General features: G+C 69.7%; 59 protein-coding genes (2 of these 59 running past the window's edge). 41 read left to right on the forward strand and 18 right to left on the reverse strand.

Going from position 1 to position 56,633, the window contains the following annotated elements:
* From AB0M80_RS08250 to AB0M80_RS08330, 17 genes are all read left to right on the forward strand, one after another.
* Window positions 1-225, forward strand: the 3' portion of a protein-coding gene (locus AB0M80_RS08250; RefSeq protein WP_364560680.1) for a hypothetical protein. It extends 120 nt beyond the left edge of the window; only the last 225 of its 345 coding nucleotides appear in the window; its start codon lies off the left edge, out of view; its stop codon occupies window positions 223-225.
* A complete protein-coding gene (locus AB0M80_RS08255; RefSeq protein WP_364560682.1) occupies window positions 222-647 on the forward strand; it encodes a minor capsid protein in 426 nt (141 codons plus the stop codon). Before AB0M80_RS08250 ends, AB0M80_RS08255 begins: the two co-directional genes overlap by 4 nt.
* Window positions 648-657: 10 nt before the next feature.
* A complete protein-coding gene (locus AB0M80_RS08260; RefSeq protein ID WP_364560684.1) occupies window positions 658-1,236 on the forward strand; it encodes a hypothetical protein in 579 nt (192 codons plus the stop codon).
* A gap of 30 nt (window positions 1,237-1,266) precedes the next feature.
* Entirely contained in the window at window positions 1,267-1,791 is a 525-nt protein-coding gene (locus AB0M80_RS08265; RefSeq protein WP_364560687.1) for a hypothetical protein, read from the forward strand.
* Window positions 1,791-2,336, forward strand: coding sequence for a hypothetical protein (locus AB0M80_RS08270; protein ID WP_364560688.1), 546 nt, complete (start codon window positions 1,791-1,793; stop codon window positions 2,334-2,336). Before AB0M80_RS08265 ends, AB0M80_RS08270 begins: the two co-directional genes overlap by 1 nt.
* Before the next feature lie 239 nt (window positions 2,337-2,575).
* Window positions 2,576-4,972, forward strand: a complete 2,397-nt coding sequence (locus tag AB0M80_RS08275) for a hypothetical protein (protein WP_364560690.1) — start codon at window positions 2,576-2,578, stop codon at window positions 4,970-4,972.
* The gene (locus AB0M80_RS08280; protein ID WP_364560693.1) at window positions 4,972-5,856 is read left to right on the forward strand and encodes a hypothetical protein; all 885 of its coding nucleotides are present in this window, start codon (window positions 4,972-4,974) and stop codon (window positions 5,854-5,856) included. Before AB0M80_RS08275 ends, AB0M80_RS08280 begins: the two co-directional genes overlap by 1 nt.
* 14 nt (window positions 5,857-5,870) lie before the next feature.
* Window positions 5,871-7,070, forward strand: coding sequence for a hypothetical protein (locus AB0M80_RS08285; RefSeq protein ID WP_364560696.1), 1,200 nt, complete (start codon window positions 5,871-5,873; stop codon window positions 7,068-7,070).
* Window positions 7,070-8,200 (forward strand): hypothetical protein, encoded by a 1,131-nt coding sequence (locus AB0M80_RS08290; protein WP_364560699.1) that lies wholly within the window; start codon window positions 7,070-7,072, stop codon window positions 8,198-8,200. The genes AB0M80_RS08285 and AB0M80_RS08290 overlap by 1 nt, the downstream gene beginning before the upstream one ends.
* Entirely contained in the window at window positions 8,200-8,946 is a 747-nt protein-coding gene (locus AB0M80_RS08295) for a hypothetical protein (RefSeq protein WP_364560702.1), read from the forward strand. The genes AB0M80_RS08290 and AB0M80_RS08295 overlap by 1 nt, the downstream gene beginning before the upstream one ends.
* Before the next feature lie 66 nt (window positions 8,947-9,012).
* Complete coding sequence (locus AB0M80_RS08300; RefSeq protein WP_364560705.1) at window positions 9,013-9,399, forward strand: hypothetical protein; 387 nt, start codon at window positions 9,013-9,015, stop codon at window positions 9,397-9,399.
* Between the two features lie 26 nt (window positions 9,400-9,425).
* A complete protein-coding gene (locus AB0M80_RS08305) occupies window positions 9,426-10,406 on the forward strand; it encodes a LysM peptidoglycan-binding domain-containing protein (protein WP_364560707.1) in 981 nt (326 codons plus the stop codon).
* A gap of 128 nt (window positions 10,407-10,534) precedes the next feature.
* Window positions 10,535-10,861: a hypothetical protein gene (locus AB0M80_RS08310; RefSeq protein ID WP_364560710.1), complete on the forward strand. Its 327-nt coding sequence runs from the start codon at window positions 10,535-10,537 to the stop codon at window positions 10,859-10,861.
* A 3-nt stretch (window positions 10,862-10,864) separates the two neighbouring features.
* Window positions 10,865-11,215 (forward strand): hypothetical protein, encoded by a 351-nt coding sequence (locus tag AB0M80_RS08315; RefSeq protein WP_364560712.1) that lies wholly within the window; start codon window positions 10,865-10,867, stop codon window positions 11,213-11,215.
* On the forward strand, window positions 11,202-11,504 hold the full coding sequence (locus AB0M80_RS08320) for a hypothetical protein (protein WP_364560715.1): 303 nt from the start codon (window positions 11,202-11,204) through the stop codon (window positions 11,502-11,504). Before AB0M80_RS08315 ends, AB0M80_RS08320 begins: the two co-directional genes overlap by 14 nt.
* 14 nt (window positions 11,505-11,518) lie before the next feature.
* Window positions 11,519-12,562 carry a hypothetical protein gene (locus tag AB0M80_RS08325; protein ID WP_364560718.1) on the forward strand — a complete coding sequence of 348 codons (1,044 nt, stop codon included), beginning with the start codon at window positions 11,519-11,521 and terminating at the stop codon, window positions 12,560-12,562.
* Window positions 12,562-13,179: a hypothetical protein gene (locus AB0M80_RS08330; RefSeq protein ID WP_364560721.1), complete on the forward strand. Its 618-nt coding sequence runs from the start codon at window positions 12,562-12,564 to the stop codon at window positions 13,177-13,179. The genes AB0M80_RS08325 and AB0M80_RS08330 overlap by 1 nt, the downstream gene beginning before the upstream one ends.
* A gap of 8 nt (window positions 13,180-13,187) precedes the next feature.
* Here the strand turns inward: AB0M80_RS08330 and AB0M80_RS08335 are convergent, their stop codons facing one another.
* From AB0M80_RS08335 to AB0M80_RS08360, 6 genes are all read right to left on the reverse strand, one after another.
* Entirely contained in the window at window positions 13,188-13,649 is a 462-nt protein-coding gene (locus AB0M80_RS08335; protein WP_364560724.1) for an NUDIX domain-containing protein, read from the reverse strand.
* Window positions 13,650-13,721: 72 nt separating this feature from the next.
* The gene (gene tmk, locus AB0M80_RS08340; protein ID WP_364560726.1) at window positions 13,722-14,363 is read right to left on the reverse strand and encodes a dTMP kinase; all 642 of its coding nucleotides are present in this window, start codon (window positions 14,361-14,363) and stop codon (window positions 13,722-13,724) included.
* Window positions 14,360-15,811, reverse strand: coding sequence for a radical SAM protein (locus AB0M80_RS08345; RefSeq protein ID WP_364560729.1), 1,452 nt, complete (start codon window positions 15,809-15,811; stop codon window positions 14,360-14,362). The genes tmk and AB0M80_RS08345 overlap by 4 nt, the downstream gene beginning before the upstream one ends.
* A complete protein-coding gene (locus tag AB0M80_RS08350) occupies window positions 15,801-16,604 on the reverse strand; it encodes a hypothetical protein (protein WP_364561996.1) in 804 nt (267 codons plus the stop codon). Before AB0M80_RS08350 ends, AB0M80_RS08345 begins: the two co-directional genes overlap by 11 nt.
* A gap of 516 nt (window positions 16,605-17,120) precedes the next feature.
* Entirely contained in the window at window positions 17,121-17,489 is a 369-nt protein-coding gene (locus AB0M80_RS08355) for a hypothetical protein (protein WP_364560732.1), read from the reverse strand.
* Window positions 17,476-18,069, reverse strand: a complete 594-nt coding sequence (locus AB0M80_RS08360) for a hypothetical protein (RefSeq protein ID WP_364560735.1) — start codon at window positions 18,067-18,069, stop codon at window positions 17,476-17,478. The genes AB0M80_RS08355 and AB0M80_RS08360 overlap by 14 nt, the downstream gene beginning before the upstream one ends.
* A gap of 341 nt (window positions 18,070-18,410) precedes the next feature.
* Between AB0M80_RS08360 and AB0M80_RS08365 the strand changes: the two genes are divergently transcribed.
* Window positions 18,411-19,751: an XRE family transcriptional regulator gene (locus tag AB0M80_RS08365; RefSeq protein ID WP_364560737.1), complete on the forward strand. Its 1,341-nt coding sequence runs from the start codon at window positions 18,411-18,413 to the stop codon at window positions 19,749-19,751.
* A gap of 3 nt (window positions 19,752-19,754) precedes the next feature.
* Here the strand turns inward: AB0M80_RS08365 and AB0M80_RS08370 are convergent, their stop codons facing one another.
* The 3 genes from AB0M80_RS08370 to AB0M80_RS08380 form a co-directional block, all read right to left on the reverse strand.
* Window positions 19,755-20,312 (reverse strand): NUDIX hydrolase, encoded by a 558-nt coding sequence (locus tag AB0M80_RS08370; RefSeq protein WP_364560740.1) that lies wholly within the window; start codon window positions 20,310-20,312, stop codon window positions 19,755-19,757.
* Window positions 20,313-20,521: 209 nt separating this feature from the next.
* Window positions 20,522-21,949, reverse strand: a complete 1,428-nt coding sequence (locus tag AB0M80_RS08375) for a recombinase family protein (protein WP_364560743.1) — start codon at window positions 21,947-21,949, stop codon at window positions 20,522-20,524.
* 184 nt (window positions 21,950-22,133) lie between these two features.
* Window positions 22,134-22,592, reverse strand: a complete 459-nt coding sequence (locus AB0M80_RS08380; protein WP_364560746.1) for a MarR family transcriptional regulator — start codon at window positions 22,590-22,592, stop codon at window positions 22,134-22,136.
* A gap of 66 nt (window positions 22,593-22,658) precedes the next feature.
* Here AB0M80_RS08380 and AB0M80_RS08385 point away from each other — a divergent pair, with 66 nt between their 5' ends.
* Window positions 22,659-23,297, forward strand: coding sequence for an HAD family phosphatase (locus AB0M80_RS08385; RefSeq protein ID WP_364560748.1), 639 nt, complete (start codon window positions 22,659-22,661; stop codon window positions 23,295-23,297).
* On the opposite strand, the gene AB0M80_RS08390 is transcribed toward AB0M80_RS08385, so the two are convergent.
* The 4 genes from AB0M80_RS08390 to AB0M80_RS08405 all read right to left on the reverse strand — a co-directional run bounded on the left by AB0M80_RS08390 (window position 23,290) and on the right by AB0M80_RS08405 (window position 26,327).
* Complete coding sequence (locus AB0M80_RS08390; RefSeq protein WP_364560751.1) at window positions 23,290-23,994, reverse strand: hypothetical protein; 705 nt, start codon at window positions 23,992-23,994, stop codon at window positions 23,290-23,292. The genes AB0M80_RS08385 and AB0M80_RS08390 overlap by 8 nt on opposite strands.
* Window positions 23,991-24,509 carry a SigE family RNA polymerase sigma factor gene (locus tag AB0M80_RS08395; protein ID WP_364560753.1) on the reverse strand — a complete coding sequence of 173 codons (519 nt, stop codon included), beginning with the start codon at window positions 24,507-24,509 and terminating at the stop codon, window positions 23,991-23,993. The genes AB0M80_RS08390 and AB0M80_RS08395 overlap by 4 nt, the downstream gene beginning before the upstream one ends.
* A gap of 111 nt (window positions 24,510-24,620) precedes the next feature.
* On the reverse strand, window positions 24,621-25,709 hold the full coding sequence (locus AB0M80_RS08400; protein ID WP_364560756.1) for an inositol-3-phosphate synthase: 1,089 nt from the start codon (window positions 25,707-25,709) through the stop codon (window positions 24,621-24,623).
* Window positions 25,710-25,781: 72 nt separating this feature from the next.
* On the reverse strand, window positions 25,782-26,327 hold the full coding sequence (locus tag AB0M80_RS08405) for a PadR family transcriptional regulator (protein ID WP_364560759.1): 546 nt from the start codon (window positions 26,325-26,327) through the stop codon (window positions 25,782-25,784).
* Between the two features lie 245 nt (window positions 26,328-26,572).
* Between AB0M80_RS08405 and AB0M80_RS08410 the strand changes: the two genes are divergently transcribed.
* The 3 genes from AB0M80_RS08410 to AB0M80_RS08420 all read left to right on the forward strand — a co-directional run bounded on the left by AB0M80_RS08410 (window position 26,573) and on the right by AB0M80_RS08420 (window position 32,163).
* Complete coding sequence (locus AB0M80_RS08410; protein WP_364560761.1) at window positions 26,573-26,968, forward strand: DUF5318 domain-containing protein; 396 nt, start codon at window positions 26,573-26,575, stop codon at window positions 26,966-26,968.
* A 67-nt stretch (window positions 26,969-27,035) separates the two neighbouring features.
* Window positions 27,036-29,738: a transglycosylase domain-containing protein gene (locus tag AB0M80_RS08415; RefSeq protein WP_364560763.1), complete on the forward strand. Its 2,703-nt coding sequence runs from the start codon at window positions 27,036-27,038 to the stop codon at window positions 29,736-29,738.
* 142 nt (window positions 29,739-29,880) lie between these two features.
* Complete coding sequence (locus AB0M80_RS08420; RefSeq protein WP_364560765.1) at window positions 29,881-32,163, forward strand: transglycosylase domain-containing protein; 2,283 nt, start codon at window positions 29,881-29,883, stop codon at window positions 32,161-32,163.
* A gap of 89 nt (window positions 32,164-32,252) precedes the next feature.
* Here the strand turns inward: AB0M80_RS08420 and AB0M80_RS08425 are convergent, their stop codons facing one another.
* Complete coding sequence (locus AB0M80_RS08425) at window positions 32,253-33,299, reverse strand: Gfo/Idh/MocA family oxidoreductase (RefSeq protein ID WP_364560768.1); 1,047 nt, start codon at window positions 33,297-33,299, stop codon at window positions 32,253-32,255.
* 55 nt (window positions 33,300-33,354) lie between these two features.
* Between AB0M80_RS08425 and AB0M80_RS08430 the strand changes: the two genes are divergently transcribed.
* Window positions 33,355-34,413 carry an ROK family transcriptional regulator gene (locus AB0M80_RS08430; protein WP_364561998.1) on the forward strand — a complete coding sequence of 353 codons (1,059 nt, stop codon included), beginning with the start codon at window positions 33,355-33,357 and terminating at the stop codon, window positions 34,411-34,413.
* A 48-nt stretch (window positions 34,414-34,461) separates the two neighbouring features.
* Complete coding sequence (locus AB0M80_RS08435) at window positions 34,462-36,012, forward strand: glycosyltransferase 87 family protein (protein WP_364560770.1); 1,551 nt, start codon at window positions 34,462-34,464, stop codon at window positions 36,010-36,012.
* On the opposite strand, the gene AB0M80_RS08440 is transcribed toward AB0M80_RS08435, so the two are convergent.
* Entirely contained in the window at window positions 36,009-36,782 is a 774-nt protein-coding gene (locus AB0M80_RS08440) for a deoxyribonuclease IV (RefSeq protein ID WP_364560773.1), read from the reverse strand. The two genes, AB0M80_RS08435 and AB0M80_RS08440, sit on opposite strands and share 4 nt — an antisense overlap.
* Before the next feature lie 114 nt (window positions 36,783-36,896).
* Between AB0M80_RS08440 and AB0M80_RS08445 the strand changes: the two genes are divergently transcribed.
* The 12 genes from AB0M80_RS08445 to dnaB all read left to right on the forward strand — a co-directional run bounded on the left by AB0M80_RS08445 (window position 36,897) and on the right by dnaB (window position 46,705).
* Window positions 36,897-37,712: a hypothetical protein gene (locus tag AB0M80_RS08445; protein WP_364560776.1), complete on the forward strand. Its 816-nt coding sequence runs from the start codon at window positions 36,897-36,899 to the stop codon at window positions 37,710-37,712.
* A 116-nt stretch (window positions 37,713-37,828) separates the two neighbouring features.
* Window positions 37,829-38,734 (forward strand): hypothetical protein, encoded by a 906-nt coding sequence (locus AB0M80_RS08450; protein ID WP_364560778.1) that lies wholly within the window; start codon window positions 37,829-37,831, stop codon window positions 38,732-38,734.
* A gap of 80 nt (window positions 38,735-38,814) precedes the next feature.
* Window positions 38,815-39,711 (forward strand): hypothetical protein, encoded by an 897-nt coding sequence (locus AB0M80_RS08455; RefSeq protein WP_364560781.1) that lies wholly within the window; start codon window positions 38,815-38,817, stop codon window positions 39,709-39,711.
* Window positions 39,712-39,815: 104 nt separating this feature from the next.
* A complete protein-coding gene (gene rpsF / locus AB0M80_RS08460) occupies window positions 39,816-40,142 on the forward strand; it encodes a 30S ribosomal protein S6 (protein ID WP_176742059.1) in 327 nt (108 codons plus the stop codon).
* 17 nt (window positions 40,143-40,159) lie between these two features.
* Window positions 40,160-40,681 carry a single-stranded DNA-binding protein gene (locus AB0M80_RS08465; RefSeq protein ID WP_364560784.1) on the forward strand — a complete coding sequence of 174 codons (522 nt, stop codon included), beginning with the start codon at window positions 40,160-40,162 and terminating at the stop codon, window positions 40,679-40,681.
* Window positions 40,682-40,722: 41 nt separating this feature from the next.
* Window positions 40,723-40,971: a 30S ribosomal protein S18 gene (gene rpsR, locus AB0M80_RS08470; RefSeq protein WP_003098744.1), complete on the forward strand. Its 249-nt coding sequence runs from the start codon at window positions 40,723-40,725 to the stop codon at window positions 40,969-40,971.
* A gap of 13 nt (window positions 40,972-40,984) precedes the next feature.
* The gene (gene rplI, locus AB0M80_RS08475; RefSeq protein WP_364560787.1) at window positions 40,985-41,446 is read left to right on the forward strand and encodes a 50S ribosomal protein L9; all 462 of its coding nucleotides are present in this window, start codon (window positions 40,985-40,987) and stop codon (window positions 41,444-41,446) included.
* Between the two features lie 131 nt (window positions 41,447-41,577).
* Complete coding sequence (locus tag AB0M80_RS08480) at window positions 41,578-41,934, forward strand: hypothetical protein (RefSeq protein ID WP_364560789.1); 357 nt, start codon at window positions 41,578-41,580, stop codon at window positions 41,932-41,934.
* Window positions 41,931-42,530 (forward strand): DUF3558 domain-containing protein, encoded by a 600-nt coding sequence (locus AB0M80_RS08485; protein ID WP_364560791.1) that lies wholly within the window; start codon window positions 41,931-41,933, stop codon window positions 42,528-42,530. The genes AB0M80_RS08480 and AB0M80_RS08485 overlap by 4 nt, the downstream gene beginning before the upstream one ends.
* 1 nt (window position 42,531) lies before the next feature.
* Window positions 42,532-43,905 (forward strand): hypothetical protein, encoded by a 1,374-nt coding sequence (locus AB0M80_RS08490; protein ID WP_364560794.1) that lies wholly within the window; start codon window positions 42,532-42,534, stop codon window positions 43,903-43,905.
* A 103-nt stretch (window positions 43,906-44,008) separates the two neighbouring features.
* On the forward strand, window positions 44,009-44,797 hold the full coding sequence (locus AB0M80_RS08495; protein WP_364560797.1) for an ESX secretion-associated protein EspG: 789 nt from the start codon (window positions 44,009-44,011) through the stop codon (window positions 44,795-44,797).
* Window positions 44,798-45,301: 504 nt separating this feature from the next.
* On the forward strand, window positions 45,302-46,705 hold the full coding sequence (gene dnaB, locus AB0M80_RS08500) for a replicative DNA helicase (protein ID WP_364562001.1): 1,404 nt from the start codon (window positions 45,302-45,304) through the stop codon (window positions 46,703-46,705).
* Here dnaB and AB0M80_RS08505 read toward each other — a convergent pair.
* Window positions 46,702-47,154, reverse strand: a complete 453-nt coding sequence (locus AB0M80_RS08505) for a MarR family winged helix-turn-helix transcriptional regulator (protein WP_364560800.1) — start codon at window positions 47,152-47,154, stop codon at window positions 46,702-46,704. The genes dnaB and AB0M80_RS08505 overlap by 4 nt on opposite strands.
* Before the next feature lie 66 nt (window positions 47,155-47,220).
* Between AB0M80_RS08505 and AB0M80_RS08510 the strand changes: the two genes are divergently transcribed.
* Together AB0M80_RS08510 and AB0M80_RS08515 are read left to right on the forward strand one after the other, a co-directional pair.
* Window positions 47,221-47,613: a MarR family winged helix-turn-helix transcriptional regulator gene (locus tag AB0M80_RS08510; protein ID WP_364560802.1), complete on the forward strand. Its 393-nt coding sequence runs from the start codon at window positions 47,221-47,223 to the stop codon at window positions 47,611-47,613.
* Window positions 47,614-47,680: 67 nt separating this feature from the next.
* Window positions 47,681-48,451: a class III extradiol ring-cleavage dioxygenase gene (locus AB0M80_RS08515; protein WP_364560805.1), complete on the forward strand. Its 771-nt coding sequence runs from the start codon at window positions 47,681-47,683 to the stop codon at window positions 48,449-48,451.
* 233 nt (window positions 48,452-48,684) lie between these two features.
* Here the strand turns inward: AB0M80_RS08515 and AB0M80_RS08520 are convergent, their stop codons facing one another.
* Together AB0M80_RS08520 and AB0M80_RS08525 are read right to left on the reverse strand one after the other, a co-directional pair.
* Window positions 48,685-52,233, reverse strand: a complete 3,549-nt coding sequence (locus tag AB0M80_RS08520) for a PE-PGRS family protein (protein WP_364560808.1) — start codon at window positions 52,231-52,233, stop codon at window positions 48,685-48,687.
* Between the two features lie 207 nt (window positions 52,234-52,440).
* On the reverse strand, window positions 52,441-53,421 hold the full coding sequence (locus AB0M80_RS08525) for a hypothetical protein (protein WP_364560811.1): 981 nt from the start codon (window positions 53,419-53,421) through the stop codon (window positions 52,441-52,443).
* Between the two features lie 255 nt (window positions 53,422-53,676).
* Here AB0M80_RS08525 and AB0M80_RS08530 point away from each other — a divergent pair, with 255 nt between their 5' ends.
* The 3 genes in view from AB0M80_RS08530 to AB0M80_RS08540 are tightly spaced (each overlapping or abutting the next) and all read left to right on the forward strand, a layout consistent with a single transcriptional unit that may run on beyond the window.
* Complete coding sequence (locus tag AB0M80_RS08530; protein ID WP_364560814.1) at window positions 53,677-54,876, forward strand: AI-2E family transporter; 1,200 nt, start codon at window positions 53,677-53,679, stop codon at window positions 54,874-54,876.
* The gene (locus tag AB0M80_RS08535) at window positions 54,873-56,009 is read left to right on the forward strand and encodes a DUF5931 domain-containing protein (RefSeq protein ID WP_364560816.1); all 1,137 of its coding nucleotides are present in this window, start codon (window positions 54,873-54,875) and stop codon (window positions 56,007-56,009) included. Before AB0M80_RS08530 ends, AB0M80_RS08535 begins: the two co-directional genes overlap by 4 nt.
* A protein-coding gene (locus tag AB0M80_RS08540) for a response regulator transcription factor (RefSeq protein ID WP_364560819.1) crosses the window boundary here: on the forward strand, window positions 56,006-56,633 show its 5' portion. 32 nt of this gene lie beyond the right edge of the window; the window shows 628 of its 660 coding nt (coding positions 1-628); the start codon lies at window positions 56,006-56,008; its stop codon lies off the right edge, out of view. Before AB0M80_RS08535 ends, AB0M80_RS08540 begins: the two co-directional genes overlap by 4 nt.

Below are 56,633 nucleotides of genomic sequence, written 5' to 3' on the forward strand. Positions count from 1 at the left end.
GCCCCGAAGGACACCGGCGCACTCCGGAACACTGGCACGGCGACCACCGACGGGCTCACCGGTGCCGTCTCGTTCGACACCGAGTACGCCGTGCCTCAGCACGAAGAGGAGACCTGGCACCACGAGGACGGCCAGGCGAAGTACCTCGAGTCCGCACTCGACGACGAGGTCGACGTCGCCCGGCAGATCATCGCCGCGCAGATCCGGAAGGCGACTCGCTCATGAGGTTCGTCGTCGAGCTGGGCGACCTCATTGCCCGCCACCTGGCCGGGGCCGGCGTCGGAACCTACCGACCCGACGCCGCCTACTCGGCCACCGAGACCGGCATCGTGTTCGGCGGCTTGCTGGCCGACCCGCCGCGGGTGGTCGCCTTGCTGCTCTACCCGCTCACACACGACACCGACGCCGACGCCGAGTACGGCCTGCGCATCCGATTCCGCACGGCCGGCCAGGACCCGCGCGACCTGTTCGACCTGGTCGACGCCGCGTTCGACGCGCTCGCCGGCGCCGGCGAGCAGCAGCTCGGGCTCGGCGTCCACCTGGTCACTCGCGAGACCTCAAACCCCAGCGGCACCGACCAGAACGGTCGCTACGTGCACACCGACACCTACCGAATCCAGGCACATCAACCAACTCGTTACCGCTAATCTGCGATTCATGCAGAGTAGCAGCAGCGTTCCAACCTGGGTTCCGATAGTTGTAGCAATCCTTGGCATTCTCGGAATAATTGCCGGACAAGTAGTAAATTCATGGAAAGAAGAGCGACGATGGAAGCGTGAGCTAGCACGCGAAGATGTTCGATGGCAAAGAGAGCAAGAGAGGCATTCAGAGCAACACCGCCACGACAAGCAGCAGAAAAACCGTGAGCTCCAGATGCAAATATACGCAGATCTCGTTGCCACGATGACGAAGATCGAAACCAACTTAGTGGCGAATATCTCTGTACCAGATGGACATCGTCATGAAGTCGAGCTACTGCACTCCGAAAATCAGCAACTGAACAACGAATCCGCTCAACTGTTAGCCAAGATTCAAATGATCAGCACAGAGGAGATTGCAGATGCCGCAACCTCCTTTCAGGAATCACTAATTGCACGAAGTCACCAAATCTTTCATAAATCACGTGACGAGTCCGGCCTTGAAGAGGCTGAGCGGCTAATCGATGAGATCTTTCGTCCCTATAATCATGCACAGAAACAGTTCTTCGATGCCGTAAAGGCCGAGTTCTTGGACTGACTACATTGCCCGTCCTATAGAAGGAGACATATGCCGCTACGTTCCATGCTCGCGAGTGACTGGGCGCTCGATGTCGACACCGCCGCGAGCGGCGCGACCGCGCCGCAGTGGACGCCCGTGCGCGGGCTGTCGAACTTCTCGGAGAGCACCGATGACAACACCGAGGATGACTCGACCAACGACGCGCCCGGGTGGGGCGCCGACGTCATTACGCAGCGGAAATGGAAGGTCGAGGCCGAGGGCAAGCGCAAGCGGGACACCAGCGCGAGCACCTATACCCCCGACCCCGGCCAAGAGTTCATCCGCAAGGCCGCGCGCAAGGTCGGGTTCTCGGCCGACGTGCATGTGCGGTGGTATCGCCGGGACGGCTCGCCGGACGCGTCCGAGGGTTACGCGCAGGTATCGGAGTTCACCAAGGGCGGCGAGACGACCGACCTCGAGCCGTTCAACTTCACGTTGCTGGGCCAGGGCGAGCCGCTCGAAATCGCCAACCCGGTGACCACGCCGCCGGCCGGCGGCACCGCGGCGGCTGCGACGACGAGCGGGGGCAAGTGATGGCGTATCGGGATCTCGACGAACTGCTCGACGGCGGGCTCGAGCTGCCCATCGGCGGCAAGGTCTACGCCGTCCCGCCGGTCGACGCCGAGACCGGTCTGCGGTTGCAGCGGCTTCACGACTGGATGTTCGGCGTAGCGGCCGCGGTCAAGGCGCACGAGGATAACCCCGACGCCGGCGAGCTGTCGGTGCCGGAACCGGGCGGCGAGCTGCTGTCGGACGCGCAGGAAATCGACATGTACCGCAAGTCGCTCGGCACGGCCTACGACGAGATGCTCGCCGACGGCGTCGCCTGGCCGCGGTTCAAGGTGGCCGGCATGACGGCGTTCCTGCACCACACGCAGAGTCCGGAGGCCGCCGAGGCGTACTGGAACGCCGGCGGCCGCCCGGAAGCCTCGGCGGGGAATCGGGCGAGCCGTCGCGCGGCGGCCCGATCGACCCCGCAACGGGCATCCGGGAGTGGTACGACCCCGACACGGAAGGCGGCGCCGGCGACGGCCCGCGCTGGTCGGACATCTTCACGCGCTGGTCGCTCGTCGAGCTAGACCTGCACGAGGTCTACGGGCTCGACCTCGAGGCGCCCGGCCTGCTGCGCGCCCGCTCGTGGCGCTGGCTGCGCATCCGTATCGCCGGCTTGTTCTTCACCGACGCCAGCCGACTACGCCGCGCGCTCTACCCCGAGCCCGGTTAACCCGTTAACAGCCGTGGCGCATTAACGCGTTAACGCCCCCTGGAGCACCAGAGCCGCCCCGCCCGTGAACGAGCAGCGGGCGGGGGTGGTCCCGTGGCGCTCACCATCGGCGAGCTTGTCGGTTACCTCCGCATCGACGACAAGGGCGTCGCCGGCAAGCTCGCGCAGGCCCGCGCCCGGTTCGCTGCTGCGGCCCGGGACACGGACGTCTACGACAACGCGCTCGTGCGCGCGGGCAAGTCCGCGCGCGACATGGCGCTCTCCGCCGGCGCGAGCGCGCTCAAAGTCGGTGCGCTCGCCGGCGCTGCCAACCTGGCCGGCGGTGCACTCGGCGCGCTCGGCGGCGGCATCGTCACAGCATCCGGCGCGCTGCTGATCCTGCCCGGTGCCGCGGTCGCCGGCGGCGCAGCACTGGCCTCCCTCAAGGTTGGGTTGTCTGGGTTCGGCGACGCCTTGAAGGCGATCGATGATCCGGCAAAGTTCGCCGAAGCCACCGCGAAACTCGCCCCCGCGGCACGCGACACGGCGAACGCCGTGCGCGCACTGGCGCCGGCGTGGGACGCGGTCAAGCGCTCGGTACAGCAAGAGCTGTTCTCCGAGATGGGCTCGGTGGTGCGCCAGCTCGGCGCGCAATACCTGCCGATTCTCAAGCGCGGCATGACCGACGTCGCCTCGAGCTTCGGCGTCGGCGCCGCCGGCCTGGCCGCGTTCCTGCGGGAAGCGCGGACCGGGCGCGACGTCGCGACGATCTTCGACAACTCCTCGACCGCCGTGTCGAACCTGGCCGAGGTCACGCAGCCACTCGCACAGGTGTTCCGCGACGTCGCGACGGTCGGATCGACGGTGCTCGCCGACTTGACCACGGGCGCGGGATCGGCAGCCGAGCGGTTCGCCGCGTTCATCTCCGCGGCGCGCGAGTCTGGGCAGCTCGAGGCGTGGATGCGCAACGGGCTGAACGCGCTTCAGCAGCTCGGCCAGCTCGCCGGCAACGTCGGCGGCATCATCTCGGCCGTCTTCTCGGCGATGTCGGCAAACGGCACGTCGACGCTCGACGTGTTGTTGCAGGCCACCGGCGCCGTGCGGGACTTCCTCAACTCCGCGCAAGGCGCCACGCTGCTACAGCAGATCTTCGGCGGCATCGCCGCAGCCGGCCGCGGCTTGGCCCCCGTGCTCGCCGAGATCGGTCGCGTTCTCGCGTCCGACGTCGGCCCGGCAATCGCACTTCTCGGCCCGCAGCTCGGCGACGCGCTCGCCTCGCTCGCCCCCGCCGTTGCGCCGCTGGGCAGCGTGCTCGCCGCGCTCGCGCCCGTGGTCGCCGCGGTCGCGCGGAGCTTGGCCGGCGGCCTGGCCTCTGCCGTTGAGTCCCTCGAGCCGACAGTCGTCGCGCTGGCCCCCGGGCTCGCCACATTGGCCGGGCAGATCGGCACCGTGCTCGCCGCGGCGCTCCAGGTCGCCGGCCCCCTGCTGGCGATGCTGGCCGGGTTCCTGTCCGACAACATGACGTGGCTCGGTCCACTGGCGATCGGGTTCGGCACCGTCGCCGCGGCCGCCGGACCGCTCACGACCCTGGTCGGCGGTCTCTCGACCGCCTTCCGCAGCGCGACGACGATTTTCAACGCCTTGCGCGTCGCGATGATGACCAACCCGTTTATTTTTATCGCAACGGCCGTCGCGCTTCTCGCCGTGCTGATCATTTCAAATTGGGACACGATCAAGAACACGATTGGCGCCGCGCTCGACTGGATCGGAAATTTCATTTCTGGCGCGGTCGACTTCATCGTCAATCTGTTCTTGAACTGGTCGCTACCCGGCCTGATCATCAAGCACTGGGACACCATCGTGGCCGGCGTCCGCACGGCGGTGAACTGGGTCCTTGACGCGGTCGCGTGGCTCGGCTCCCTGCCGGGCAAGGTGGCCGCCTGGTTTGGAGATCTGGCGAGGTCAGCGATAGGCAAGGCGGCCGAGCTGGTCGACTGGCTACGCGGCTTGCCGGGCCGCGTGCTCGACGGACTCGGCAATTTCGGATCGCTACTTCTGAACGCCGGGCGCGATTTGCTCACCGGTTTGTGGAACGGGATTCAGAATGCGGCGAGCTGGCTCAAAAGCAAGGTGCTCGGGTTCTTCGGCGGCCTGCTGCCCGGCTGGGCAAAGGACATTCTCGGGATTCACTCGCCATCGACCGTTTTCGCCGGTATTGGTCGGTGGATTCCGCCCGGCCTGGCCGGCGGCATCGACAAGGCGGCCGGCGTCGCGCTGCGCTCGGCGTCGGATCTCGCCACCCGCGTGTCCGACACGATGGCGGCCGGCTTGACCACGCCGCAACTCGCGTTCGCCGGCGCGCCCGGCCGCGGCGGCGGCCCGGCGACCGGCACCTACGCGGCAAGCGGAAACCGGGCGACCGTCCACATTGACCAGTTCCACGCGACGCCGGCGCAGTCGCCGGCCGACATCGCCGGCGAGCTGGACTGGTTGAGCCGCGGGGGTGGGTAGTGGCTGCTGGGGACCTGATCACCCGCGACGGACAACTCGAGTGGCGGGGCACCCTGCTCGGCGCCGGCACGGCGTACGGGTGGCGTGCCCTCGAGGGATGGCTCGACCTGCCGCAGATGCGCGGCGGCGACATCGACCGGCCCGGACAACACGGCGCATTCCCTGGGCAGTTGCTCGCCCAGTCGCGCACGATCACGTACTCGTACGTGATCTCGGCGCGGCGTGCCACGCGCGAGCAGTACGCGGCCGTCCTCGATCGGTTGCGCGCAGCCACCACGCCGACGGAGAACCCCGACGAGGAACCGCTCGTGATCCGGCTCGCCGGCCGGACCTGGCAGGCACTCGCCCGATGCACCCGCCGCCTGATTCCCACCGGACTCGCCTACGACACCGGCTACGTCGCGGGCGCTGTGCAGTGGGTGGCGACCGATCCGCGGTTGCTCGAGCTACCCGGCTACAGGGCCTCGACGATGCTCGGCGCGGTCGACGCCGGTGGGCTCGGCTTCCCACTGCGGTTTCCGATGCGGTTCGGTGCCTCGGCCCGCGGCGGAGCCATCACATGGGCGAACAACGGCACAGCCGAGGCGTGGCCGGTCTGGCGCATCGCCGGCCCGGTCCGCGGCCCCTCGATCACCCGCCGCGACACCGGACAGGCGCTCGAGTTCGATCCCGACTGGATCATCCCGGCCGGCCAAGTCGTCGAGGTCGACACGCTCGCCCGAACCGTGTTGTTCGTCGGCAGCAACGTCTCGGCGTCCGATCGCCTGTTCACCCGCGGGTGGTTCAGCTTCCCGCCCGGCCGAGAGATACAGGCCGTTTTCGATTCTGCTGCACCGAGTTCCGACTCGCGCCTGTCGGTGACCGTGCACAACACCGCCATGTGAGACGGAGGTTCCTCATGCCCGAGCGCAATTCGTGGGCCGTCGGCTCCGACGCTCACCCGCTCATCACCACCGAAGATGCCCGGGTCGCGGTGTCCGCGCTGCTCGTTCCTGGGCCGAGCGCGATCACCGCTCGCGACGGCATTCGACCCGGCCCGGCAACCCCGGGGCGCGTGCACGCGGCTGGCACGGCAAACGGCTCGATCGTGGTCGAGCCCTTCCAGGGCAGCATCCGCGCTTCCCGCGGCGTCGGCTCGTACCTGGTGTCGCTGGACAGCCCGAAGGCCCTCGACGTGCTCGCCGTCCCTGCCTCCCCGGCGAACGACCGTTACGACCTGGTGATCGCCCAGCAGTCCGACGAGTTCTACCTCGACACCGCGACGAAATTCGAGGTCCGACTCGTGCGAGGTACCGCGTCGGCGACGCCGAGCGACCCCGTCGTCGACGGCTCTCTCGACTGGTTCCCCCTCGGCCGCGTCCGGGTGACCGCCGGCGCGGACAAGATCACCGACGCCATGATCGACCAGCTAACGCCTGGGTGGACGGTCGCTCTCGGCGGGCTGCTGCCCGTCGGCAGCGACGCCGAACGCAACGCGCTCGCCGCCTACCCCGGGCAATCGGTCTACCGCATCGACAAGGGATGGACCGAGGTCTACGACGGCGCCGCATGGCGCGTGCGTGGACAGGTGACCGCGGTCGCCCTGTCCGACATCACCGATCCGTACCCCGGTCAGCTCGTCGTGCTCGCTGGTACCGGCGGGCTGTACCGCTGGAATGGCGAGAAGTGGCTGTACGCCGCCCTGCTCAGCGGGGCGACCCCGGGCGGCGACTGGACGATCACCACAAACCAGCCGACCTCGAACTCGCCGACCCTGCTCACGTTCCCGCAGGTCAACCGGCCTCCGGTCGGCATCAGCCTCGCCGGCGGGGTGTTCACCGTCGGCGAACCCGGCTGGTGGGAGCTGTCGCTGAACCTGCGCTACGGGCTCGGCAACATCGACAAGTACGCCATGATCGGCGGCTCGTCCGCGGGGAACCTGTGGGCGAAGGACAGCACGGGCGGCGGCGGCAACAACGTCTCGGCCTCTACCTCGAGGTGGCTCGGCAAAGGCGCCACCTTCCGGTGCTACGGCTACTCGGGCGCGGCGAACGCAGTCACCAAGGAATCGGCCGACGACCTGATCAGCGGATTCACCGCGGTGTGGCGGGGGCCGTGATGGCGCTTCCGACGTACACCTACCTTGTCGCCGACCTGCGCAGCGGCCGCGTGCTCGACGAACTGCCGCTGTCCGGGGTCAAGTACAACAAGCCGTTGAACGACGCCGGCAAGTTCTCCGGCACGTGGAACCTGTCCCGCCACCCAGCCACCCGCCGGCGTGATCCCTACGAGCTGACCATGCCGGCCCGACGCGCGCTGTACGTCCTACGGGACGACCGGCCGATGTGGGGCGGGCTCATCTGGACCCGCAAGTACGACAGCAGCACCGGCGCGGTCGACATCCAAGGCGCGGACTGGTGGAGCTACTTCGACCACCGCAAGGTGTTGCCGCTGCTGCCCGACACCGTCGCGGTCGACCGGGTCGCCACCCTCACCACCCGGTTCAACGACACGGAGCAGAACGACATCGCGCGGCGCCTGGTTCAGCTCGCGCAGTCACACGCCGGCGGCGACATCGGGGTCGAGGTCGAGGACTCGCAATCGTTCATCTACCGCGACCGCGAGTACCCCGGGCACGCGTTGGCCGACACCGGCGAAGCCCTGCGCCAGCTCTCGAGCGTCATCGACGGCCCCGACATCATGTTCGGGGTCGCCCCGGGAACCGGCGGCCGCGTCCGCCGGATCATGCGCGTGGGCACCCCACGGCTCGGCCAGGCCGGCACCGTCCACGTGTGGGAGACCGGCGGCAACATCCTCACCTACGTGTGGCCCTCCGACGCTACGCGGATGGCCACGCGCACCTTCGCCGCCGGCGACGGCGTGGCCGAGGGAACCCCGATCGCCGTCGCCGAGGACACCGCGAAGTACCCGGAGCGCTGGCCGTTGCTCGAGTCCGAACAGGGCTACTCGAGCGTGAGCGACGCCGACACCCTGCAAAGCCACGCAGACGCCGACCAACTCGTCGCCCGACTGCCCGTCGTGCTCCCCACGCTCACCGTCCGCGGCAACACCGCCCCCTACGTCGGGGAGTGGGACACCGGCGACGACGTCCGCGTCGTCATCCGAGACGAATTCATGCGCCGCGGGCTGGACACCGCCATGCGGATCGTCGACGCGCAGTACGCGCCGGGCGAGTCCGTCGAAACCGTCACCATCACCATGAGTCCCCTGATCGAGGATGCCGCGTAATGCAGGTCAACCAGCCCTCCAACATCATCGACCGCGTCATCGCCCTTGAGCGCGAACTCGCCGCCGTCCGCAAAAAGGTCGGCCTGTCCTCGGCCGTGATCGCGCGCGGCGGCTTGACCCTTGTCGACGACAGCTACATCAAGATGACCGACTCCGACGGCGTGGAAATCCTCTACATCGGCCCCGACGCCGAGGGGAAACAGCGGTTCGTGCTCCGCCGGGAAGGCGGCGCAACGCTCATGTACACCGCTGGATCGGCGCAGTTCGGCCGCGACTTCTGGGCGATGACTGATTCCACCGGCCGTGTCATCGTGTCCGACAGCGCCGAGGTAGGCGCCGGCCTCGCGCGTCCCTACCTTCCCGTCCCGCTCTATCCGCGGTTCCTCCCGCACACCTTCTCGCCCGACCCGGATCTCGGCGACGTCGGCTTTTGGAGCATCGACGCCGGGCTGCTCTCCGGCGAAACCAGGCTGTGGGAAGGCCGCGCCTCGATATCGCACCCGTGGATGAGCGTCGTTGGCGTCTGGGGCTGGGCGGTCGACCGGCCGAACCCGACGTACCGGCTCAGGCTCGACGGCACGGAAGTTGGCGCGTGGAACGTCAACGTCGGCGCCGTGGTATCTCGTCAAGGCCGATTCAGCGTCGCCGAATTTGTCGGGCGGGACTGGGTGAAAGTCGAGCTGACCGTGTCGGTATCCGGCTCGGGCACGGTCGCCTGTCAGCTGCTCGGCTGCTACTGCCACTAGCCCGCACCACCTCACCGGCCGCAACGCGCGGCCATTTCGTCATGCCCTGAAACAGCAAGGAACCCCGTGAATCTCGCCGCTCTCGGCGTGCTCGACATCGCCGGGATGGCGGGTGTCGCCGTCGCCGCATACCTCGTCATCCGTCGCGTGTGGACAGCAGTCCGCAGCGCCGCGCGCGGCCTACGTCGACTCGGCCACTTCGCCGACGACTGGTTCGGCGAGCCCGAACGCAACGGCGCACCGGCCCGACCCGGCGTGATCGAGCGCATTGCCGCCATCGAAACCGACGGCGCGGCCACCCGCGACGACGTGCGCAACCTGGTCGAGCGCGTCGAGCGGGTCGAGCACGAGCTGCGGCCCAACTCCGGCACGAGCCTGCGCGACGCAATCGACCGCGTCGAGAGTGCCGTCGCCGAGCCTGCCGAGCCACCCATCACCCGCAAGAACCGTTGACACACAACCATTTTCGGGAGGTACCCATGCTCTACGGAATTGACCTCAGCCACTACCAGGGCGGCGCGTTCGACCTGAGACGCACGCGCGCCGAGGGATTCGACTTCGCGTTTCTCAAGGCCACCGACGGCGCGGGATGGGTCGACCCGCAGTTCGGCCGCAACCTCGGCGAGGCCCGCGGCGCCGGCCTGCTCGTCGCCGCCTACCACTACCAGCGCGGCAACGCCTCGGCCGCGGCACAGGTCGACACCATCACCCGCACCGTTCCGCGCGACGTGCCCGTGATCCTGGACGTCGAGAAGGGCAGCGGAAACCTCACGCTCACGCGCGACATCGTCGGCCGCCTGCGCGGCGCCGGCTACGCCGTCCCGCTCACCTACATCCCGCGCTGGTACTGGCGAGACACCCTCGGCTCGCCGTCCCTCGACGGCCTGCCGCCGCTGTGGTCGAGCCGCTATCCGGACATGAACGGCGGGTACGCCTCCCAGATTTACGAGCACGTGCCCGCGAACTACTGGGATGGCTACGGCGGCGCCGGCGTCGAGGTCTTGCAGTTCACCAGCTCGGCCACCGTCGCCGGACACACCCCGGTCGACTCCGACGCCTACCGCGGCACCCGCGAGCAGCTCGCCGCGCTGCTGGGCACCAACCCCGCCGGCACCCCGACGCCCCCGGCCCCGCCCGCGCCCCCGGCGCCGCCGGCCGCCGGCACGTACACCGTGAAGTCGGGCGACACCCTCTCGGGCATCGCCGCCCGCCTCGGCACGACCGTTGCCGCGCTGGTCCAGGCGAACGGCATCGCCAACCCGGACCGCATCTACGCCGACCAGGTGCTCCAGCTCGCCGGCGGCGCCCCGTCCGGCGGCCGCCGCATCCAGATCCGGCCCGGCGACACCCTCTCGGGCATCGCCCAGCAGTACGGCACCACCGTCGCCGCCATTGCCGCACGCAACGGCATCGCCAACCCGAACAAGATCAACGCGGGCGCCTGGCTCACCCTGCCGTGACCTCGACACCGGCCGGTGCGTTCTACGCCGCTGTGCTGCTCGGCTGGTTCGCCGGCGTCGCCGCCCGCACCTTCGTCCGCCTCTATGAGCGGCTCGACTCCCTACCCCCGAGAAAGGAACGAACAACCATGCCCACTTCCGTCCCCGGCGAGCCGGACACCCCGCAGCGCCAGCTCGGCGAGCGGCTCGCCGCGTGGCTGCGCTCGGACCGCGTCACGTCGTGGGTGCGCACCGTCGTACCCGCACTGTGGTCCGCCGGCGTCGCCTACCTGGTCGCGCTCGGCCTACCCGGCTGGCTCACCGAGCCGGCGAACGGACTCGGCCAGACAGCCGCCGTGCCGATCGTGCTCGGCGCCGTCTACGCCGGGTTGCGCTGGCTCGAGCCGCGAGTGCCGAGCTGGCTCGCGCGGTTCCTGCTCGGCTCGAGCCGCCCGCCCACCTACGACCAGGAGTAACCCGTGCCCGCCCTGCACGACGACGTCGTGATCGAGAAGGGCGCCGAGTGGGGTCGAGCGTGGCCGGTCACCTCAGGTGGCCGGCCGCTCGACCTTTCCGGGTGGACCGTGCGCGCGCAGGTCCGCGAACGCATCGACGCCGGCGACGTGCTGCACGAGTGGTCGACCACGGCCGGCAACGCCAGCACCGCAGACTCGCGGGTCACGCTCACCGTGACCGCGGCGACCTCGCGCGCCTGGCCGTGGCTCGCCGGCGTCTTCGACGTGCTGCTCATCGACCCCATCGGCCGCGTCGCCCGGATCGTCGATGGCACCGTGCGCGTGTCTCGGGGGGTGACCCGTGACAGCCCTTGAGCCCGAAGCCGGCCCACCGGTCGCGCTCGACTGGCTCGCCGTCGGTACTCCCGTCGACACCGCGCCGCCAGGCGAGCCGGGCGACTTCCTCGAGTTCGGCCACCGCCACGAGCAGACCATCGCGGCCGCGGTCTGGAACATCTTCCATCCGCTCTCGTTCACCCCCGCCGGCGTGCACGTCATCGAGTCCACCGGCGAGCCGCTGCTCGGCGTGGTCACCTACCCGGCCGCCGGACACGTCCGCATCGAGTTTTCCGCGCCGTGCTCCGGCGTGGCCTACCTGAGCTAGGAGAGCCCCCGACCATGGCCGACTTGAAGTTCGGCACCCACACCGACCACGGGCTCAACGAAGCCCGCAACCTGGTCGCGCACAAGGTCGCCAGCCTCCCCGCCGGCGCCGAGGCGCAGGTCATCTACCACAACGGCCGGTTGAAGATCCGCGACGCCGCCGGCAACTGGATCGACCCGACCGCCCGCGCCAACCACACCGGCAACCAGCCGGCCTCGACCGTGTCCGACCTGCGCGCGACCGTCACCGGCTACCGCCTCGACGAGTTCACCGCACCCACCGCGCCCGTCAACGCCGGCGCCCAGCGCATCACCAACGCCGCCCCGGGCTCGGCCGCCGGAGACCTCGCCACGTACGGGCAGCTCCAAGACGCCATAGCCGCCGCGGCCGCCGGCGTCTCGTTCAAAGCCGCCGTCCGCCTGGCCACCACCGGACCCATCACCCGCACCGGGCTCGCCGCCGTCGACGGCGTCACCCCGAACCCCGATGACCGCGTGCTCGTCAAGGCACAGGCCGACCCGGTCGAGAACGGCATCTACCTCGCCAAGGCGGGCGCGTGGGCGCGCGCCGCGGACGCCGACAGCCCCGGGGACCTGCGCGGCGGCGCCGTCGTCGCCATCGATGAAGGCGCCACCAACGGCGACCGGCTCTACCTGCTCACCACCAACGGCAGCATCTCGCCCGGAGTGACCGGGCAGACATGGGCCGTCTACGGCACCGGCTCGGACGGCTTCACCCTCGCCGGCGCCGGCCTGCTCGCCGTCGGCGCCGACACCATCGCCGTCGGCGCCGGCCCCGGCATCGTCGTCACCGCGGACGCCGTCGCCGTCGACACAGCCGTCGTCGCCCGCAAGGTCATCGCCAACGTCACGCCCACCGCGGCCGGCCCGGTCACCATCCGGCACGGCCTCGGAAATCAGTTCGTCGACGTCTCGGTCTACGACATCAGCACCACCACGCCGGCGCTCGTGCTCACCGGCGTGGACCTCACCGACGCCGACAACGTCGCACTGTCCTTCGGCGGCGCCGGCACCTACCGCGTGGTGGTGGTCGGGTAGTGGCCGGCGCACTCGAGTACCGCGGACCGGCCCCGGTCGACGGGGTCGACGTCGCCACGATGGAGCAGCTACCCACCGCCGAAGCGCAAGCCACCGACACCACGCTCTACGGCGACCAAGTCTCGACGCTCCGGCGCGCCGATGCCATCTGGGGCGAGACCCTCTCACCCGGCTACCTCACCGTGTGGGCGACCATCGCGTCGCGCTCGCTCGCCTCGACGTTGGCGAAGTTCTGCGTTTACGCCGTGCACACCGGGCTCACCGGGTTTGACTTCGGCGTCTACGTCGGGCCGAACGTGTCCAGCCTCGACCGAAAGGTCACGGTGTCCGGGCTGACATGGATAGCTACCGCCGGCATGAAGTCGGTCAACCTCGGCACGGTCGCCGTCAACCGCGGCGACGCCGTCGCGTTCGCTGGCCTCACCACCGGCAGCGGGACCGCGCCGAGGCTCGCCTCGACCACGCCGGCCACCGGCGCAGGCGCGTCCGCGCTGCTCAACGAAACCCCGTATAGCGTGTACCGGTCCGGGCAGGTCGCCCCGTTGCCGTTGACGCTCAACCTGAACGATGCCGCGTGGACCAGAGCAAATCAGAAGTTCTGGGGCTCGCTGCGCTGAGCAGTCGGTCAGGCGAGAACAGGCCGCGGCTGATCGGCCCAGCCGAGCAGACCGAACGGGACACCGTCGAAGTAGGCGCGAATACCGGCGAGCGGATACGGGATCACGTCGTCGGGCAGGCGGTCGCGCCGAAACCACTCAACGGCTGAGCACTTGTCGGGCTCGCGGTTGTACGGCTCGCCGGACCAGCGGCGAGCCTCGAAGAACACGCCCAGCCGCGGCACGGGCCCAGACCCGGCGACGTGCAACGTGTGCACGTGCCGCAAGTCGGCCGGATCGATGAGCACCCCGACCTCCTCGCCGCCCTCGCGCGCCGCACCAGCGGGCAGAGACTCACCGGCGTCGAGCTTGCCGGATGGAAGATGCCACATGCCGCCGCCGTACGTTCCGCGGCGCTGGATGAGCAAAAGATCATCGCCGCGGACGAGCAGAACATGCACGTCAATGATGGTGTGTTGGCCGTTGGGCATCCGGCGAGATCCTCACGGGGTGACGGGTGCTGAACCTGCGAGCCCGCCCGCGCCGGCGGGCTCGCAGGCAGGCTACGCCGTTGCCACCTCGGCGCCGGGACCCTCCACCAACTCGGCGATTCGGTCCGTGAGATAGGTAGCGACCTTCGTCGGTGAGGCACCGGAGGTGTCGACGGCGAGCACGGGATACCGCCACCGCGCGAGCCGTTCCGCGGCCTTCTCGTACAACTCGCTTTCCCGGCGGCTGCTGTCCTCGCCGGTGTGGAACCGGTCGTGCGCGCCGCGGGCAGCGACCCGCGCCGCCGTCACGTCCGGCGGCGCCTGCAAGATGATCGCGAGGTCCGGCACGTCAGCCGCCGCGTTGATCGCCTCGACGAAAGGCAGCGGTACCCCGTCCATGCATTGCAGCACATAGGACGAGGCGACGTAGCGGTCACAGACGACGATCGACCCCGCGGCGAGGTGCGGCCGCACCTCCTGTTCGAGGTGGTGATACCGATCGGCGGCCACCAGACACGCGAGCGTGTGCCCGCGGTAGGTGTCGGTGTTGCGCCGAGCGGTTTCGCCGAGCACGCCGTGCGACGGCTGCGTCGTGGCGTGCACGGTGAACCCGCGCCTGCCGAGGTACTCGCGCAGAAGCCGGGTTGTCGTGGTTTTGCCGACGCCGGCCGGGCCGTCGAGGGTGACGAACGCCCCGCGGTTCCATCGCCTCACGCGGCTGCCTTCCGGTCGTACTGCGCGCGGGAGACCGTCACGAGGTTGCGCCGGATGTAGTCGATGGGCGCCTCGCTCAACTGGATGTTGATCGAGAAATTGAACTCGTCGCGCTCGCGCATCGACTCGTCGACGCCGTCCGCCGTGAGGTCAACAGCGCTGTAGTTGAGCAGCGCCTCGGCCGTGTACTCGCCGGACTTCATCAGCTCGGCCCAGTCGGGCGTACCCGGGTACGGGCGGTACTCGAACGCCGAGGCCCGGAACCGGCCCGGATGCTTGTCGGTGATGTCCCACAGGTCGTGGACGAGTCGCACGGTGTCGTCGATCTCGGCACAGGTCTCGGTCGGAAACCCCAGGATGAAATAGCCCTTGACGTTGATCCCCCGCTCGACGAGCCGCCGCACCACCGAGCGCGCCATGTCCGGGGTGATGCGCTTGTCGATCCGCTCGAGCATCCGCGCGTTGCCGGACTCGACGCCGAGAGCGACCTCGCGCAGGCCGTTTGCGGCGAGGGTGTCGAGCATGGCGTCGCTCGTGCGGTGCAGCACGTTGATTCGGCCGGTGGCGTCCCACTGCGCCCAGTCGCCGACGTGGTCGGCGGTGAACGCGGTCATCATCGTCTTGATGACGCGCGGGACGCCGAGGAACAGGTCGTCGACGAACCGGAAGGCGTTCACGCCGGTGCCCCGGAGCTGATCCATTTCGTTGAGGATGTTGTGCGGCTCGCGGGTCCGAATGGTGATGTCCGGATTCGCCGACACCGCCGCTCCGCAGAACGAGCAGTCGTAGGGGCACCCGCGAGCGCCAACCATGTTCGCCTCGAGCCGGCCGGCGTCGTAGTGCGGGTCCTGCGCGAGGTAGCCGCGGTCGACGAACGGCAACCCGTTGATGTCCGGCGCAAGGTGGTGCCCGTTCTTGAGCCCGATTCCGCCCGTGACCGGGGTGTGCATGATCGGGTCGAGCCACATCACCCCGGGCAGCTCGGTCCGTCGGCGGTGGTCGTCGAGCAGGACGGCAACCCGGGTCTCGCCCTCGCCGATCACCAGGGCTTCGCACTGGCTCATCCGCTGGTCGAGGAGGATCTCGGCCGGCATGGCTTTCGCCTGGTGGCCGCCGAGCATGAGCATGATGTCGCGGTCGAGGCGCTCGGCAATCCGTGCGCTGATCTCGTACGTCGGCGCCAGCAGGTTGAACCCGACCCACCGCGGCGCGGCCGCGTTCACCAGGCGGGCGGTCTGTTCGACGCCGAGCCCGTGCGCCTCGGCGTCGAGCACGCCGACGTTGAACCCTCGCGCGGCCGCGTAGGTGGCGATGTAGGCCATGCCGAGCACCGGCAACGTGAAGTCGTTCACCCGCGGGCGCTCGTCGTAGTCGCGCAACGGCGCGTTGACGAACAAGAGGTCGATCTCCCGGCGGAGGTCGGCGCCGGCGATCAGGTCAGAGGGCAACTCCGGTTGCATATCGAACTCCCCAAGCGAGGGTGAGCAGCGTCCACTCGGACAACTGCGCGCCGGCCATCGCTTGCCACAACCGCCCGAACTCAGGTTCGGGTTTCGGCCAGTCGACCGAAGGGGCGAGCTTGCCCGCCCAGGTGCGCACCGCGAGGTCGGCGAAGGGATAGAGGCTGTAGTCATTGGTGACGTCGGCGACCGTGACGCCGGCCGTCCACGGGCCGCTCCGGCGAATGCTTTGCACCGCGGCGACGAGCTGCTCGCCCGTCATGCCCGCCCAGTCGTCGGCCGCCTTGAGGCTCGCCTCGGCGGCTGAGCGCAGACCGTCGCGGAAGAACTTCATCCGCAGCACGTCGAACTCGTCGTCGGACAAGGCGAGCACGGTCTCAGGCGAGGGGAACAGCCACGCCGGACCAGCCGCAGTTTCGTACCGCTCGCCGTAGGCTTCGCAGAACGCGCGGTACTTCTGGCGCGCGGTCGCGGCCCTGACCACCTGGCGAGTAACCGCGGTACCGAGCGCTTCCCACACATCGGAGGTCCGTACGCGCGCGACCGGGCCGGCGGCCCGCAGCGGCTCGCACACCGCGACGTCGCCCACCAGCGTTAGCGGGTTGATCGTGTCGATGATCGGCGCGACGTCCGTGTCGCCGGCGAGCCGGACGAGGTCGACCAGGTACCCCCCGGCGGCCTCCGGCGTACAGATCACTGACCACACCGAACCGGACGACCGGAGCACGCGCCGGGCGCGCCCGTTGTCTTCACTGAGCCATCCCGGGTGATCAAGCATCATGTACGGCACGTTTGGCCCTTCTCACGTTGGTTCTCGGCATTCTCTCGCGGGCGGCGCCCGCCCGACTTGACGGCGTGTGCGTGTCATGCGACCAACTCGAGTTGCCCGCTAACACTTTCGTATTCATGGTCCTTCTCAGCACACCGAGATGCCGCAGTTTCGATGGCCTGGTCGACGAGATAACACCCCGAAGTTCGCCAGTACTCTTCCAAATACGGGCGAGCACCAATCGGGTCGGTAGGGAAATCATCGTCCACGCCTAGCCCGCTGCCGTATTGGTCGATAACTTCACCACCGACCAGCGCAGAGACGACTCCTCCAACGTCGCCACTCCCAACTTTCACATACCGGTCTCCACTGTCGACGTCGACACCGAGCGCGTGGCGTCCGGTACTTGATGAGAAAACGTAGCAACGCAGGAAAAAGGCGACAAGTAGCACGAGCGTAAGACTGATAACCCCACCGACAACACCTACGACAGACATAAGAACCCCGCAGTCTCGAATTTGACGAACGCTACGAACGAACTTTTATTCGCGCACTCGGTGGAATCCAAAGATCTCCAGGCGTCGGCATCACAATCCTTGGCGCATTGGGCATAGCTGGGTGCGGCAGGTGGTTTAGCACTTCATCGACTACCTCAAGGACAGATCCGTCTTTCCACCAGACAACATGCTTGCGGTCGGAAAGGTCGATTCCGTCTTCCAGGCGATGACGACACGCTGTAGCGTCCCCCTCATCTCGAACAATCACCTCGTCCATATACGGCTCATCCCATCCGAGCGTAAACAGCACACTCTCAGGCCGACTCGGCGATCCGGCAAGGCATATCGCCCTAAATCCACGCGCAGCCAATGCGTTGATCGCATCTTCACTCGTCTGCATTTTTTGCTCCCTTAAGCGCGACCGCATAAAATCCGGCCGCCACATTGAGGGCTTGCCACGTGACGCGATGCAGCCTGACCGCAGGAAGCCCGATAAGAGTCACACTGACCGACAGTGTTGTAATCAGAAAGATAGGCGGATACTCGCCGAGCATCACGAAGATCGACGCTACAAACAATATAACGCCCAACGTGAAGAGTTTCCCAAAGTTTGTCGCCCACCAGTACGCAACCCGAATCGGCCGACTTTCGAAAGTCAGGTGATACCAAACGTTCACGTGATCACGTTCGGGGATATCCGCTCCAGCACGAGCGAAAATCTCACCCGTTAGCGCGACTTTGTGAGCAGCAGCGCTGGAACGTGACGGATGCGGAGGGCCAGGGGGCACACTCCCCGCATCCGCCACGAATTCGTGGGGATCACCGAACACGCCTTCTGACTTCCGGCCATTGCTCGGTTCGTCCAGGAATTTTGCACGGGCTCCGCGGTCCCGCCGCAGGTACGGAACCACGGCTGCCACCACCGCGACGGCAGTTACACCACCGATCACCGCGCGCACGGCGACCTCACCGGCGCTCACGTGGCACCCCTCTCAACGGGGCTGCCACGTAGCGCGACATGGTGTTGTTACCGTGAGCTACCTCGTACATGCATTGAGCGTCCGTCGTGGACCTCCCGCGGAAAACGACATCCGCGCATGAGATCCGGGAGACACAGCGTCTTACTGCCGGATTCCATACATGCTCCGCATGAAATCTGTGACATAGCGTGGTAGGTCACATACACTGCGCTGTGAATGATGGACGAGGGGTGACCACGGTGCGGACAGCAGCGCGAACGTGTGAAGCGTGCGGCGCACGGCTGGCTCGCGATCGCGTAAGCGACTACTGCGGCTCGTGCACTCGTCGGCTGATCTCACACGTGGCGCAGCCTCAGCCTGAACCGTTCTGGGAAGCTGACAGCATCCGCACCGCGCTTAAGGCGCGTCACTTCGGCTGGTTCTTCGCGGCCTACCGCCAAGAACACAAGCCCCACGTCTCACAAGCCGCGCTCGGCCTGTGGCTCGGCCTCACGCAAGCGCAGGTGAGCCGCCTTGAGGCGCCCGACGCCCGACCGCCGAGCGATCTGCACAAGCTCGAGCGGTGGGCCAGGGCGCTACACGTCCCGCACTCACTGCTCTGGTTCAGCATTTCCTATACGCCCGGAGAATCGGCCGAGCCGACGGTCGCGGTTAGCCTCGATGACGTGCAACGGCGACAGTTCTTCAAGACCGCAAGCGTAGGCGTCACAGCGATTGGCGCGTCCCTGCTCGGCGCAACTCCGGCGGCCGCGTCCGGGCCGGCCAAGTCCAGAAGCACCGACGCCGAGATCGTCCGCCACATGACGGAGACGTTCCGCCAGCTCGACAACCGGTTCGGCGGCGGACACAGCCGCGGAACGACCACGATTACCAGCTACTTGACCTCGAGCGTGACGCCCATGCTGAAAGACACCAGCAGGACAGCAGCCGCTCGAAACGAACTGTTCGCCGCCGCCGCCGAGCTGCATCAGGTCGCGGGGTGGAGCGCGTACGACGTCGGCAACGCGGCAGACGGGCAACGGCACTTGCGCGACGCGTTGAAGCTCTCGCAAGACGCCGGCGACGATGCGCTCGAGGCCGAGATGCTGGCCGCCATGTCGCACCACGCGGCATTCAACCGGTCCCACGACGTCGCGGTCGACATGGCGCTCGCTTCCAGGCGAACAGCGAAGCGTTCCGGTCTGGTCGCGCTGCAAGCCGAGGCAGCCGTGTTGGAGGCGCACGGCCAAGCGCTCAAACGCAACACCGGGGCGTGCTTCGCGGCGCTCAGTGAGGCCGAACAGGCTTTCGAGCGGTTCGTGCCTGGCTCCGGGCCGGCTTGGCTGAGCTACTTCGACAACGCCTACTTGTCGGCCAAGTTCGCTCACACCTTCCGCGACCTCGGCCACCTCGCGGAAGCTGAGCAGTTCGCCCGTCGGTCGCTCAGCATGAGCGAGGGGTACGACCGCGGTCGGTTGTTCAACACCGCACTTCTCTCGTCGATCCTGGCCGACCAAGGCCGCGTTGACGAAGCTTGCGCCGAGGCAGCGAAGGCAGTGCGGATGAGCGAGAACGTTCGGTCGATCAGGGGTGGCGCCTATCTCGCCGACGTCGCTTTGCGCCTGGCTCCGTACCGGACCGACCACCGGGTCGGGGACGTCTATGCGCAGATGAAGGCCGTAGGTGTTCCTACGCCGGCGTAGGGGTCAGCGGTAGAAGGCGAGGATGTGTAGTAGCGCGACCTGCGATGCCGCGCCGACAATCTCACCCTTCAAGATCCGGTCTCGAACCGTGTCGAGAGGAATCCAAGCGACCCGCTCAGCCTCGTTGATATCTGCGGGCTCACCGATGTACTCGGACCGTCGAGCCACGTACAACAGGTTCTCGGCGTCCGCGCTGCCGATGATGGGTTGCAGGGCGCCGAGCGGCTCGACGTCCAGCGGGCGCCAGCCGGTCTCTTCCTCAACCTCGCGCGCGGCGGTCACCGCAGGATCTTCGTCCGGGTTGACATAGCCGCCGGGCAGTTCCCACACCCAGCGATCGATGATGAACCGGTGCCGCCACAACATGAGCACCCGGTCTTGATCATCAAGGACGGCCATCATCGCGGCTGGGCGGATGCGTAACACCCACTGCTCGAACTTCACGCCGTCGGGCAGCTCGACCGAGGCGATGCTCACGCGGTCGCGGCGCGTGTCGTCGACGAGTCGCTCGTCGTGGATCTTCCAACGCGTCAGCTCTTGCCCATTGGGTTCCGTGGCCACGTGGGTAGATGCTACGGCGAACGTTCGACGTCGCAGCGTGAGCTAGCCGACCGCGTCGGGTTCAGAAGGACAGCGAGCCGGTCGCGTTGCTCGGAGTTGAGCGGAGGCGCCGCCGCGACAAGCTGTTCGATGTGCTCGTCGAGGGCGGCGCCGTCCGCTGATGGTGCCTGCCGGCTGGTCTCCATAGACCAACCGTCACATGGTGAGTGTCACGCCGAGGCGCGGTCGCTCCAGTCGATCCGGACCGACTTCGGATCGAAGTACCCGCCGCCTGCCTTCCGGCCGCGCGTGGCCTTGAGAATGGTGACGGTGGCGAGCGTTTCGCACACCGCACGACGCCGGCCGAGGTCGAGGCCGTCGCTACGGTCGGGCCGCTCGCCGAACCAGATTCGCGCTGCATCGGGCGCGCCGGCCAGTCCTGCCAGCGGGTCAACCTGCACCGCCGAAATGATCTCGTTCTCGAGCACGGCGAGTCGCTCGCGCGCCTTCGCCGACCCCTTCCTCAACTGCGCCGCGGTGATCGCACCCTCGGCAAACATCTCGGAGAGTTCGTCGAGCCGCTGACGCTGCGCGGTGGCCTCCGTGTGGAGCTGGGCGGTGTCGGCCGCCTGGCCGCGAACCATGAGCAGGTCGGCGGCATCTGGTCGCGAAAGGCGGGCGACGATCAGGCGCTCGACGAAGTTGTCGAGGGTGGCAGCCCGGCGGACGACATGAGACTCGCCCTTGGCCTTGGGCACCGCGCACCGGTAGGAGGGGTGGCCAGCCTTGCCGATCGGGCATACGCGTAGCCGGGCCTGCCCGCAAGTCACGCAACGGAACAGACCGGACCCGAACCACTTGACGTGGTTGTTGCCGCCGTTGGTCCGGCGCTCCGGGTCGAGAAGCACGAACCGCAGGGCTCGCCAGTTCTCCTCGGGCACGATCTCCGGCCATACGGCCTTGCCCACGATTTCGCCCTTATACACGCTGAGACCGGCATTTCGGGGGCGCAAGAGGATGTTGCGAACCACGGTCGAGTCCCAATGAGTGTTGGCCGTTGCGGTGAGTACCCCGCGGGCCATCAGGTCCAGCGCCACGCCTCTCACACTGCCGCCGGCGAGCACAGAGTCGGTAGCCTTGATGATCTCGGCGGCTTCCTCGTAGCGCACGGATTCGCCGTCAGGCTCGAACCCGAACGGCCGGGTCCCGCCCTGCCACTGTCCCGCGTTCGCCTTCTCCAGCTTCTTCGCGGTGATGCGGTCCGACTTGTGCTCGGACTCGAACCGAGCCACGGCGCCGAGTTGACGCGCAACCATCCGGCCGGACGGTGTCGACAAGTCGAGGTGGCCAGCCTTCACAGTCAGGGTCGTGATGCCGTTGGGCTCGCACACCTCGATGTACTTCTCGAGCTCGAGCGGCTGTCGGTGAAGTCTGTCCGTGTGCCATGCCGTGACCGATCTCGAACGGCCGGCGCACACGTCGTCGAGCATCGCGAGATAGTCCGGCCGTGGCTTGCCGGAGTAAGCCGAAATGTCGTTGTCCGCGTACACGCCGGCGAGCGACATTCCGAGGCGCTCGTACATGTCGCACTGGTCTTCGAGCTGACGAACGACGCCGAGCCCCGCGCCTACGCGATCCATCGAGATGCGGGCGTACATGAACGAGGGGTCACCGTTCTTCGGCAAGCTCAGCAGGCGATCAATGAGGCTTGTGGGAAGCTGGAACTTCGGGGGGAGACGTAGGGCCATGCCCTAGGTATGTCAAAGAAGTGGCACCGTGAACGCGGTGATCCACACCTGCTTGGGCTGGCCCTTGACGGCGTCCAGCAGGCTCGAGTGGTGCTCAGCGCTCATCGCTGATCAGTTCCTCCTTCTTGGTGTCGACGAGCAATTTGGCGAGGGCGGGCAGGGCGGCTTCGATCGCGGCGCGGTCGGTTTCGTCCATGGCGATGAGCCGCTCGCGGAGGAACTCCTCGCGAGCCGTCACCAGTTCGGCGTAAAAACGCAGGCCCTCGTCGGTGACTTCGACCAGCACCGCGCGGCCGTCGGCCGGATCCGGACGGCGCGTCGCGAGCCCGAGCCGGTCGAGCCGGCCGACGACGTCGGTCATCGACGGCAGCTTGACCCGTTCGAACTCGGCCAGCGCGCTCATCCGCCGCGGACCGCCGTTGACCAGCTCGCTCAGCACCGAACCCTGCGTCAGGGTCAGCGTCAGCTGCGGGGTCTGGCGGCGCACCTGCTGGTACAGCCGGAAGACCAGCGGCCGCAACCGGTGGGCGAGATCGGTGATCGCGGAAGTCACTTAGCCAGGCTAACAAAAATTAGTAAGCGTGGCTAAGTAAGTCGGCTCACAGGCTAGGCTCGGGCTATGGAAGCGGTGATCTTCGACCTCGACGGCGTGCTGGTGGACTCCGAGCGGATCTGGGACGAAGTGCGGCGCGCGGTCGTCGCCGAGCACGGCGGCACCTGGCGCGAGGAGGCGACCCGGGCGCAGCAGGGGATGAGCACGCCGGAGTGGGCCCGCTACCTGGTCGAGGAGCTCGGGGCGCAGTTGTCACCGTCGGCGATCGCGACGCTCGTGGTCAAGCGCATGGCCGCCCGGTACGCCGCGGAACCGCCGCTGATCCCGGGCGCGGTGGACGTCGTGCGTCAGGTGTCGAAGCGGTGGCCGGTGGCGATCGCGAGCTCGTCGCCGGTGATCCTGATCAAGGGGTTCCTGGACGTGACGGGGTTGCCGGTGGGCGCGGCGGTGTCGTCTGAGCAGGTCGGGGCGGGCAAGCCGGCGCCGGATGTGTACTTGCGGGCCGCCGAGCTGCTGGGGGTGGCGCCGTCGGATTGTGCGGCCGTGGAGGACACGACGAACGGGTTGCGGTCCGCGCTGGCGGCCGGGATGGCGGTGTACGCGGTGCCGAACCCGCACTTCCCGCCGGACCCGGAGGTGCTGAACCAGGCCGCGGCGGTGGTGGAGAAGATCACCGATCTGCCGGGGGCACTGGGCCTCAGCTGACGCGGAACCGCACGGGCGACGCACCCGGCCGGACCTCGGCGAGAAGCACGCGATCGGCACCCGCCACGCCCACCTCGCGGGCTTCGCCGAGGTTGCCGTTCGCATCGAAGACCTGCATGGCGGGCACGGCCGGGTCCACCAGGTACACCGCCTTGCCCGGGGGCAGCGGGCCACCGGTCTCGCCGACGGCCCCGGCGCGGACAGTGCCGGACGAGATCGGGGCGCACGAGGGCGATTTGGTCCCGTACGGCGATGCCGATTCGTCGAACGGATCCCCGGCCGGCACCGCCGCAATGCAGAACAGCGCCTGGTCGGGCGCAGGAACGGTGGTCGCTGTGAACGCGTAGGCGGTCCACGCGTGGGTTTGCCCGGCGAACTCGGTCAACCGGACCGGTGTGCTCACCACCTTCAGCTCACCCAGCGCCTGGTACTCGGCCTGCACCAGGGTCAACGGCTCACCGGTGTTCGCGGGCGGAGCCGGGGCCTGGGCCGTGTTCAGCTGGGTGGCCAGCAGCACGCTGGTGAGTACCGCCAGCACCGCGGCCAGCGGGGCGCCCCACACCGCCGCCCGGCGGCGGCGTCGCACCGGCCGGTGCTGCCTGCGTTGCTGTTCCGCCCACGCCGCGTCGAGGTTGGGCGTGACCTCCCCGGCCTGCCCACGCAGTGCTTCGGCCAGTTTGCGTTCGAGGTCGGTCATCGCTCACCTCCAGGGTCGTCCCCCAGATGCTTGCGCAGGTTCTCCATCGCGTGGTGGGTGGTCGCCTTGACCGTGCCCGGGGAGATGCCCAGCGTCTCCGCGATGCCCGCCGTGCTCAAGTCCAGCCAGTAGCGAAGCACCAGCACCTCGCGCTGGCGCCTCGACAGCCTCGTGAGCACCGCGCGCAGGTGCTGGTGCTCCCAGTTGGCCACCGCCCTGACCTCGGCCGACAGCTCGTCCGACGGCCGCTCCTGCGGTGACCGCCGGACGACGCGCAGGTGCCGCGTCCGCGACCGCGACATGTTGACCACGGTCGTGCGGAGGTAGCCGGCCACCCGCGAGTGGTCGGTCAGGGTGTCCCAGCGCTGGTGGAGCTTGACGAAGGCCTCCTGTGCGATGTTCTCCGCGTCGTCCGCGCCGAGCAGGTGCGCCAGCCGGGTCATCTGGCCGAAGTACTCCCGGAACAGGTCGTGGAAGGTCGGCACGCCCAGGTCCCCCGGCGCGCTTTCACCCACGCTCGCACTCACACCCCGCCAACGCCCACCCCGCCCCACCGGTTTAGTCCAGCACGCGAAAAGGGCCACCACCAGGGTCTCCCCCGGGTGGTGGCCCTTTCACCAGCTGCTCTACCGCTCGAGTTCGCCGCGGATGAACTTGTCGACGGCGTCGCGCGCGGTCGAGTCGTCGTACTGCTCCGGCGGCGACTTCATGAAGTAGGAGGAGGCCGACAGGATCGGGCCGCCGATGCCGCGGTCGAGCGCGATCTTCGCCGCACGCACCGCGTCGATGATGATGCCCGCCGAGTTCGGGGAGTCCCACACCTCGAGCTTGTACTCCAGGTTCAGCGGCACGTCGCCGAACGCGCGGCCCTCGAGCCGGACGTAGGCCCACTTGCGGTCGTCGAGCCACTGCACGTAGTCCGACGGCCCGATGTGGACGTTGCCCTTGCCGAGGTCGCGGTCGACCTGCGAGGTGACGGACTGGGTCTTCGAGATCTTCTTCGACTCGAGCCGCTCCAGCTCCTTCATGTTCAGGAAGTCCATGTTCCCGCCCACGTTGAGCTGCATCGTCCGGTCGAGCTGGACGCCGCGGTCCTCGAACAGCTTCGCCAGCACGCGGTGCGTGATGGTGGCGCCGACCTGCGACTTGATGTCGTCGCCGACGATCGGGACGCCAGCGTCTTCGAACTTCTTCGCCCACTCCGGGTCGGAGGCGATGAACACCGGCAGCGCGTTGACGAACGCCACACCGGCGTCGATCGCGGCCTGGGCGTAGAACTTGTCGGCCACCTCGGAGCCCACCGGCAGGTACGACACGAGCACGTCGGCCTCGGCCTCGCGCAGCGCGGCGACGATGTCGACCGGGGTCTCGTCGGACTCCTCGATCGTCTCGCGGTAGAAGCGGCCGAGCCCGTCGTGGGTGGGGCCGCGCTGGACGGTGACGCCGAGCGGCGGCACGTCGGCGATCTTGATGGTGTTGTTCTCGGAGGCGAAGATCGCCTCGGACAGGTCGCGGCTGACCTTCTTGGCGTCCACGTCGAACGCGGCGACGAACTCGATGTCGCGGACGTGGTACCCGCCGAAGTCGACGTGCATCAGCCCCGGGACGCGGGTGGCCGGGTCCGCGTCGCGGTAGTACTGGACACCCTGGACCAGCGACGCCGCGCAGTTGCCGACGCCCACGATGGCCACCCGTACGCGGCGGTTGTCGCCCATGGGGGTTTCTCCTTCAATCCGTGTCTGTTCAGTAGGTCTGGTGCCGCGACGCTGCGGCCCGGGCCGGGCGGCTCAGGTCTCCGGACCCTGCCGTTCGGCTTGTTCGTGCGCGATCAGCTCGTTGAGCCAGCGCACCTCCCGCTCGCTGGTCTCCAGCCCCAGCCGGTGCAGCTCGCGGGTGTAGCGATCGATCTTCTCCTCGGCCCTGGCCAGCGCCGCCCGCATGCCCTCACGGCGTTCCTCGACGCGGCGGCGGCGGCCCTCGAGGATCCGCATCCGCACGTCGGCCGGGGTGCGCGAGAAGAAGGCCAGGTGGACGCCGAATCCCTCGTCGTCCCAGGTCTGCGGCCCGGCGTCGCCGAGCAGCTCACCGAAGCGCTCCTTGCCCTCCGCGGTGAGCTTGTAGACCCGCCGCCCGCGCCGCGACCACGCCCGGTCGTCGGCCTCGTCCAGCTCCTCGACCAGGTACCCGGCCCGCAGCAGCTTCCGCAGGCTCGGGTACAGCGAGCCGTACGAGAACGTCCGGAACGTGCCGAGCGTCTCGTGCAGCCGCTTGCGCAGCACGTACCCGTGCATGGGTGCTTCGTGCAGAAGACCGAGGATCGCGAACTCCAGCACACCGCACCCCCTTCCGGGAACAAACCGAGACGACCCGCGTTGCTCCGAACGAGCGCCTCGGTCCAACCTACTCAGCCACTATATCGCGCCGATACATCGAAGTGGCGAAGCTAACCCTGTCGAAGTACCCATCGTGGGCGAAATTCACCGGAGAGTTATCGAACGTCCGGCGTGTCCGCCCCGGTCCCCGCCCTGGCCGCGCTAGGGGGCGTGAACGCCACAGGAAGAGCCCGTACTCTGTCCTCGTGAATAACCAGCGGCAGGTCGTGGACTACGCGCTGCAGCGCCGTGCGCTGCTGGCCGAAGTCCGCTCCGGGCGCGTCGGCAGCCACGAAGCCTGCGACGCGAGCCCGTACCTGCTGCGGGCGGCGAAGTTCCACGGCCGGGCGGGTGAGCTGCCCTGCCCGATCTGCCGCCAGGAACCACTGACCCTGGTGTCCTGGGTCTACGGTGACGAACTCAAGCACGTCGCGGGCTCGGCGCGGACCCCCGAGGAGCTGGCCAGGATGGCGGGCTCGTTCGCCGAGTTCACCGTGTACGACGTCGAAGTGTGCCGGGCGTGCCACTGGAACCACCTGGTCCGGTCATACGTCCTCGGTACGGGGGAACCGGCCGATCCACGAAGGACCGCACGCCGGTGAGCCACTGCACGACCATCGCAACGCGCAGGTCAGTACCCCTGCGGGTACTGATCCGGGAGGCCCATCCGTGACCGACGACCACAACCGCTCCTGGCCGAACCAGGAGCCAGACGCACCCCGCCGCGCCCAGTGGCCGGGTGAAGAGGCGGGACCCGCGTGGCCCGGTGAGTCCCCTCGGCGCGCCACCCCGGCTCGTGGTAACGCGCGGCCGGCCGGTCCGGCCTGGCCGGCCGGTGACGAAGGCGGCCAGCCGGGGCCCGGTGAGCAACCGCGGCGACCGCAGGCTCCCCGCGCCCAGAACGGCGCGGCCGGCCGGCGGCAGCCGCCACCACCCGGCCGCCGCCCCGGCACACCGCCCGGCTCGCCGCCGCAGGGTTTCCGGCAGCCGCCGCCGGCCGGGCGCCGTCCCGAACCGCAGGTCGAGCCGGACCTCATCACCCACCACGCCCACAACGGGACCGAAGACGGCTTCGACTCGTACGACGACGGTCAGTACGACGACTTCACCGACGACGTCGAGCCCCAGCAGGAGCTCGACGAGAAGGGCCGGAAGGTCCTCACGCCGGCGCAGCGGAAGAAGCACCGCTGGAAGATCATCCGGCGGGTCGCCTACGCCTTCGTCGGCCTCTTCTTCGTCGTTCCGGCGATCGCGTTCGTGATCACCTACTTCATGGTCGAGGTGCCGACGCCGGAGAGCGTCGCGGCGCTGCAGAGCCAGCCGATCACGTACTACTACGCCGACGGCAAGACGATGATGGGCCGCGAGCTGCCCAAGGGCGGCGACCGGCAGCTGCTCAAGGTCGGCGAGATGCCGGAGGTGCTGAAGCACGCCGCCTACGCCGCCGAAGACGCGACGTTCGAGACCAACTCCGGCTTCGACGTCACCGGCATCCTCCGCGCGGTGTACAACCAGGCCACCGGCGGTCAGGGCGGTGGCTCGACCATCTCCCAGCAGTACATCAAGAAAGCGACCGAGAACGACGCCCCGACGCTGACCCGCAAGTGGACCGAGCTGGCCAAGTCGTTCAAGATGAACAACCAGCAGTCCAAAGAAGAGATCATCACCGGGTACCTGAACATCGTCTACTTCGGACGCGGGGCGAGCGGTGCCCAGGCGGCCGCGAAGGCCTACTTCAACAAGGACGCCAAGGACCTCAGCGCGTCCGAAGCCTCGCTGCTGGCCGGCTTGATCCAGGGGCCGAGCCGCTCGGAGCAGCAGGACTACGCCCAGCGGCGCTGGGCGTACGTGATGGACCAGATGGTGGCCAACAAGTGGCTGCGGGCCGATGAGCGCGCGACCGCGCAGTTCCCGACGCCGATCCCGAAGAACGCCAACAAGGAGCAGAACTCCGGCAAGCTGACCTACCAGCTCCAGCAGCGGATCAAGGACGAGCTCGCGGCGAAGGGCTACGACGAGAACAAGCTGTTCTCCACCGGCGCCAAGATCTACACCACGATCGATCCGGCGGCGCAGGACGCGGCGGACCAGGCCGTCCAGCAAGGCTTGAAGGGCCAGACGGACGAAAACCTGCTCACCGCGCTCGTCGCCGTGGATCCGAAGACCGGCGGTGTGCTGGCCTACAACTACGGCCCGGAGATCGTGAAGGACAAGGACGGGAAGGAGCAGATCGGCCAGGACCGGGCGAATCAGGCCCGCAACCCCGGTTCGTCGATGAAGCCGTTCGACCTGACCGGGTTCCTCAAGATGGGCGGGGGCCTCGGCGACACGTTCGACGGCTCGAACAACCGCAAGTTCCCCGGCGTCGCCAAGCCGATCCGCAACGCGGGCGAGAACGAAAGCTGCGGCAAGGACTGCACGGTCGCGCGGGCGATGGAGATTTCGGCGAACACCGTGTTCTACGACATGGTGTTCAACAAGGTGAAACCGATAGGGGTCGTGAAGGCGGCGAAGCAGGCCGGTGTCCGGACGACCGAAGAGGGTGGCACCGCCACGCTCTTCGACGGTGACAACAACATTTCGCTCGGCGGCGGTCAGACCGCCGTGGCACCGAGGGACATGGCGGCGGCGTACGCGACGTTCGCGAACGGCGGCGTCTACCGCGAGCAGCACTTCGTCGCGAAGCTGACGAACGCCCAGGACGAGGTGGAGTTCGACGAGAACAACATCAAGTCCAAGCCGGCGTTCGACGACGACGCGGCGAAGAGCCAGCAGATCGCCGGCAACGTCACCGAGGCGCTGAAGCCGGTCATCCCGCACTCGAGCCTGAAGTGCCCGACCGGCCACGAGTGCGCCGGCAAGACCGGTACCCAGCAGTACGCCCCCCAGGAAGGCGACCCCGCGTCGTACGGCAACCTCAACGCCCAGACCTGGATGGTGGGCTACACCCCGTCGGTGTCCGCGGCGGTGTGGGTCGGCGGCGACGGCAACCAGCCGCTGCACGACTCGAAGAACAAGCCGATCTTCGGTTCCACGATCGCCGGCCCGACGTGGCAGAACTTCCTGAACCTCTACCTCAAGGGCAAGCCGGCGGAGAAGTTCGACAAGGTGCGGCCGATCGGCAAGGACGTCAACGACGTGTCCGTGACCCCGACGAAGCCGTCGGACACGCCGACGCCCTCGTCGCCGCCGCCGAGCACCTCGGCAACCCCGCCGAGCACCGAATCGTCGGAGACGTCGTCGGAGACCTCGACCCGGCCCCGGACGAGCCGCCCCAACCCGGGTGGGCCGACGCCGCCCGACCCCGCGATAGGGAACACCTTCGGTGGTGGTGGCGGACTTCCTGCGCTGCGGGGTGCCGGCCCCGGATAGCCGTCTCTCCGAACCGAGTCGCCGGGCCCGGCAGGCACTTCGCCTGCCGGGCCCGTTTTTCGTGAACCACCGCCGTCCGTGGTCCGTGTGGAGTGTCGAGGGGTCTGCGCCCGCAGCCCACTTGCGTACCCGAGGACGGCCCGTGTACACCGACCGAAATCGCTCGAGGTCCGGCCGAAGGCCGGTTCCGCGTGGTCGCTACCAGCCACGCCGGCCTCTTCCGCGGCCGGACGCACCGGACGAGCCCGCTGCCGAAGTCCCCGCACCCGACCTGCGCAAACGCCGCTGGAAAACGGTCCGCCGGGTGCTGTACGTGCTGTCCGGCCTGTTCTTCCTGGTGCCCGCGATCGCGTTCGTGGTCACGTACCTCGCCGTCGACGTGCCTTCGCCCGGCACGGTCGCGCAGTCGCAGGGCCAGGCGGTCACCTACCTCTACGCCGACGGCACCGAGATGGGCAAGGACGTGCCCACCGGCGGGAACCGGCAGCTCCTCGACCCCAGCCAGATCCCCGACGTCGTCAAGAAGGCCGTGATCGCCACCGAGGACGCGTCCTTCGAGACCAACTCCGGCTTCGACGTCTCCGGCATCCTGCGGGCCGGCTACAACCAGGTCACCGGCGGGTCCGGCGGCGGGTCGACGATCTCGCAGCAGTACATCAAGGTCTCCTCCGGCGACGACGCGCCGACGTTGACGCGCAAGTGGGTCGAGCTCGCGAAGTCCTTCAAGATGAACCAGACCTACGAGAAGGCGGACATCATCACCGCCTACCTCAACATCATCTACTTCGGCCGCGGCGCGTACGGCCTCCAGGCGGCGGCGCAGGCGTACTTCGGCAAGGACGCCGCCCAGCTGACCTACTCCGAGGCCGCGTTGCTCGCCGGGCTGGTCCAGCAGCCGGGCCGTTCGGAGAACGCGACGGTGGCGCGCGACCGGTGGAACACCGCCCTGGACCGCATGCAGCGCAACGGTTACCTCACTGCCGCCGACCGGAAGGCGGCGAAGTTCCCGACGCCGATCCCGCTCGTCGATTCGCGGCAGGGCACCACGATCAACCCGTTCGTCAAGAAGCAGGTGAAGGCCGAGCTGGCCGCGGCGGGCATTCCCGAGGAGAAGTACTACTCGGGCGGGTTCCAGGTGTTCACGACGATCGACTCGAAGGCCCAGGACGCCGCCGAGAAGGCCGTGGCCCAGGGCATGGCCGGGCAGACCGACGACCGCATCCTCGACGCGCTGGTCGCCGTCGACCCGAAGTCCGGCGGCGTGCTCGCCTACTACGGCGGCGACCCGATCGTGAAGGGCCCGAACGGCGAGGACCAGGCCGGGCGCGACTGGGCGGACGAGCCGCACAACCCCGGGTCGTCGATGAAGCCGTTCGACCTCACCGCGTTCCTCAAGGGCGGCCGCGGCCTGAACGCGGTCTTCGACGGCCGCTCGCCGCGGACGTTCCCGGACGTCCCGCTGCCGGTGCGCAACGCCGGGACCAGCAGCAGCTGCTCCGAGCAGTGCACGGTCGCCGAGGCGATGCAGCGGTCCACGAACACCGTCTTCTACGACATGGTGCTCAACGTGACCAAGCCGTCCGGGGTCGCCGAGGCCGCACAGGAAGCGGGCATCCGCACGAAGGACAACGGCGGTCGCAGCGTGCTGTTCACCGGGGACAACAACATCTCCATCGGCGGCGGCCAGACCGCGGTCACCCCCGCGGACATGGCCGCGGCGTACGCGACGTTCGCCTCCGGCGGTGTCCAGCGTGGCCGCCACTTCGTGCAGAAGGTGACGAACTCGCAGGGCGAGACCGCCTACGAGGCCGATGTGCGCGAGACGGACGCGTTCGCGGACAACGACCGCCGCAAGAGCCAGCAGATCGCCGGGAACGTGACCGCCGCGCTGGCGCCGGTGATCCCGTTCTCGCGGCTGTCCTGCCCGGCCGGTCACGAGTGCGCGGGCAAGACCGGCACCCAGCAGCACACGCCCGGCGACGACGAACCCGCGTCCGCGGCGAACACGAACTCCCAGACGTGGATGGTCGGCTACACGCCGTCGGTCTCCGCCGCGGTGTGGGTGGGCAGCGACGGCGACAAGGCGCTGCGCGGCCCGACCGGCGCGCCGCTGACCCCGTCCGTCGTGGCCGGCCCGGTGTGGCAGCGGTTCATGCAGCTCTACCTCGGCGGGAAACCGGCCGAGCGCTTCGACCGGGTCCAGGCGATCACGTCCCCGCAGGACGACCAGCTGCAGCTCCAGTTGCAGCAGCAACAACAGCAGCAGCAGGACGAGCGCTTCACCATCGGCCGCGGCGGCAACAACCAAGACCAGCAGCAGCAACAGCAACAACAGAACCGCGACCGCGGCGACAACCGGCGCGACGGTCGCGGTCTCGGACGCGGCAACGGGAACGACACCGGCCAGGCCGATTTCGGCCCGTGACCACGCTCGCCGTCGCCTTCCTGGTCATCCGGAGAAGGAGGCCGTGACCTCGGAGCTGGGGGTCACCGAGGTCACGGCCGGTCAGGGGGTCAGAGCTCGACCACGGTGCCTTCGACGCCGGAGCGGTGGGCGGCCTCGATGACGCGCAGGGCCTCGACCGACGACGCCGGGTCGACCGGGAACTCGCCTTCGCCACGCAGCGCGTCGCGCACCTGGGCGTAGAACTGCTCGTAACGGCCGGTCTCGGTGGGCACGGTCTCGACGTCCGGGCCGACGCCCAGCTTCCCGGCGTCCCCCGCGGGTTCCGCACCCCAGCCGGCGTCACCGGGCCGCAGCCCCGCCTTGATCTGCGGTTCCTGCACGTCGAGGCCGTACTTGGTGAACGTCGCCCGGTCGCCGAGCACCCGGAAGCGCGGGTTCTGCGTGCCCGCGAGCGCGGACGCCCACAGGTGCGACCGGACGCCGTTGGCGTGGTGCAGCGCGACGAAGACGTCGTCGTCGACCTGGACGCCGGCGCGGCGGCGGTCGGTCTCCGCGTAGACCCGGGTGACCGGGCCGAACAGCTGCAGCGCCTGGTCGACGATGTGCGCGCCGAGGTCGTAGAGCAGGCCACCGGCCTCGGCCGGGTCGCCGAACTCGCGCCAGTTGTCCTTGGGCTTCGGCACCCAGCGGTCGTAGCGGGATTCGAAGCGGAACACCTCGCCGAGCCGTCCGGAACGGAGGACCTTCCGCACGGTGAGGAAGTCGGAGTCGAGCCGCCGGTTCTGGAAGACCGTCAGGCCGACGCCCGCCGCCTTCGCCGCGGCGACGACCCGCTCGGCTTCGGCCGCGGTCGGCGCGAACGGCTTGTCCACGACCACCGGCAGGCCGGCTTCGATCGCCCGCAGCGCGAGCGGCACGTGCGTGCGGTTGGGGGTGCTGACCACGACGAGGTCGAGGCCGGCCGCCCGCTCGAACAACGCGTCGGCGTCGGGCACGATCTCCGCGCCCGGGTGGTCGGTGCGCGCCTGGCCGGCATTGCTCGACGTCGTGATCACCGCCGGGGTGAGCCCGGGCGTCGCCGCCACCAGCGGCGCGTGGAACACGCGTCCGCCGATGCCGTACCCGAGGATGCCCACGCGCAAGTCGTCCGCCATGCCGTCATTAAACAACAGCGTTGCCTAATTGGCCAGACGTGCGAAGATCTCGCTCATGGCGGCCACCGGGGTGAACCTGCGCGACGTGCGCGAGCACAACCGTGCCCTGCTGCTCACGCACATCCTGCGCGCCGGCGGCCTCAGCCGGGTGGAGCTCGCCGAACGCACCGGGCTCACCCAGCAGGCCGTCTCCAAGATCGTCCCCGAACTCCTCGACACCGGCTTGCTGGACGAGCAACGGCAACCGTCCGCCGGGGTCGGCAAGCCCCGCACGCGGCTGCGCATCCGGGCCGGCGCCAAGCACGCGCTCGGCGCGCGCCTCGACCGCGACGAGTTCCGCGTGTTGCGCACCAACCTCGTCGGCGAGGTCGAGGAGACGGCCGGTGGCCCGCTCCCGCCCGGCTTCACGCCCGCGCAGGCCGTCGACGCCATCGGTGCCACCGCACTCGAACTCGCCGACGGCTTCGACGTGCTCGGTCTCGGCCTCGGCGCGGTCGGCCCGCTGGACCACCACGCCGGCCTGGTCCGCGCCGCGACGAACATGCCCGGCTGGCAGGACGTCCCCTTGCGCGAGCTGCTGGAGAAGCGCACCGGACTGCCGGTGACGCTCGACAAGAACACGAACGCCGCCGCGTTCGCCCAGCTCTGGCCGCACGGCGAGCCGACAGCGACCGCGGTGGTGCTCGTCGGCACCGGCATCGGCGTCGGCCTGCTGATCGACGGGCGGCTCTACCGCGGCCCGCGGACCAACGCCGGTGAGTTCGGGCACACCACGATCGCCTACGACGGGCCACGCTGCGCGTGCGGGCGGCGCGGCTGCGTCGAGATCATGGCCAAGCGGGCGCCCGACACCCGGACCGCCGCCGGCTTCCTCGGCATCGGACTGGCCGACCTGGTGCAGGTGCTCGACCTCGAGCGGATCGTGCTGGCCGGGCGGGCGGTCCGCGACGAGCCGGGCGTCCACCGCGAAGCCGTCTCGGCCCGGCTCGAGGAGCTCCTGCCGCTGCCGCACTGGCAGCGCATCGAAGTCGTCGAGGACGCCTTCGGTGAGGAGATCGTCACCCGCGGCGCCGCGGCCGAGGTCCTGGCCTCGTACTACGCGAATCCGGCATGATCACCGGCTTCACCACCGCGCACGCCGATCACCGATACCATCCGCCTCGTGCCAGAGGAGATCACGCGGGAGCCGGAACCCGGCCCCGTGACCCTGACCCGGGCGGACCGAATCGTCCCGAGCTGGAACGAGCCGCTCGCGGCGGCGGTCACCAGACCCCTCGGCGGCCCGCTCGGTGAGCACGCAGCGGTCGGCAGGCACTGGTTCTGGTCGCCCCAGCGCGTCGGGCTGCTGCTGGCCACCCTGGCGCTGATGCTCTGCTGGTTCGGCAAGGGCTCCTGCATCCAGCAGTACCAGGACTCCAGCGGCGCCACCCAGCTCGACTGGCGCGCGGGCCGCCCGTTCGTCGCCATGTGCTACTCCGACATCGTGCCGCTCTACGGCTCCGAGCGGCTCGACCGGCCGGGCACCTTCCCGTACTACACGTCGTGGAAGGAGAACTCGCAGACCGCCGAGGACAACACCCGGTACATGGAGTACCCGGTGCTCACCGGCCTCTTCCAGTGGGCGAACGCGAAGCTCGCGGCGGGCTGGCTGAACGTCGCCGAGTCCGGCTGGCTCCCCGGCGCGCTGCCGGTGGCGGTCTACTTCGACATCACGGCGTTCTTACTGGCGGTCGCGTGGCTGGTCACCGTGTGGGCGACCGGCCGGACGGTGAGACGCCGTCCGTGGGACATGGTCCTGGTGGCGATCTCGCCGCTGGTCTTGGTGCACGCCTTCACCAACTTCGACGCGTTGGCGACCGCGTTCACCGCGACCGGCCTGCTCGCCTGGGCGCGCAAACGTCTCCTGCTCGCCGGGCTCCTGCTCGGCCTCGGCGCGACGGCGAAGCTCTACCCGCTCTTCCTGCTCGGTGTGCTGTTCGCGCTGTGCCTGCGCGCGGGGAAGCTCACCCCGTTCTGGAAGACCGCGGGCGCCGCCGTCGTGACGTGGCTGGCGGTGAACGCGCCGTTCATCCTCACCGCGACCCGCGGCTGGTGGGAGTTCTTCCGGATGAGCACCCTGCGGCCGATGGACCCGGACTCGCTGTACAACGTCTTCTCGTACACGACCGGGTGGGCCGGGTTCGACGGCGTGCTGCAGAAGAACCAGACGCCGACGTACCTGAACATCACGGTGGCCGTGCTGTTCCTCGCCTGCTGCGCCGGGATCGCCTACCTCGCGCTCGCGGCGCCGCGCCGGCCACGTGTCGGCCAGCTCGCGTTCCTCGTCGTGGCCGCGTTCCTGCTGACGAACAAGGTGTGGAGCCCGCAGTACTCGCTCTGGCTCGTCCCGCTGGCCGTGCTGGCCATCCCGCGCTGGCGGCTGCTGCTCGGCTGGATGCTGATCGACGCCGTGGTCTGGGTGCCGCGGATGTTCTACTACCTCGGCATCGACCACAAGGGCCTGCCCGAAGGCTGGTTCCTCGGCACGGTGTTCCTGCGTGATCTGGCCGTCGTCGCGCTGTGCGTGCTGGTGGTCCGGGAGATCTACCGCCCGGCCACCGACCTCGTCCGGATCGACGGCGACGACGACCCGGCCGGCGGCTTCCTCGACGGCGCCCGCGACGTGATCATCCCGAACGCCACCCGGCGCCGCCGGAAGGCCGTGGCCGCCTAACCCAGCTGTTCGCGCAGGTAGGCGATGTCGGCGGCCTGACCGTCCGCGGGCGTCTCGACGACGACGGGGGCGCCCGCCTCGCGGGCGACGGCGACCAGCACCTCGGGGTCGATCGTCCCTTCGCCCTGTACGACGTTGGCGTGCCGGTCGCGGGTCGAGCCGAACTCGTCGCGGGAGTTGTTGAGGTGCACCAGGTCGATCCGGCCGGTGATGGCCTTGACCCGCTCGACGGCGGTCGCCAGGTCCCAGCCCGCGGCGAACGCGTGGCAGGTGTCCAGGCAGAACCCGGCGCCGAACTCGCCGACCTTGTCCCACAGCCGGGCGATGACCTCGAGGTCGCGGGTCATCGCGTTCTCGCCGCCGGCGGTGTTCTCGATCAGGATCGGGACCTTGAAGCCGCCCTTCTCCTGCTCGCGCTCGAACAGCTTGCGCCAGTTGTCCAGGCCGGCCTCGACGTCGTCGGTCGCGCCGACGTGCCCGCCGTGCACGATCAGGCCCTTCGCGCCGATCGCGGCGGCGCCGTCCGCGTGCTGGGTGACGTTCTTCCGGGACGGGATCCGGATCCGGTTGTTCAGCGAAGCCACGTTGATGAGGTACGGCGAGTGGATGAACACCTCGACCGGGTCGGCCTGGATGGCCTCGCCGCGGGGGTGCGGCTTCGGGGCCTTCCAGCCCTGCGGGTCGGAGAGGAAGAACTGGACGACGTCGGCTTTGCGCTCGGCGACCGCGGTCAACGGGTCGTCGTCACGGACATGGGCGCCAATCAGCATGCCGAGCACGCTACTCCGGGGGATTTTCCCGCCGGTGGGACCGGTTGGTGACGCTCGTGGAGTACCGTGAGCGCGTTCAGTGATCCAGATTGGTCCGACTGCCGGAGGGCACCGATGGGGAAGCACGTCGCCCGGATCACCGCTTTGGGGTTCACCATCGCCGCTTCGGCCGCGCTCGCGGCGCCGGGCCTGGCGAGCGCGGAAACCAGCCCCACCCTCGGCGGGAGCTGCCAGGCCACGCTGCAGAACGGCGACTCGACCGGCCTGGTGCTGGACGCCGGTGCCCCGCTGAACGCCCCGAACCAGCTCACCGTCGGCCTCGACTCGAGCTCGCGGAACACGAACGGCTCGGCCCCCTTGCTCACGCTGCCGCTGGGCGACACCGTGAAGGCGCTCGGCCTCGGCCGGGTGCCCCTGGTCGGCGACGTGGCGGCGAAGGGCGTCTGCCCGGCCGCGCAGGACACCGTCAACACCGTCGGCGCACTGACACAAGGAGTGGCCGCCGAACTGCCGCCGCTGCCCCTGCCGCCGGACCCGGGGCCGGGCCCGAACCCGCCGGCCCCGCCTGCGCCGCCCGAGCCGACCCCGCCGAGCCCGGGACCGGGACCGGGTCCGAACCCGCCCGGCACCAGCACCGGCCCGGTGATCACGAACCCGGGGAACGCGAGCCTGCCGGGTGACGCGATCTCGGGCATCTTCACCAACGCCGCACTGCTGCCGGGCAGCCTGGTGCAGGCGCCGGTGATCGCGCAGATCATCCCCGGCCAGCAGATCCCGCCGCCGACCGTCGACGCCCAGAAGTCCGGTACCGCCGAGGCCCTGCCGGGGGTCACCCCGCCGGCGAAGCTGCCGATGCTGCTGGCGGTCCTGGCACTGGCGATCGTCGCGGCGGCGCTCGTCCGGGCCTGGATCCGGCGCAGCCCCGCCTGACGCACGGTGACGCCCGCTTCCACTCGAATGCCGGACATTTCTGAACGAGCGGGCGTTACCCGGCTGTCTTAACGTCGTTGTCCTGGGCAGAGGCGACGACACCAGGGGCGGTGAGCATGCAGGATCGGACACGGAGGGCCACAGCGGTCGGTGCGACGGCGTTCGTTCTCGCCGGTTCGGCCGTGCTCGGTCTGCCCGGCACCGCCTCGGCCGAGACGAAGACCGTGCCCTGCGGCAGCACCGTGACGGCCGAGCCGGGCGACCACGTCCAAGGCTCGCTGCTCGGCCTGCCGCTCATCGACCTGGGCATCGTCACCCAGGCGACCACCGTGCTGACCACCACCGTGAGCGGGCTGCTCAACACCGTCTGCAGGGTCACCGTGAACGTGGTGAACACCGTCGTCTCACCGGTACCGGTGGTCGGCGGGCCGGCGGCGAGCGCGATCAACCAGGGCGTCCAAGGCGTGACCAGCGGCGCTCAGCAGGGGCTGAGCGCGGTGAGCGGTGGCGGCAGGCAGTCGTCGCCGCAGCCCGGTACCGGGACGGGCGGCAGCCCGCAGCAACCGCCGTCCTCGGGCGGGACCGGGGGCGCGCCGCAGGGCGGCACCCCGGCGGGCACCACGCCGATCCCCGAGGCGAACAGCCCGCTCCTGCCCGGCTTCTCGAGCACCCCGGTGTTCGGCGGTTTCCCCTTCACCCTCGGCACGGGCTACGCGCCGATGCGCGACTACAGCGGCATCCCGTTCGCGACGGCCGGGTTGTTCACGCCGTCGCCGGCGATCCGGTACGGCAGCCAGATCCCGGGTTACGCCCCGCAGTACGGTCTCACCAGCCCGGAAGGTTCCTCGGACGGCAACGCCGGCGTCCAGACCGCGGGCCAGGCCGAAGCGCTACCCTCGGCAACGGACGGCTTCACGAACGGGTCGAATCTGCCGATGTTGATTGCGGTTCTGGCGCTGTCCGGAGTCAGTGCGGGGCTCGTCCGCACCTGGGTGCTCCGCCGAATGGCCGCTGCGAATTGATCCAACTGCCGAGTATCTTTCACGTATCTCCCTCGTTCATCCTGTTGTTCAGGACGACGTCCCCATAGCCCACGGAGGAAGTGCTCGTGCGGAACATCCCCACCTGGCAGACGACCCGCCGAGCACTGACCGTCACCGCAGTTGCCGCTTTCGTGACCGGCGGCGCGTTCCTTTCCGCGGGCACGGCCTCCGCGGCCCAGCAAATCGTCAGCAACAGCTGCACGGGCACGGTCACCGGCCAGATGGGCGACCAGGTCGCGATCGACGGCGCCTCGGTGAAGACCCTCGTCACGAACGGCGCGAACAACGCCGGGACCCTCGCGATCGGCAGCTGGGCGGGCGACTCCATCGCCAAGAACCACGCGATCCCGGTGGGCCAGGTGCCGAACTCCGCGGGCGGCGAGGCGAGCGGTGCCGCGATCGGCAAGGCGGTCCGCACCGCGCTGGCCGCCTCGGGCACCTGGGGACTCGGGCTCGACTGGAACAAGACCTTGAACAGCGTGGAGAGCACGGTCGCGAAGGGCTGCAACCTCACGCTGCTGGCCAGCAACTACGCGGCTCCCAGCACGCCCGCGCAGCAGAACGCGGGTGCCCCGCAGGGCGGCACCGGGACCACGCCCGGCGGCGCCTCCGGCAACCTGTCCAACCTGAACCCGGGCACCGCCGGCGGTACGGGCGGCAGCGCGCCGATGCGGGACTACAGCGGCATCCCGACGGCCACCGCCGGCACGGCCGTCGCCCCGGGCGTGCGCTACCCGGCGAACGGCACCCTCCCCGGCGACGCGTCGGCCCCGCAGGCGGGCGCGGGCGACCAGAGCGGCCAGGGCGTGGACATCCGCGACGCCGGCAACGCGCAGTCGCTGGCCTCGAACAGCGCGTCGAACGACGTGCAGCTGCCGATGCTGCTCGCGGTGATCGTGCTCGCCGGGGTGACCGCCGGGCTGGTCCGCACCTGGGTCCTGCGCCGGGCCGCCTGACCCCCCGCCGTCCGGTCCCGCCGGTACCCCCAGGTAGCCTTACCTGGACAAACCCTCCTGTCACGGACAGTCCGTGACCGCGAGCCCATAGGAGGTGAGTGGTTGTGTCACGCCATTACGAGGTAATGGTCATCCTGGACCCCACGCTCGACGAGCGCACTGTCGCTCCGACGCTGGACACCTTCCTCAACGTGATCCGCACTTCGGGCGGAAGCGTCGAGAAGGTCGACGTCTGGGGCCGTCGTCGCCTCTCGTACGAGATCAAGAAGCACGCCGAGGGCATCTACGCCCTGCTCGACCTGAACTCGTCCTCGGACGCGGTGAAGGAGCTGGACCGCCAGCTGTCGCTGCAGGAAACCGTGCTCCGCACCAAGGTCATGCGTCGCGAGGTCAAGCGCGCCGCGGCCAAGCCCGCCGCCGCCAAGGCCTGAGCCGAAGGGGAATCCCGATGGCTGGAGACACCGTCATCACGGTGATCGGCAACCTCACGTCCGACCCGGAACTGCGCTTCACCCCCTCCGGTGCGGCGGTCGCGAACTTCACCGTCGCGTCCACCCCGCGCACGCTCGACAAGCAGTCGGGCGAGTGGAAGGACGGCGAGGCGCTGTTCCTGCGCTGCAACATCTGGCGGCAGGCGGCGGAGAACGTCGCCGAGTCCCTGACCCGCGGCGCCCGCGTCGTCGTGCAGGGCCGCCTCAAGCAGCGGTCGTTCGAGACGAAGGAAGGCGAGAAGCGGACCGTCGTCGAGCTCGAGGTCGACGAGATCGGCCCCTCGCTGCGCTACGCCACGGCCAAGGTCAACAAGGTCAGCCGCGGTGGCGGCGGCGGTGGTGACTTCGGCGGCGGCGGTGGCGGTGGGAACCGCGGCGGCGGCGGTGGCGGAATGCCGGCCGACGACCCGTGGGGTTCCGCCCCGGCCGCGAGCAGCGGTGGCGGTGGCGGCGGCTTCTCCGACGAGCCCCCCTTCTGATCTCGTACACATCCACAAGATTTGAATTCCAGGAGTAACCAGTGGCCAAGCCACCCATTCGCAAGCCCAAGAAGAAGGTCTGCGTGTTCTGCAAGGCCGAGAAAAAGGGCCGCCCGGAACTGATCGACTACAAGGACACCAACCTGCTGCGGAAGTACATCTCCGACCGCGGCAAGATCCGTGCCCGTCGCGTCACCGGCAACTGCAGCCAGCACCAGCGTGACATCGCCATCGCGGTCAAGAACTCCCGCGAGATGGCGCTGCTGCCCTACACCTCGACCGCGCGCTAAGGGGGGCACTGAAATGGCGAAGATCATCCTCACCACGGACGTGGCCAACCTGGGCGGCCCCGGCGACATCGTCGAGGTCAAGGACGGTTACGCGCGCAACTACCTGCTCCCGCGGGGCTACGCGATCGCGGCCTCCAAGGGCGCGGAGAAGAACGTGCGCACCATCCAGCGCGCGCAGGAGAGCCGTCGCATCCGCGACCTCGACCACGCCAAGGAAATCAAGGCGGCGCTGGAAGGCCTCGGTGCCATCCAGCTGACCGGCAAGGCGGCCGAGGGCTCGAAGAAGCTCTTCGGTTCGATCACCTCGGCCGAGATCGTGGCCGCGATCAAGGCGGCCGGTGGCCCGCTGCTCGACAAGCGCGTCATCGAGCTGCGCGACCACATCAAGACCGTGGGCAAGCACTCGGTCGGCGCCCGGCTGCACCCGGACGTCAAGGTCGACGTGCGGCTCGAGGTCAAGGCCGTCGCGCAGTAGTAAGGCAGCAAGTCGTGAGAAGGCGGGTCGCCCCTTGGTGGGCGGCCCGCCTTCACGCTTTTCGGGGAACCTCGGACGCCGCGGCGGCGTCGGAGGAGAATGGGCGCCGGACGCGAAGGGGATGGATCGGGATGGGTAACGAGGTCAACATGTCCGCGCCGGCCGGTGGCGGCGGCGGCTTCACGTTCGACGCCGACAAGATCGACGGCGTCATCAAGAAGTGGCAGGACCTGAAGGCCGACCTGAAACGCGACTACGCCGACGCCAACCTGATGGCGAACGTGAAGGCGCCCGGCAAGGAATTCGCGAGCGGCGACTGGGAGAAGCTCGCGAACCCGTCCGGCAAGGCGTTCCTCGAGCAGAACCGGAAGATGCAGGACTACGTCCAGAACTACATCGACGCGCTCACCGCGGCCAAGCAGAAGATCACCACCAAGGAGTCGGACACCCACGCCGACCTTTCGAAGACGGGGAACCAGGCCACGTGAACCGACGACTCACCGCCGTCCCGGCGCTGGCCTTCGCCGTGCTCGCCGTCGCCGGCTGCGACGGCAAGACCCGCGGCACCGCCAACCCGGCGCCGTCCACGGCCGAATCGAGCAGCGAGACCACCCGGTCCACCGCCGACACCGCACCGAGGGTCCCCAGCCCGCTGGCGACCGGGTCGATCACCTCGGACGCCTGCGCGACGCTGTCGGCGTCGGCGCGCTCCGGCCTGGGGCTCGGCGAAGGCGAGCCGCGCTCCACGGGCAACGGCCCGAGCTGCACGTTCCAGGAAGCGGCCGACCCCGGCAACCAGATCGACGTGACCACGGTGACGGCGAACAAGAACGGCCTCCAGGACGTCTACGACACCAAGGCGAACGACGCCTACTGGGGCGAGACCCAGGCCGCCGGGTACCCGGGCGTCTACGCCGCCGCGGTGGACGACCGCAAGAACGGCAAGTGCGGACTGTTCGTCGCGGTGACCGACCAGCTGACGGTGAACATCCTGGTGCAGTACGACAACGGCGCCGGGGCGTCCGACCCGTGCTCGGTGGCGATGAAGTTCGGCGAGGCCATGATCCACACCTTGGGAGGCTGACATGCTGGAACTGGTGCTTCTCGGTGGCTTCGCCGCGTACAACATGGCCACCACGCATTCGGACGACCACACGTCGGTGCAGGGCGAACGGAAGATCGACTGCTACGACATCTGGGAGAAGATCACCACCGGTCCCGGTCCGGGCTCGATCGAGAGCGGGCAGTCGGCGGCGAGCCGGCTGAAGGGCGCCTACTCCGAACGGCTCGGCACCATCGACACGCTGGCCAAGGAGATGGACGCGGCCTGGACGGGCAGCGGCGCCGAGGCGGCGCAGAACGCCGGTGCCCACCCGCTGCGGGTGTGGATGGAGGACTCCGGCACCAAGCTCACCGACTCCGACAAGTACCTCGGCGAACAGCACAGCGCCTTCACCACGGTGCACGCCCAGGTGCAGCCGGTGCCGAAGGACCCGCCGAAGAACAACCTGCTCAACGCGGTGACGCCGTGGACGACCGACACCGACCGGGCGATCCGCGACTACAACGCCAAGGGCCAGGCCAACGTCGACGCCTTCAACACCTACTACAAGGCGAGCAACGACAACGGCCAGAAGATGCCGACGTACTCCGCGCTCCAGGGCCAGCAGAAGAACGTCAACGTCGACGGCGGCAAGGACGGCAAGGACGGCAAGAAGAAGCCGGATGACAAGAACGGCACCGGGACCGGCACCGGGGACGGCACGGGAACCGGGACCGGCACGGGACCCGGCGGCGTGAACATGCCCGGCCCGGGCGGTGTCCCGTCGTTCCCCGGCCAGCCGAACACCCCCGGCGGCAGCTTCGACCCGTCGAAGGTGCCGGGCTTCAACGACCGCTCCAACGTTCCGAACTTCGACCCCTCGAAGGTCCCCGGCGGGAACTACGACCCGTCCCAGCTCCCCGGGGGCAGCAACTACACGCCGCCGAACTTCGGCGACGGCACCCACTCCTCAGGGTTCACCCCGCCGAAGATCCCCGGTGCCGGCGGCTTCGGCCCGGGTGGCTCGGGGAGCGCGGGCGGCGCGGGGGACTTCTCCATCCCCGGCGGCGGCTTCGGGCCGGGCGGCTCGGGCGGGATCGGCGACCCGGCGGCGGGCTTCGGGCCGGGCGGCGTGGGCTTCGGGCCCGGCGGCTCGACCGGTGCGGCCATGCCCGGCGGTGCGGACGCGGCCGGCAGCGGCCGGGGCGGCGCGGGCGCCGGCGGGGCGATGGGCGGCGCGGCGGCGGGCCGCGGCGGCGGCGCCACCGGAATGGGTGGCATGGGCGGCATGGGTCACGGCGCCAAGGGCCAAGGCGGCGGCGACGAAGAACGCACGTCGAAGTACCTGCTCGGCGACGACCCGAACGACATCTTCGGGACCGACGAGCTGACCGCGCCGCCGGTCATCGGCGAGTAGCGCACGCGGGCCGCCGGGCGCGTGCCAAGATGGGCGCGCCCGGCTCTCGCGGGTTCACCAAGCTGATCTTCACTGGGTTCGAGCTTCACTGGGGGAAAGAGCGGTGCTGGACAGGCAGGTCACCATCACGACCGGCACCTTGATCAACCTGATCCGGCGGCGGGGCGGCGAGCCGCACACGGTGCTGTCCGAAACGCCGACCTGGTACAGCGACGAGACCCAGCGCGCCGAGGACGAGCGGACCAACGCCGAGCTCGCCAAGGCGGGGCTGTTCGGCCCGCGCGGCATGCACCCCGGGTTCGTCGCGACGATCGAAGCGATCGCCCGGCCGCAGCTGGAGTACTACGGCTGGATCGACGGCGGGTTCCAGGGCAAGCCGGTGAGCTACCGGCTGCTCGCCGGCAGCGCCGGCGGCGAGGCGTTCGTGCTGGCCAAGCACGAGGAGCTGGACGTCGTCGTGCTGGCGTCGTCGCGCCCCGGTGAGCTGCTCGACGACTTCCTCGGCCAGATCCCGAAGCTGGCACCCGGCCGCGGGACGCCGCTCGCGGTGCCGAAGAGCGAGATCGAGGGGACCGCCCGCAGCGACGAGGGCGCGTTCGAGGTGCTCCGCAACCACCGCCCCGCCGAAGGGTCGCAGGAGGTCGAAGAGCTCCGCCGGATCCTCGCGTTGCGCCGGATGGGGAGTGGCAGTCTCTACGTCGCGGCCCGTAGCCGTACCGGCGCGCGCCACCGGATCGAACGCCCGGTGAACTACATCGATACGTCGGAAGGCCGGTGGCTGACCGAGGAGATTCCGGGCCGGGGCGAAAATCGGATCGCCTTCACCCCGGCCGACCAGCGCGTTCTCGCAGACCGGTTACGCAGCGCACAGGGCCGGCTTACCGCGGCCTGACCGGACGGGCATTCAGCCGACCGGGTAGCGTGCCCACCCTCCGTAGTATTCATCCACAGGTCGCGCCGTCCAATGGGCCTGAGCTGGTCCACGACACGCCGAAGGACGGACTTCGCGCGACACGCCGGACGAGTTTTCCGCAAGTTCTCCACACCTTGTGCACAGGGCCTGACCTGGGCATTCAGCAAACGCGATCACGCTTGTCCCCAACTTGTCCACAGCTCTCGCGGCACCTGTGATTGGTTACCCCCATTCATCCACAGGTTGTCCACAGAAGGGTCCCCATGCTGAATTGCCATCGGCCTTCCGGGGGATCTAGCGTGCCCGCTCGGGCCTGTACTCACGGTGGCGCTCCGCGTGTCTGCGACAGCTGATCAACGTTGTCGCCGATCATCGGGGGACGAGGTCCGGTGAACGAAAGCACGGGCCGAGCCCCGTGCTTCGAGAGCGAAGATCCGGCATACTCGAACGGGTGTTCGACACGATGAGGAGGTGTCCGGGGCGGTGGCGCTGACCGACGACCGCAGTCCGATGTACGCGGAGTCCGACCCGGGTCCGAGCGACCCCGGATCCGGCGGCTTCGACCGCCAGCCACCGCAGGACATGGCGGCCGAGCAGTCCGTGCTCGGCGGCATGCTGCTGTCCAAGGACGCGGTCGCCGACGTCATCGAAGCGCTCGGCCCCGACGACTTCTACCGGCCGGCGCACCAGGCGATCTACGACTGCATCCTCGACCTGTACGGCCGCGGCGAGCCCGCCGACCCGATCACGGTGTCGGCCGAGCTGGAGCGGCGCGGGGAGCTGGGCCGCGTCGGCGGCGCGCCCTACCTGCACACGCTGATCGCGACGGTGCCGACGGCGGCGAACGCGGGGTACTACGCCGAAATCGTCTCGGAAAAGGCGGTGCTGCGCCGGCTCGTCGAGGCGGGCACCCGGATCGTGCAGTACGGCTACGGCGCGGCGGCGGGCGACGGCGCGAGCATCGACGAGGTCGTCGACCGCGCGCAAGCCGCGATCTACGACGTCACCGAGCGGCGGACCAGCGAGGACTACGTCGCGCTGGAAGAACTGCTGCAGCCGACGATGGACGAGATCGACGCGATCGCGTCGCGCGGTGGCCAGTCCCGGGGCATCCCGACCGGGTTCACCGACTTCGACGAGCTGACCAACGGCCTGCACCCCGGGCAGATGATCATCGTCGCGGCCCGCCCCGGTGTCGGCAAGTCGACCCTCGGCCTGGACTTCGCGCGCTCGGCGTCGATCCGGCACGGCCTGACCAGCGTCATCTTCTCGCTGGAAATGAGCCGCACCGAGATCGTCATGCGCATGCTCTCGGCCGAGGCGAAGATCCGCCTCGCCGACATGCGCGGCGGCAAGATGTCCGACGACGACTGGACGCGCCTGGCGCGGCGGATGAGCGAGGTCTCCGAGGCGCCGCTGTTCGTCGACGACTCGCCGAACATGACGATGATGGAGATCCGCGCGAAGGCGCGCCGGCTGAAGCAGCGGCACGACCTCAAGCTCGTCGTCCTCGACTACCTCCAGCTGATGACGTCCGGCAAGCGCGTCGAGTCGCGGCAGCAGGAAGTCTCGGAGTTCTCGCGGCAGATGAAGCTGCTGGCGAAGGAGATCGAGGTCCCGGTGATCGCGATCAGCCAGCTGAACCGTGGTCCGGAACAGCGCACGGACAAGCGCCCGATGCTGTCCGACCTGCGTGAGTCCGGCTCACTGGAGCAGGACGCCGACCTCGTCATCCTGGTCAACCGCCCGGACGCCTGGGAGCGGGACGACCCGCGCGCGGGTGAAGCGGACCTGATCATCGCGAAGCACCGTGCCGGGCCGACGGCGACGATCACCGTCGCGCACCAGCTGCACTACAGCCGCTTCGTGGACCTCTCGCACGACTAGCCGAGGGCGCTGTACCCGCGGACGAACGCCGTGAGGAGCCGGCCGAACGTGGCGCGGTCCTCGTCCGGCCAGTCCGCCATGACCTCCGCGAAGACCCCGCGGCGGAAGGCGTGCAGCTCGTCGAGGTGCGCCTGGCCGGCTGGAGTCGGCACGAGCACCGCACGCCGTCCGTCGCGCTGATCGGCTTCGCGGCGGAGCAGGCCTTGCTCGACCGCGCGCGCCACGAGGCGGCTGGCGCGCGGCTGGTCGACGCCCATCGCCGCGCTCAAGGCCGTCACCGTGCTGGGCTCGCCGCGTTCGGCGAGCTCTTCGACGACGTCGAGCAGCTCGAACACCGGGTCGTGCGCGCCGCGGCCCCGGGCCTTGCCGATCCGGCTGAGGGCCCGCCGCTGCTGGCTGCGGCGGATCGCGATCATGGCGCGCTCGACGTCGGCCACCGCGTCCGTCATGGTTGCTCCACCTCCGAACTACATGTAAGTTTACATGCAGTTGCTCATTGACATATCGGAGTACTCATGAAACCCCTCGGCTGGTGGCTTCGCCACCTCCACGAGCTCCTCGAATCCTCCATGGCCCGGACCCTCGACGCGGAATCGCTGACCCGCCGACACTGGCAGGTACTCAACACGATCGCCCTCGGCGCCCGCACGCCGGAGCAGGTCGACACGGCGATGGCGCCGTTCGTCGCCGGCGAAGGCTCGATGGCGCCGAAGGTGACCGACCTGCGCTCCCGCGGCTGGGTCACCGAGGACGGCACCTTGACCGACGAGGGCCGCGAAGCCCACGCCCGCGTCGAAGAGCGGATAGCAGCCTTCCGCACCAAGGTCGTCGAGGGCATCAGCGAAGACGACTACCGCACCACGCTGCGGACGCTGGAACGGTGCGCCGCGAACCTCGAAGCCGCCTGAGGAATATCCCGGAGCGGGACGACGTCGATTACTCTAGTAGTTGAACTTTCAAGCACTGGAGCGCTCGATGACCCGCACCCCGGTTCTCTACCTCAGTCACGGCGCCCCGCCGCTCGCCGACGACGCCAGGTGGACCCGTCAGCTCGCCGGCTGGTCCGCCGACCTGCCGAAGCCCCGCGCGATCCTGGTCGTGTCGGCGCACTGGGAAGAGGCGCCGCTGACCATCGGGGCGATGACGACCGTGCCGCTCGTGTACGACTTCTGGGGCTTCCCCGAGCGCTACTACCAGGTGAAGTACGCGGCTCCCGGCGCACCGGAACTGGCGGAGAAGGTTCGGAAGCTGCTTCGCTCGACGGAGACGCCGGTGCACGACGCGCCGGAGCGCGGCCTCGACCACGGCGCTTACGTGCCGCTGGTCGAGATGTACCCGGACGCCGACATCCCGGTGCTGCAGGTCTCGATGCCTTCGCTCGACCCGCAGGAGCTGTTCGACCTCGGTCGCAAGCTCGCGCCGTTGCGCGACGAAGGCGTCCTGATCATCGGCAGCGGCTTCTTCACCCACAACCTGAGCGGGATGGCCCGCGCCACCGACGGGACGCCGCCGGCGTGGTCGGCCGAGTTCGACCACTGGGGTGCCGAGGTCCTGCGCGGCGGCGACGTCGACACGCTGCTCGACTTCCGGCACAAGGCCCCGGCGGCGACGCTCGCGCACCCGCGGATCGAGCACTTCGCGCCGCTGTTCGTCTCCCTCGGCGCCACCTCGGACGAGGGATCCGGCCGCACGGTGATCGACGGCTTCTGGCACGGCCTGGCGAAGCGCTCCCTCCAGTTCTCCTGATCGACCCGAAGACGCGAGCGAGCCCCAGGAGCCGGGGTGGCTCCTGGGGCTCGTCGTCTCCAGGGAAGGAGCGCTATTCGGTGTTCGCGGGTGGACCCGCAGCCGCGGTCGCGTCGGCGGAGCGCTCCGTGCGAGGTCGCCCTCGCGGCGCGGTGGAGCGCCTGCCGCCGTGACAGCGGGGTTCGTGGGCCGGCGGGTTCCCCGGTTCCGGAGAACCCGCCGGCGTCACCGCACTACTTGCGCTTGACCAGACCCAGCAGCTTCGCGAGGAAGCCGGTCGAGTCCAGGCCGGACATCGCCGGAACCTGCGAGGTCGGGACGCTGTCCAGCACCGGCAGCTTGGCGCTCACCGGCAGCTGGGCCGGGACGGCCGGGCTGGCCGGCAGGGCCGAAGCGGCCGGCAGGGCCGGCAGCGCGACGGGCAGGGCACCGGTCGGCAGGTCCGCACGCTGGGCGTGACCCGGCAGAACGCCACCCACGGCCGGCAGCGCCGGCAGCGCGAACGGCAGACCAGCGGCCGGCAGATCCGCACGCTGGGCGTGACCCGGCAGAACGCCACCCACGGCCGGCAGCGCCGGCAGCGCGAACGGCAGACCAGCGGCCGGCAGATCCGCACGCTGGGCGTGACCCGGCAGAACGCCACCCACGGCGGGCAGCGCCGGCATTGCGACCGGCAGACCAGCGGCCGGCAGGTCCGCACGCTGGGCGTGACCCGGCAGGACACCACCCACGGCGGGCAGCGCCGCCTTCGGCAGCGCCGGGGCGCCGGAGAGGCCACCCACGGCCGGCAGCTTCGTCAGCCCGGTAGCCGGGCTGCCCACCGACGGCACGCCGGCGCGCTGGACGCCGACCGGAACGTTGGTCGGCACCTTCGGGAGGCCCTCGGCGGACACCCCGGCGGACGGCAGGTTGCCGGCCAGGCCCTTCACGGCGGGCAGGCTACGGACGGGCAGCCCCGCGGTCGGCAGGTTGCCGGCCAGCCCGTCGACCGAGGGCAGGCCCGCGGTCGGCAGCTTGCCGGTCAGGCCACCCACCAGGGGCAGTCCCTGGGCGGGCAGCCCGGCGATCGGCAGCTTGCCGGTCAGACCACCAACCAGGGGCAGGCCCTGAGTGGGCAGCCCGGCGGTCGGCAGGTTGCCGGTCAGACCACCCACCAAGGGCAGGCCCCGGGAGGGCAGCCCGCTCCGGAGCGCGGCCAGCGACGGCAGCTCGTCGGCCGCCAGCTCGGACCCCTCGGCGGGGAACGCGATGGGGTCCTCGTCCTCGTCGATGCTCGTCGCGTCCGTCGCGTACGCGGTGGAGACCCCGATCAGCTCGAGGGGCACCCCGAAGACCTGCACGGGGAGCGCGAACGCGCTGTACAGGTCGTTGCCCGACAGGGCGGATCCGTTACCCGCGGTGACGGCGTCGCCACCGTTCTTCGTGACGAGCGTGTTGCCGCCGACGCCGTGCGCGACGCCGCCCACGGTCGCCGCGTCGCCGAACAGCTGCGGGATCGCGGTCACCGGCAGGTCGAGGATGTTGCCGGAGATCGCGCCCTCGACACCGGAGGTGGTGTCGTTGCCCGAGTTCCCGACCTCGGTCATGTTGACGCCGGCACCCTTGGCGACACCCGCCGCGCTGGCGCCGTCACCGAAGACCTGCGCCACCGGCAGCGCGTCCGCGCCGACGATGTTGCCGGCCACGCTGCCGCGGTCGCCGTTGGTGGTGGCGTTGCCGCCCGCCGCCGACTCGACGTCGTTGGTGCCGGCACCGCTGCCCAGAGCGGCCGCGGCGATCCCGTCGCCGAAGACCGTGCCGGCGCCCGCGATCGGGGCCTTCACGATGTTGCCGGTCAGCGCACCGTCGCGGCCGTCGGTCAGTGCGTCGCCGCCCGCCGTCGCGTCGGTGATGTTGTCGTTCTCACCGGTGCCGATGCCGGCCAGGGCGCCACCGACGCCCATCGCCTGCACCGGCAGCGCGACGGGGGCTTCGATGATGTTGCCCGCGCCGGCCCCGGCCGGGCCGGTGGCCTTGACGTCGCCGCCCGCGTTGGACGTCGTGTCGGTCGAGCCCTTGCCGTGCCCCTGGCCGACCAAGGCGCCGCCGACGTTGGCGACCTGCACCGGCAGCGAAGCCGGCACCGTGCCCAGGTTGGAGCTCAGGAAGCCGTTGTCGTCCTGGGTGCTGCCACCGCCGCCGCCGGAGACGAACTTGGTCTCGTCGGCCGAGCCCGAACCCTGGCCAATGAAGGAGCCACCGATGCCGAAGACCTCGGCGGGGAGGCCGACCGGCACCTGGACGAGGTTGCCCGAGCCGGCCGAGTCGTTGCCCTGCGTGCCGTCGTACGCCCCGGAGGTGACCGTCTTGTCCTCGGTCGCCGAGCCGGTCGCGTTGCCGATGTGGCTGCCGCCGACTCCGAAGACCTCGGGCGCGCCCGCGGCCTGGGTGTTGACGATGTTGCCGCCGAGGAAGGCGTCGTTGCCCTTGGTGTAGCTGCCGTTGCCGGCGTTGGCGTCGGTCGTGTTGTCGTGCGCGGCCTTCGCCTGGCCGAGGTAGGTGCCACCGATGCCGAAGGCCTCGACCGGCAGCGCGATCGACGGGTTCAGGACGTTGCCCGACCCGGTCGAGTTGTCACCGGCGGTCTTGACGAAGCCACCCGAGTCGACAGTGCTGGAGGAGCTGCCGGCGTCGGGGAGACCCGCCGAGGCGTTGCCGATCCACGAGCCCGCGACACCCGCGACGTTCGCGATCGGGGACAGCGAGGCCGCCCCGCCGTTGCCGGACAGGAACGAGTCGTCGCCGCTGGTCTCGAGGTAGGTCGGGATGCCCAGGCTGCCCTTGCGGGTGCTGCCGGCGGTGGCGTCGGCGGAGGTGTTGCAGCCGTCGGAGTTCGACAGCGAGCCCCACACCGCACCGGAGTTGCAGTTGAACTTCACCGGCAGCGCGATCGGCGTGCCGACCACGTTGCCCGACCCGGAGGCGTTGTCACCGGAGCTCAGCAGCGAGCCCCCGGACGCCCCGATGGTGTCGGCCGAGTAGCCGTGGCTCTGCCCGTTGCCGAGCAGGTACGAAGCGGCGTTGCCGGTCACCTGCACCGGAGTGGCGAACTGGCCCGCCACCACGTTGCCGGAGAGGGCCGAGCCATCGCCCTTGGTGTCGATGTCGCCGATCTCGGTGGTGCTCTGGCTGGCCGACCCACCGGTCACGCGGCCGGTGCCGCCGGCGGCACCGGCGCCGTTCCCGGCGATCTGCACGGGGAGCGCCCAGTCGAGGACCACGGCGTTGCCCGCGATGCTCGAGTCTTCGCCCGTCGTCTTGACGTTCCGGCCGTGGGCCCAGGTCTGCTGGTGCTGGGTGCCGTTGACGTGCGCGTCACCGACCACGCCGAGCGCGTTGTCCACGATCTGGATCGGGACGACGACGTCGCCGCTGACCTTGTTGCCCTTGAGGTTGTTGTGGCCAGGGGTGAAGCCACCCGCACCATCGGCCTGGGACGCACCGCCCAGGGTGGTGTTGTTGACGGGGCTCGAGTAGTCGAGGTGCTTGGAACCTTCGTCGACGGCCTTGCTGACCGGCTTGGTGCTCAGCTCCGTCTGCCCGGCGGGCAGGTCCAGCTGGCCGAAGGGGGTGCCGACCGCGTTGTTGGCTTCCTGGATCGGAGCCGTGACGTTGAGGTCGAGGGGGGAGGCTGGGGTGTCGGGGTTGACGTTCTCGCCAGCCGAGGCGATGCCGGTACCCAGCATCAGCAACCCACCCGTGACCAGCGCGGTGTGGAGTCCGCGCTTTGCCCACGTCTGCATTGGGGTTTTTCTCCTTTATTTCGGGTTCCCTTGCGGGCTTATGGGGGTGCGCTCGACGAAAAGGGGGATGGCGTCCGAGCGCACCGAGGGGGATGGACTTCTTGCGGGCGCAACAAAGCGCACCGCCGTGTCACGGGTATTCCGCGGACGCTGCGCCGTCAGATGACGACGGACTTGGGCGCGTCAGCGACCCGTGAAGGGAGGTGTTCAGTCAGGAGTGACGCCGGGCTGCTCGCCCGGGGTGCGCATCGAGTGGCGCAGGCCGGCGCGGCTCATCGCCGCGACGGCGGTGTCGACGGCTTCGGTCGTCCAGAACGGGACGCCGAAGTTGAGACCGTCGAGGTGTCCACCGGGGGCCGTGGTGCCACCCGGGGCGGTGGGGACGGCCGGCGCGGCCGGAAGCTGCGCCGGGGTCAGCGGCGACGGCAGGTCACGGTGCCTGTCGCGGGACCGACCCGCGGCACCGGTGCCGTCGTCGTACTGGAGACCCGTCGGCATCGCGAGCGCGGCGGCTCGCAACGCGGCGGGAAGTTCGACAGTGGTGACAGCGGGCGCGCCTGCCGTCTGGCCGGCACCGGAGGTCACCGGCTCCGCCCCGGCCGGGGCGAGCCCCGGAAGGACGGGGAGCGGGCCCAGGTCGCCGTGCCCGGCCGGGTCGAGCAGCTGCCACACGTGGCGGCCGAAGTCCTTGGCCGGCTGGGGGGCGATGGTCTCTTCGATGACCTGGCGGGTGTCCTCGGGCTTGCGCGCGATGTGCTCGAACGCGCCGAGGGTGCGCTGGGCCGGGCTCAGCACCGCTTCGTCGGCGAGGTCCGGCACCGAGTCGCTGACGCGCTCGGAGACCTCGTGCTCGAGGGTGCGGGTGTCGGTGCGGCCGCAGGGACGCTGCGGCTCGCTCCACGTCGTCGCGTCCTGGTGGCAGATCGCGTCCGCGGCACCGCCGGCGACATCGCCCGCGAAGTGCGCGGCACCGTGGTTCACGTCGCCGAGGCCGGCGGCCGTGGCTTCGCTGACCGGGGTGACGGAGGAGGTGCCGACCTCGACGGTGTCCGCCGAGGCGGCCGCGCCGGAGATGAGCCACGCGGCGGCGGTGCCCGCCACCGCGCCACCGAGCACGAGCAGCGCACGCGACACGAGACGGCCGACGCGCTTCGCGCCCTGCCCCTCGCTCGTCGCGGTGTCCGCCACTGATGCCTCTCCTCGTACTCGGGTACTGGGGTGATCGATACTGGGTGATCGACCGGCCACTTGCCGTTGCGGAAGCGACCTAACCAAATCCGCGGCGCCCCGCGCACCCTCGACACGACTTGATGCCCCCATCGTGTGAAAGACACACGGTGTAGCCCGGTTTGACGGTCGGTGATCATGCCTGGCCGCCACGTGTGGTGGACGCGGCTGCGGGAAAGCGGCCGAATCGGACGATCCAGCCGCTACGGTGAGTCCGTGACCCACGCGCGACGCGAAGACCAGTTCCTGCCGGAGCACGAGGACGTCACCGGCCTGATCCCCCGGGGTCTGCGCATCAGCGCGGCCCTGGCGTGGCGATTGATCGTGGTGGCGGCGGCGCTGTACGTCGTGGGCTGGGTGATCGGCCGCCTGTCCGTGGTCGTCATCCCGCTGGGCATCGCCCTGCTCATCTCGGCGCTGCTCGCGCCGGCGGTGCAGAAGCTGGTGGCGGTCCGGTTCCCCCGGGGACTCGCGACGGCGATCGTGCTGATCGCCGGGCTGGCGGTGCTGGGCGGGCTGCTGACGTTCGTGGTCACGCAGTTCTCCAGCGGCCTGCCGCAGCTGCAGAAACAGCTCAACGAGAGCCTCAACCAGATCAAGGACTGGCTGATCAACGGCCCGGCGCACCTGCGCCAGGAGCAGCTCCAGGAGTTCATCAACCAGGTCTTCGGGTTCCTGCAGAACAACCAGGCCTGGCTCACCGACACGGCGCTGACCACGGCGGGCACGGTCGGCGAGATCGTCACCGGCTTCCTTCTCACGCTGTTCATCACCATCTTCTTCCTCAGCGGCGGCGGCGGCATCTGGTCGTTCCTCGTCCGCGTCGCGCCCGGCCGGGTCCGCAACCGGGTGGACGTCGCCGGGCGCCGCGGGTTCGCGTCGCTGGTCAGCTACGTGCGGGCGACGGCGGCCGTGGCGGTGGTCGACGCCGTCGGCATCGGCGTGGGACTGTGGATCGTGGGTGTACCGCTGGTGATCCCGCTGGCCACGCTGGTGTTCCTCGGCGCCTTCATCCCCATCATCGGCGCGGTGCTCACCGGGGGCGTCGCGGTGCTGATCGCCTTGGTCACGAACGGCTTCATCGGCGCGGTGATCGTGCTGGCCATCGTGATCGGCGTGATGCAGCTGGAAAGCCACGTGCTGCAGCCGCTGCTGCTCGGGCGCGCGGTGAAGCTGCACCCCCTCTCCGTCGTCCTGGCCATCACCGTCGGTCTCGTCGTGGGTGGGATCGCGGGCGCGCTGATGGCGGTGCCGATCCTGGCCGTGCTCAACGCGGGCATCCGGTCCCTGCTGCACGAAGAGAACCCGGACCCGCAGGAAGTGGACGTCCTCAAGGACCAAGCCGCGCAGCCGAACGACGCCGAGCCCGGGTCCCCGGACGCGACGGTGGCGACCCGCGGCGAAGACGAGAAGTGACCGTCAGGAGGACGCCCGACCCGGTCACGCCCATGTGGCGGGGCGTGCTCGCCTTCCGCGTGCTCACCTGGGCGTTCGCCTGCGGCACGGTGATCGTCCAGAACGGCCAGTACGGGCGCGAGTGGCTGGCGTGGGCCATCCTCGGCGTGATGGCCGTGTGGTCGGTCGTGAGCAGCTTCCTCTACCTGCGCGAACGGACGCGGCCGCCGGCGCTGGTCGTCTTCGACCTCGTGCTGACCACCGGACTGCTGCTGACCTCGCCGTGGGTGCTCAGCGACACGCAGTTCGCGCTGAACGTCCCGCTCATCACCACGGTGTGGGCGGCCGTGGCGCCGGTCGCCGCGGGCGCGCGCTTCGGCGCGGTCGGCGGGGTGCTCGCCGGGCTGGTGGTCGGGGTGGCGACCGCGCTGGCGCGGGAGAAGTTCGACCTCGACGTCGCCCGCGACGGTGTCCTGCTCGCCGCCGCCGGCCTGCTGGTCGGCATGGCCGCGACGATGGCCCGCCGGTCCGCGGCGCGGCTGGAGCAGGCGCTGCGCAAGGAAGCGGCGACGGCCGAGCGGGAGCGGCTGGCGCGGTCGATCCACGACAGCGTGCTGCAGGTGCTCGCCCGGGTCCGCAAGCGCGGCAACGAGGTCGGCGGCGAAGCGGCCGAGCTGGCGAAGCTGGCAGGCGAGCAGGAGATCGCCCTGCGGGCGTTGGTGACGACCGAGCCGGTGAAGCCGAACGACAACGGCAAGATGAGCCTGCGCGCCGCGTTGCAGCTGCTCGCGACGCCGACGGTGCAGGTCTCGACCCCGGCGGACGACGTCGAACTGCCGGCGCACGTCACCGACGAACTGGTCGCCGTGACCCGCGAAGCGCTGGCGAACGTCGAGAAGCACGCCGGCCCGGGCACGCACGCGTGGGTGCTGCTGGAAGACCTCGGCGAAGAGGTGGTGGTGAGCATCCGCGACGACGGCCCCGGCATCCCGGACGGCGTCCTCGAGCGAGCGGCGGCGGCGGGGCACCTCGGCGTGGTGGAATCCATCCGGGGGAGGGTCCGCGACCTCGGCGGGAGCGCGACCCTCGACACCGGGCCCGGCCAGGGCACGGAGTGGGAGGTCAGGGTGCCGAGCACGAGGGGTGCGAAATGAGCGACGAGCCGCGGATTTCCGTGATGGTGGTCGACGACCACCCGATCTGGCGCGACGGGGTGGCCCGCGACCTGACCGAACACGGCTTCGACGTGCGGGCGACCGCGCCGGACGCCGACGCGGCGGTGCGGATCGCGCGCACCGTGCTGCCGGACGTCGTCCTCATGGACCTCAACCTCGGCAGCACGTCGGGCGTGGACGCCACCCGCGAGATCACCGCGGCGCTCCCGTCGACGAAGGTGCTGGTGCTGTCCGCGAGCGGCGAGCACAAGGACGTCCTGGAGGCGGTGAAGGCCGGCGCGTCCGGCTACCTGGTCAAGTCGGCGTCCGCGGTGGAGCTGGTCGACGCCGTGCACCGGACCGCCGCCGGCGACCCGGTGTTCACCGCGGGCCTGGCCGGGCTGGTGCTCGGCGAGTACCGGCGGATGGCCGACGCGCCACCGGAGGGCGCCGAGCCGCCGCGGCTGACCGAGCGCGAAACCGACGTCCTGCGCCTGGTCGCGAAGGGGCTGACCGCGCGGCAGATCGCCGAGCGGCTCGTGCTGTCGCACCGCACGGTGGAGAACCACGTGCAGTCGACGCTGCGGAAGCTGCAGCTGCACAACCGGGTCGAGCTGGCCCGCT

The sequence above is a fragment of the Amycolatopsis sp. NPDC051045 genome, assembly GCF_040682955.1.
Taxonomy (GTDB): Bacteria; Actinomycetota; Actinomycetes; order Mycobacteriales; family Pseudonocardiaceae; genus Amycolatopsis.

What these genes read in the sequence shown, in the direction of transcription:
- AB0M80_RS08305 (WP_364560707.1), top strand. Translation starts at nt 9,426, where the DNA reads ATGCTCTACGGAATTGACCTCAGCCACTACCAGGGCGGCGCGTTCGAC.
- AB0M80_RS08430 (WP_364561998.1), top strand. Translation starts at nt 33,355, where the DNA reads ATGGCGGCCACCGGGGTGAACCTGCGCGACGTGCGCGAGCACAACCGT.
- AB0M80_RS08465 (WP_364560784.1), top strand. Translation starts at nt 40,160, where the DNA reads ATGGCTGGAGACACCGTCATCACGGTGATCGGCAACCTCACGTCCGAC.
- AB0M80_RS08450 (WP_364560778.1), top strand. Translation starts at nt 37,829, where the DNA reads ATGCAGGATCGGACACGGAGGGCCACAGCGGTCGGTGCGACGGCGTTC.
- AB0M80_RS08515 (WP_364560805.1), top strand. Translation starts at nt 47,681, where the DNA reads ATGACCCGCACCCCGGTTCTCTACCTCAGTCACGGCGCCCCGCCGCTC.
- AB0M80_RS08425 (WP_364560768.1), bottom strand. Translation starts at nt 33,299, where the DNA reads ATGGCGGACGACTTGCGCGTGGGCATCCTCGGGTACGGCATCGGCGGA.
- AB0M80_RS08270 (WP_364560688.1), top strand. Translation starts at nt 1,791, where the DNA reads ATGGCGTATCGGGATCTCGACGAACTGCTCGACGGCGGGCTCGAGCTG.
- AB0M80_RS08400 (WP_364560756.1), bottom strand. Translation starts at nt 25,709, where the DNA reads ATGGGCGACAACCGCCGCGTACGGGTGGCCATCGTGGGCGTCGGCAAC.
- AB0M80_RS08350 (WP_364561996.1), bottom strand. Translation starts at nt 16,604, where the DNA reads ATGATGCTTGATCACCCGGGATGGCTCAGTGAAGACAACGGGCGCGCC.
- AB0M80_RS08260 (WP_364560684.1), top strand. Translation starts at nt 658, where the DNA reads ATGCAGAGTAGCAGCAGCGTTCCAACCTGGGTTCCGATAGTTGTAGCA.
- AB0M80_RS08355 (WP_364560732.1), bottom strand. Translation starts at nt 17,489, where the DNA reads ATGCAGACGAGTGAAGATGCGATCAACGCATTGGCTGCGCGTGGATTT.
- AB0M80_RS08440 (WP_364560773.1), bottom strand. Translation starts at nt 36,782, where the DNA reads ATGCTGATTGGCGCCCATGTCCGTGACGACGACCCGTTGACCGCGGTC.
- AB0M80_RS08445 (WP_364560776.1), top strand. Translation starts at nt 36,897, where the DNA reads ATGGGGAAGCACGTCGCCCGGATCACCGCTTTGGGGTTCACCATCGCC.
- rplI (WP_364560787.1), top strand. Translation starts at nt 40,985, where the DNA reads ATGGCGAAGATCATCCTCACCACGGACGTGGCCAACCTGGGCGGCCCC.
- AB0M80_RS08285 (WP_364560696.1), top strand. Translation starts at nt 5,871, where the DNA reads ATGCCCGAGCGCAATTCGTGGGCCGTCGGCTCCGACGCTCACCCGCTC.
- AB0M80_RS08290 (WP_364560699.1), top strand. Translation starts at nt 7,070, where the DNA reads ATGGCGCTTCCGACGTACACCTACCTTGTCGCCGACCTGCGCAGCGGC.
- AB0M80_RS08335 (WP_364560724.1), bottom strand. Translation starts at nt 13,649, where the DNA reads ATGCCCAACGGCCAACACACCATCATTGACGTGCATGTTCTGCTCGTC.
- AB0M80_RS08265 (WP_364560687.1), top strand. Translation starts at nt 1,267, where the DNA reads ATGCCGCTACGTTCCATGCTCGCGAGTGACTGGGCGCTCGATGTCGAC.
- AB0M80_RS08310 (WP_364560710.1), top strand. Translation starts at nt 10,535, where the DNA reads ATGCCCACTTCCGTCCCCGGCGAGCCGGACACCCCGCAGCGCCAGCTC.
- AB0M80_RS08520 (WP_364560808.1), bottom strand. Translation starts at nt 52,233, where the DNA reads ATGCAGACGTGGGCAAAGCGCGGACTCCACACCGCGCTGGTCACGGGT.
- AB0M80_RS08505 (WP_364560800.1), bottom strand. Translation starts at nt 47,154, where the DNA reads ATGACGGACGCGGTGGCCGACGTCGAGCGCGCCATGATCGCGATCCGC.
- AB0M80_RS08480 (WP_364560789.1), top strand. Translation starts at nt 41,578, where the DNA reads ATGGGTAACGAGGTCAACATGTCCGCGCCGGCCGGTGGCGGCGGCGGC.
- AB0M80_RS08490 (WP_364560794.1), top strand. Translation starts at nt 42,532, where the DNA reads ATGCTGGAACTGGTGCTTCTCGGTGGCTTCGCCGCGTACAACATGGCC.
- AB0M80_RS08295 (WP_364560702.1), top strand. Translation starts at nt 8,200, where the DNA reads ATGCAGGTCAACCAGCCCTCCAACATCATCGACCGCGTCATCGCCCTT.
- AB0M80_RS08375 (WP_364560743.1), bottom strand. Translation starts at nt 21,949, where the DNA reads ATGTACGCCCGCATCTCGATGGATCGCGTAGGCGCGGGGCTCGGCGTC.
- AB0M80_RS08510 (WP_364560802.1), top strand. Translation starts at nt 47,221, where the DNA reads ATGAAACCCCTCGGCTGGTGGCTTCGCCACCTCCACGAGCTCCTCGAA.
- AB0M80_RS08390 (WP_364560751.1), bottom strand. Translation starts at nt 23,994, where the DNA reads ATGACCGACCTCGAACGCAAACTGGCCGAAGCACTGCGTGGGCAGGCC.
- AB0M80_RS08325 (WP_364560718.1), top strand. Translation starts at nt 11,519, where the DNA reads ATGGCCGACTTGAAGTTCGGCACCCACACCGACCACGGGCTCAACGAA.
- AB0M80_RS08255 (WP_364560682.1), top strand. Translation starts at nt 222, where the DNA reads ATGAGGTTCGTCGTCGAGCTGGGCGACCTCATTGCCCGCCACCTGGCC.
- AB0M80_RS08385 (WP_364560748.1), top strand. Translation starts at nt 22,659, where the DNA reads ATGGAAGCGGTGATCTTCGACCTCGACGGCGTGCTGGTGGACTCCGAG.